A 48,186-nucleotide genomic window follows, 5' to 3' on the forward strand; every position below is an offset into this window, starting at 1 on the left:
TCACCACCGTACACTTTTGCAAGTGTAGTACAGATAGCAGCAGTTAGAGTTGTTTTACCGTGGTCAACGTGGCCGATAGTACCAACGTTTACGTGCGGTTTCGTACGTTCAAATTTTGCTTTAGACACGATCGTGTTCCTTCCTAGTTATGATTCGTCTTGAGTCACATATAGCTCAAGACGCGCCAGAAATTGCTATTTTATGCGCCAACTCTCATCAGCGCAATAGATTCGTTATTAAACAAATAACAGTTAACCACGTTCTGCAATGATTGCTTCTGCAACATTTTTTGGCACATCAGCGTACTCTGCAAACTCCATGGAGTAAGAGGCGCGACCCTGAGTGGCAGATCGTAAGTCTGTTGCATAACCAAACATTTCCGATAGAGGGACTCTAGCATGGATAATCTTAAGGCCTGCATGGCCTTCATCCATACCTTCAATCATGCCGCGACGACGGTTTAAGTCACCCACAACATCACCCATCCAATCTTCTGGAGTAGTTACTTCAACTTTCATCATTGGTTCAAGAAGAACAGGCTGCGCTTCTAAAGCACCTTTCTTGAACGCCATCGAACCAGCAATCTTAAACGCCATCTCGCTTGAGTCGACATCATGATATGAACCATCGAATAATGTCGCTTTCACATCCAGAATCGGATAACCAGCTAACACACCGTTGTTCATTTGCTCTTCGATACCTTTCGCAACCGAGCTGATGTATTCCTTAGGAATCACACCACCAACGATTTCGTCGACAAAGACAAAGCCTTCACCGAGTTCCGCAGGTTCAATCTTAAGCCAAACGTGACCATATTGACCACGACCACCAGATTGACGAACGAACTTGCCTTCTACTTCCGCTTTTCCACGGATAGTTTCGCGGTAAGCCACTTGTGGTTTACCAACGTTACAGTCCACACTGAACTCACGCTTCATGCGATCAACAATGATGTCTAGGTGAAGCTCACCCATACCAGAGATCAACGTTTGACCTGTTTCCTTATCGGTTTCGACACGGAAAGATGGGTCTTCTGCCGCCAGTTTACCTAGCGCAATACCCATTTTTTCTTGGTCAGCTTTAGAGCGAGGCTCTACCGCAATTTGAATCACTGGCTCAGGGAATTCCATGCGCTCAAGAACCACTTTGTGGTCTGGGTTACACAGCGTATCGCCTGTCGTGACATCTTTTAAGCCGATCGCAGCCGCAATATCGCCAGCACGAACTTCTTTAATCTCTTCACGTTTGTTGGCATGCATCTGTACGATACGACCAAAACGTTCTTTTTTCTGTTTCACTGAGTTGTAAACGGCATCGCCAGAGTTCACCACACCAGAGTAAACACGCATGAAAGTCAATGTCCCAACAAATGGGTCAGTGGCAATCTTAAATGCAAGTGCCGAGAAAGGTTCGTTGTCGTCAGCGTGACGTTCTACTTCGTTCTCGTTTTCATCCACGCCTTTAATGGCTGGTACATCTACCGGTGAAGGCAAATATTCAACAACCGCATCCAATACCGCTTGTACGCCTTTATTTTTAAAGGCACTACCACAAGTGGCCAATACGATTTCATTGTTAATGGTACGAGTCCGTAGCGCTTGTTTGATTTCCGCTTCTGTCAGCTCGCCGTCTTCAAGATACTTTTCCATTAACTCTTCACTAGCTTCCGCTGCCGCTTCTACTAGGTTGTTGTGCCATTCTTCGGCCAACTCAAGCATATCTTCTGGAATGTCTTCGTAAGTAAACGTCATGCCTTGATCGGCTTCATTCCAGTTGATGGCTTTCATCTTGATAAGGTCGATGACACCTTTGAACTCTTCTTCCGCACCAATATTTAATTGAATAGGAACCGGAGTCGCACCAAGACGATGTTTAATTTGGTTTACAACGCGTAAAAAGTCTGCGCCAGCACGGTCCATTTTATTAACGAACACCATGCGAGGAACACCGTATTTGTCAGCTTGACGCCATACAGTTTCAGACTGGGGTTCAACACCAGATGAGCCACAGAATACAACCACTGCACCATCAAGCACACGAAGTGAACGCTCTACTTCAATTGTAAAGTCAACGTGTCCTGGGGTATCAATGATGTTTACGCGATGATCTTGGAACTGTGCTTCCATACCACGCCAGAAGGTTGTCGTAGCAGCAGAAGTGATAGTGATACCACGTTCTTGCTCCTGCTCCATCCAGTCCATGGTTGCAGCACCATCGTGAACTTCGCCGATTTTGTGAGAAAGGCCAGTGTAGAACAGAATACGCTCAGTAGTGGTTGTTTTACCTGCATCTACGTGAGCACAGATACCGATGTTGCGGTAGCGCTCAATAGGAGTTTTCCGAGCCACGATTGTATCCTCTTACTAAGGTAATCCTTAGAGTATGAAAATGTGCTGCGAGAGAACCTCGCAGCACAGAAGGTATTACCAGCGGTAATGAGCGAATGCTTTGTTCGCTTCTGCCATACGGTGAACGTCTTCACGTTTCTTAACAGCAGTACCTTTATTTTCTGACGCGTCTAGCATTTCAGCAGCTAGGCGAGCAGCCATAGATTTTTCACCACGCTTACGCGCAGCATCAACTACCCAACGCATAGCAAGTGCGTTACGGCGAACCGGACGTACTTCTACTGGCACTTGGTAAGTTGAACCACCCACGCGGCGAGATTTAACTTCGACCGCTGGACGTACGTTTTCAAGAGCTTCTTCAAATACAGCTAAGTGACCTTTGCCAGATTTCTCAGCCATAGTGTCTAGTGCAGTGTAAACAATTTTCTCTGCAGTAGATTTTTTACCGTCAACCATAAGAATGTTAACGAATTTTGCCAGCAGTTCAGACTTGAACTTTGGATCTGGAAGGATCTTACGCTGACCAATAACGCGACGACGTGGCATGGATATTCTCCGTTGTCTTTTTCAGGTTATCCAAAACTTTTCAGTTTCTTCAAAAATTAAATAATTTAGTGTTTGGCCTTACTTAACGGAAATCCATTAAGATTTAGGACGTTTCACACCGTATTTAGAACGAGCTTGTTTACGGTCGTTTACGCCTGCACAGTCAAGTGCACCACGGATTGTGTGGTAACGCACACCTGGAAGGTCTTTTACACGACCGCCACGGATAAGAACAACTGAGTGCTCTTGAAGGTTGTGACCTTCACCGCCGATGTACGAAGTCACTTCGAAGCCGTTCGTTAGACGAACACGACATACTTTACGAAGTGCTGAGTTAGGTTTTTTAGGTGTAGTAGTGTAAACACGTGTACATACACCACGTTTTTGTGGGCACGCTTCTAGTGCTGGCACGTTGCTTTTAACAACTTGCTTTACACGAGGATTGCGGACCAACTGGTTAATAGTTGCCATTAACTAGCTCCTGAATTTACTTAAAGTAAGCTTTGTGAAAAATCTAGTCCCTAGTGCACTTAGTACAAATAGGGACGCAAAATTCTATGCAGCAGTGAGAGGTGTGTCAAGAAATATACAGATCTTTTTTAACCACCATAAGTAAAGGGTGGGTAATAGAGGGGTAATAGTGATAAGAAAATCTACCAAGTGATTGATTTTTCATGATTAGTAGTAAGTTCAACCAAACCAGAGAAATCCACTTTGGTAATTTGTACTGAGCAGAGATCCTGCACCCCACGCGCGCAGAGATCCTCAAGTAAGACATAAACCCTGTTCAGATCGTTGAGTAGTAAAAAAGAGCCCGCACTAGGGTTACTCATATAAACCGCTTCTTCAACCAAGATAATACTATCCTCAGCCAAACAATAACGCTGCGCTAAGGCCAGTTTTGCCGTGTCTTTTACAATATGCAGCATAGGTACACCTTAGAAAGTTAGTACTTGATCGCACTCGTGAAGTAACTGAGCGATTTGCTGAGGCGATTTTTTTTCAACATCAATTACCCATTGAGCCGATGCTAACCCCAACTCTTCAACGCTTTGCTCACACAGATAAAGGTGTTCAATATCGTATAACTCAAGCAGTTTAAACGCACTGATGTAATCACGGCTAAGCAGTTGTTGCGGTGATTGGTTGGCGACGATTTGCGTCACGCCAAGCCCAACAAAAAAGAGCGAGATCGCATCACAATAGGCAGAGGCTGCCAGTACAGCATCCAGCCCTTCTCTTCCAGCCGAACTAGAATGAGGCGAAGAATGAAAAACAAAACCGATTTTTTTCAAAACTGTACCACTCGATCTTGAGTTAATAACGCTTCAGCTAAGCTTCCTAACCCAGTTTGTGCAAAACCTTGTGCCAAATTATGCGCAGTGAGCTGGTGTTGCTGAGCTTCATTTTCACTGATAATGCCACGACGTAACGCTGCAGCAACACAGGTTTCTAAGCGTACATGGTGTTCAGTAGACAGCTTCTGCCATGCTTTCACAAGATCAAACTCATCGTTCGCAGGCGCGGTGATCGCAGAGCCATTGAAAACACCATCTTGATAAAAAAATACTTGCTTGAGTGAATGCCCTTTTTCTAGCAATGCACAGGCAAACAGATAAGCACTACGCGCTGCCTGTGTGCCATACACTGAGCCATTGACCAATAATGTGTAACTCAATACTGGCTCCACTAACATTCATCTCCGGTCTTGCGTTGGCGAATGTAGAGATAGACAGTATGTTTAGAGATATTGAGCCGATCAGCTACGCGGTTAATCGCATCTTTGATGTCAAAAATGCCTTTGTCGTACAACTCCATCACAATCTGACGATTCTTGGTATTGTTAGACACTGATTTATCGGCGTTGATCTCTTCAATTGTACGCTCTACCGTCTGATCCACCAGCTCTTCAACATCACTGGCAAAGTTAACCGATGAGGCGGCTTCCTGAGCTTCCTGAGTCGGCATGAATGATTGCAGAACTTGTGAGAACGGAGCATCTAAATTGACGTTGATACAAAGTAAGCCAATGACTCGGTTATCACCATTACGAATCGCGACCGTAATCGATTTCATCAACACACCACCCTTGGCGCGAGAGAAATACGATCGTGAGAAGTTACGCTCCGATCCTTCAATATCTTTCAACATACGCAGTGCAAGATCGGTGATCGGGGAACCCACTTGACGTCCCGTGTTTTCACCATTGGCAATTTTAATCGCCGAGGTATTGAGATCTTCCAATGAGTGCAGAACGATCTCACAAAAAGGACCAATCAGGCTGGCGATACCGTCAACCACAGCTTCATAAGATCGAAGAATGATTTTATCGTGATCACTAAATGGCATCACGTGCACGGATTCCATTTCAAGCAACATATCCGCGTTTAGAGTTTCTGTCGTTGTCACTGTTATCTAGCCTTAGAGCGAAAAATCAACAAATTGACGTAAGTTTATCAGAAAATTTTAATCGAAAACTCTGTTAAGTCACTAACAAGTGATTTAGAACAACTAATTAGTGAGTCGTTAGAGACAGAAAAGGCCTGATTCATCAGGCCTTTGAGCTGGTTACAACGGTTCAACAATGGCTGATATTATTTAGCCGCATCGCTACCGTTATCAATTTTTAGTAACTCCACTTCAAACACAAGTGTTGAGTTTGCTGGAATAGTCGGCGTATCTTGCTCGCCGTAAGCCAGTTGCGGCGGGATAACAAACTTGTATTTTGCTCCCACTTGCATCAGTTGCACACCTTCTGTCCAACCAGGAATAACCCGATTGAGTGGGAATGTCGCTGGCTCACCACGATCATACGAGCTATCAAATTGAGTACCGTCAGCCAGTGTCCCTTTGTAATGAACTTGAACAGTATCGGTCTCTTTTGGTGACTCACCTTTTGCTGGCGTCAGTACTTGGTACAGTAAACCAGATTCAGTTTTCTTTACGCCATCTTGTTTTTCAAATTCAGCGCGGAATTCGTCACCAGCTTTTTCAGCAGCAGCCGCTTTTTCAGCGGCTTTCGCTTGCATGGTTTCAGAAACGCGTTTATCTAGAGCTTCTAGCGCTGCGCGTGTCTCTTCTTCACTCAACTCAGTATTGCCCGCGAAGACATGTTCAATCCCTTTTAGAACCAGATCTTTATTCAGATTGATACCAATTTCGGCTGGTTTTTCAATGCTGGTGCTGAGGTAATTTGCAAAAGAGACGCCAATCGCGTAAGCCGCTTTGTCATCTTCTGTTTTAAAGTGAACCGTTTTTCCCGCTTCCGTTTGTACTTGTTCTGCTGCAGGTGCTGCTTCAGTTTTCGGGGCTTCATCTTTCTGGCAGCCAACTGCAAGCATGACGGTTGCCGCAAGCAGTGACACTTTAAACAATGATTTCATTTATTTCTCCAATTTGTAGGCAAACCTTTTGTTATTACGCACAAATTTCAGTGAAAAACTGGTGCGCTAAACAGAGTTGTACCAATATAGCGATATGTTGATAGATTGTCTTTACACTCAAAGCGGATAATTAGACTTGATGCGAATAATTTCTCATTCAATCCTAGGTTGCATTGTCATCTTGATGTTAAATGGCTGTTTTTTCTCTAACAGCGATGTACAACGTTGGGATATAGAACCAAACGGTTCGACCAGTTTCGGTTTAAGCCGCGATGGTCGTTTTGCGCTACTCTATTCCAAACAAAGACAACTCGTTCTATGGGATCTTGAACAAAACAAAACCTTAGCCGAATTGGGACCTCAAGACCCACAAGCCAATACCGTTTCTCATATTCGACTCTCCGATAATGGCCGTTTTGCCGTGACCGCTAGCCAAATTAACTTTGCCGTATGGGACTTAGGTTGGACACAAGCTCAAGGTTTGTGGTCCATCTCCGATGGGCTGATCCGAGACATTGACATTGCCAATAACGGAAAACAAGTTCTACTCGGTTTATCCAATGGTAAAGCGATTTACGTCGATTTAGTCACTGGACGTCGACTAGAGTTCCTTGCTCATCGAGAAAAAGTGAATTCTGTCGCCCTATCGCCCAATGGCCGCTTTGCTCTGACGGGAGGTAATGATTATTTTGCCTACCTTTGGGATACGCAAAGTGGGCAAATTTTACGATCGTTTGAACATGAGCAGCGGGTGAATCGAGTAGCGCTGCAGCGAGAGGGAAAATTAGCCTTTACCTCCGATGGTGGTAATCAATCCATTATTTGGGATCTCTCCTCGGGTAAGGAACAGGCGAAATTGCGCAGTTTTTCACGACAATTGATTTTCTCTACGGCGCGTTTTTCCGATGATGGCAGGTTGCTTGTGACAGGGAATCCTTCAAGCCAAGTCGCGGTTTGGGATACTCAAAGTGGTAAAAAACAGCAAGGATTCGAAGTAGAACCGCTAAAAGATGCTCGCCCACCCACTGCGGTGGTGTATGATGCGGCCTTTGATCATCAGCAACGAATTATTACCGGAAGCTCTGCAGGTATTGCTCAAGCTTGGAAACTCGACGATTAGTTATGAACGATAAGTATATTCAGCAATTAGAACAGCGTGTTAGTGACTTGGAATGCCAACTTGCTTTCCAAGAACAAACCATTGATGAACTCAATCAAGCATTATCAACACAGCAGCTCATGCTAACGAAAATGCAAGACCAAATGAAATATGTGGCTGGTAAAGTCAAAAATATGGATGCCTCACATTTAGCGGATCCATCAGAAGAGACTCCACCACCTCACTATTGATAGTGATGATACTGATAGTGATAAACTGATCATAATAAATCGGTTACCGCGCTATTGTGCATCACTATCGTGCGAAGTAGTAAGCAATGATGCCCCCAGCAACGACGAGACAACCACCGATGCGGCGCAGTTGATGATCGGGCTGCTGGCTGAGCTCTGCCACCATCTTTCTCCAGCCATTAGGGGCGATTAACGGTCCAATACCTTCTGCAATTAACACCAGCCCCACAGCAAGCCAGATTGAATTCGACATAGTGCCTTCTCTCTTAAAGCCAATAAACGACAAAGGCTCCCTGAAGGAGCCTTTGAATAAACAACGATCAATTATTTCGTTGTCAAACCTTTGGTGTTATTCATGTACTTGAAGAAATCACTCTTAGGATCAAGCACCAAGATATCACTCTTCTCGCTAAATGATTTCTCATAGGCTTTCAGCGAACGTAAGAACCCGTAAAACTCAGGATCTTTACTGTACACATCTGAGTAAATCTTCGCTGCTTTAGCATCAGCATCACCGCGAGTTACGCGAGCCGTTTTATCCGCTTCCGCTAAGATAGTCGCCACTTCAAGTTCAGCTTGAGCACGAATGACTTCGGCTTTTTCACGACCTTGAGAACGGTGTTTACGAGCTACTGACTCACGTTCAGCACGCATACGACGATAGATAGACTCACTGATCTCATCTGGGAGGTTGATTTTCTTAATACGGAAATCAACCACTCTGACGCCTAAATCTTTCAGTGCACCTTTACGCGTATCTTCCAACACATTTTCCATCACTTGGTCACGCTGACCATCGATTTCCAATGCTTGTTTCGCAGCCTCAGTCGTGACGACTTCATCATCAGCACTTTCCGGCAAGACATCTTTATTACGTGGGCCTGAAACAATTTGTTTGATTTCACGAGAACCGATTTCAGAACGAAGAATGTCTGTCACTTTACGCTCTAACAGTGCTTGTGCCGTCAATGCATTGCCACCACCCGTTGCCAAGTAGTATTGACCAAAGTCTTCAATGCGCCATTTGACATAGGTATCGATGATCACATCTTTTTTCTCTGAAGTCACGAAACGGTCAGAGCGGCCATCCATTGTTTGGATGCGCGCATCTAACGTTCTTACTCGATCAAACAGTGGCATTTTAAAATGCAAACCCGGTTCGTAGATTCGAGCAATTTCATTGTTATCTTTCAGAATACGACCGAAACGGACAACAATACCGCGCTCACCTTCAGGAATCACAAACAGCGACATCAACATCAATACCAGTGCAATCACTAATACTGGGATCATTAACTTACGCATTACTAGTATCTCCCTTGACGTGTATTGCTAGAGCGAGACGGTGTATTACCTGTATCACTGCTGGTTGGTGAATCAAGCTCTATCTGATCATAGGTTGATGATGATTTATCTTGACGTTTGGTGTCATTCTTACTGTCTTGGCCTGTAATTCGATCCAACGGTAGATAAAGCATATTGCCACTGGATTCTGAATCAATTAGCACTTTAGATGTGTTTGAATACACCTCTTCCATAGTATCTAGGTAGAGACGATTACGTGTCACATCTGGCGCGGCTTGATACTCAGGGAGCAGTTTTTCAAACTGTGCCACTTGACCCAATGCTTCGTTAATCGTGCGTTCTGTATAACCTTGCGCTTCTTTCTTCAAACGTTCTGCTCTGCCTGTTGCTTTAGGCAGAATTTCGTTCTTATACGCTTCAGATTCACGAATGAAACGCTCTTCATCTTCTCGCGCCGCAATCGCATCATCGAACGCATCTTTCACTTGCTCTGGCGGACGAGCCGACTGGAAGTTGACATCGACAATCATTAAGCCCATATCATAGCTATCAATGATTTGATTCAAGGTCGTTTGGGTACTTTGACGAATTTGCTGACGGCCACTGGTTAAGATACTGTCCATCAAAGAATCACCAACCACGGCACGTAATGCTGAATCAGTTGCTTGGCGTAAGCTATCGTCAGCATTAGTCACACGATACAAGTACTTGTATGGATCAGACACGCGATATTGTACATCCATGCCAACAGTGACCACGTTTTCATCTTTGGTTAGCATCAAACCCGATGCACGTAGTGAGCGAATCGCTTGTACGTTAACGGCCGTCACTTCATCAACAAAGCGAGGACGCCAGTTCAAACCTGGATCAACGATGCGATCATACTTACCTAAACGCAGCACGACGCCACGCTCAGCTTCACCAATCGTATAGAAACCAGAAAAGAACCACACCGCAACTGCGATTGCAGCAATGACTCCAAAGCCAATTGCGCTACCACCAGAGAATGAAGGGCCTTTACCGCCTTTCTTACCAAATCGTCCGCCCAGTTTCTGGCTCAGTTTATTGAAAACCTCATCCAAATCTGGCGGTCCTTGATCACGGCCACCTTTATTTTTGTCACCACGATTATTACCCCAAGGGTCATTATCGCGGCCATTGTTGCCGTTGTTATTACCGGGCTCATTCCACGCCATTAGAAAGCTCCATCATTTGATATGACGTTATACTGTAGCAGTCCTTTAAGTAACTATAAAGTCACGCAAAACTGCTTCTTCTCTTTTTTCTAGTCTAAACCAATCAACTTGCTGCATACGAATGTTAATCAACAAATTACCATCTGGATCATATTCTTCTTGTTGAATACATTTCATTTGTGAAAATGCACTACGAATGCGACCTTGGTGCAGTGGTGGAATACACAATTGATATTGAATGACTTGACTCGCTAATCGCTCTGTCAATGCTTCGAAAAGCAGATCAATACCTTGTCCATCCATGGCTGATAACCACACGGTTCTCGGTATTCCCTCATCATCTTTTTCGATGCGAGGTTGTTGGCCTTCTAGATTATCGATCTTGTTCATGACGACAAGCGTTGGCACCTCATGGGCGTCAATCTCTTCTAATACATCATGGACGGCTTTGATATTCTCACGAAAACGCTCATCACTGGCATCAACAACATGTAACAAAATGTCAGCTTCTTGAGTTTCTTGTAACGTGGCTTTAAATGCTGCAACTAAATCGTGCGGCAGATGACGAATAAATCCTACGGTGTCAGCGAGAACGGCAGTACCAACGTCCGCCAATTCGATTTTCCGCAAGGTAGGATCTAGGGTAGCAAACAGTTGATCGGCTGCATAAACCCCAGCTTCAGTAATGCGATTAAATAACGTTGATTTCCCCGCATTGGTATAACCCACTAGCGATATGGTGGGAATCTCAGCTCGATTTCGAGCTCGGCGTCCTTGTTCTCGCTGCTTAGCGACTTTCTCTAAGCGGCGTAATATCGCTTTAATACGTTCACGCAATAAACGTCTGTCGGTTTCTAGCTGCGTTTCACCAGGTCCACGTAAGCCTATACCGCCTTTTTGTCGCTCAAGGTGCGTCCAACCACGAATTAATCGCGTAGAGATGTGGCGTAATTGTGCCAGCTCTACTTGCAACTTCCCTTCATGGGTTCGTGCTCGTTGGGCAAAAATATCGAGGATGAGGCCAGTACGGTCAATCACTCGACATTGGCATAGTTGTTCAAGATTACGTTCTTGGGCAGGAGAAAGGGCGTGGTTGAAGATCACCACATCCGCTTCAACAAGTTGAACCGCATGCGCTATCTCTTGGGCTTTGCCCTCACCGACATAATATTTAGGGTGTGGAGTTTGACGGCTGCCAGTAATAATTTGCAGTGTCGACACTCCAGCAGAAGAAACCAGCATTTCACACTCGCTGAGATCATCCCACTCACCCTTTTGCGTGAAGTTGATATGAACAAGTACCGCTCGCTCACCGGCTTCGTAACGGTCAAACAAGCAACCAACTCCTTTGTAAGTAAATAATACTAATCAGAGAATCACTCTTCTGATTTGTCTGATGGACGATCAGACCCAGTGCGTGGCTCAGCAGTGTGGTGGCTCACTGCACGTGCAGGAACAACCGTTGAAATCGCATGCTTATACACCATTTGATTGACTGTGTTTTTCAGTAAGATCACAAATTGATCAAAGGATTCAATCTGACCTTGAAGCTTAATTCCGTTCACAAGGTAGATGGATACTGGAATGCGCTCACGACGTAGTGCATTTAAGAATGGGTCTTGTAGAGATTGCCCCTTAGCCATTTTATTTTCCTTATTTGTATTTTGTTGTAGTTATTTAGCTAGTGGTGCACTGCATTATTGGTGCGGCCTTTGCATCTGAGCTAAATGAATAAAAACCCCGTTGCTACTTGTTATGACGGCGATAATGCCAAATATCAAGTAACGGATCCTTTACAGGGTACATCACGCAAAAGCGATCACATTATACACAGCTAACTCCATCAGATGCTATGGCATTTGAGAGAGTTTCTACTGCATGATCAATGTTTTCGCTATCTAACCAAGTTAAATCATCCCAGCTGCGTAACCAGGTGATCTGACGCTTGGCCAATTGACGGGTTGCACAGATTCCACGATATACCGCTTCCTCTAACGTACAATTCCCATCCAAATAGTCCCACATCTGTCGATAACCAACACAGCGAATCGATGGCAAATCCGGATGAAGATCGTTTCGAGCATAAAGTGCTTTCATTTCTTCTTCAAATCCAGCTTCGATCATCTTTTCAAACCTGAGTTCGATTCGACGGTGGAGCTCAGCCCTTTCCTTGGGAGCTATAGCAAACTGTTTAACTCGAAATGGCAGGCTTTCACCTTTCGTTTGAGTTAACTCTGTAAGAGTTTTACCTGAAATTCGGTAAACTTCCAATGCTCGTGACAATCTTTGTGGATCATTGGGATGAATTCTTGCCGCCGAAACCGGATCAATCGTTTGTAATTGATCGTGTAACTGACCCCAACCATGCTCCAAAGCCTCTTGCTCAATTTGTTGCCGTATCTCAGGGTTAGCCGCAGGAAGTGGCGAAAGCCCTTCAAGTAGAGCCTTGTAATACAACATAGTTCCCCCAACGAGCAGAGGAATTTTACCTTGCGCGGTAATATCATGCATTGCAAGTAATGCATCGCGACGAAAATCCGCCGCCGAATAGGCTTCACTTGGATCCAAAATATCGATCAGACGATGAGGTGCGAGTGCCAGTTCATGTGCATTAGGTTTGGCGGTGCCAATATCCATGCCTTTGTAGATCAGCGCCGAGTCGACACTGATGATTTCCACTGGGTATTTTTGGCGTAGACGAATCGCCAAATCTGTTTTACCTGATGCGGTCGGGCCCATTAAAAACAGAGCCAATGGTTGTGTTTGATTCATCATTCTTTTAATTCGTTATGCCAACAAGGCCGCTATGGTGGTAGAAAAATCAACGGGGCGGACAAAACTCGCATCATGAAGAGGAAGTTGCCCTTGCCAAAGCTGTTCAAGTTCCGAAATCATTTGGATGGCTTCAGACAAAGTGTAGTCACTTTTTACCACAGTGATGTGTTCAGCCAGCCAATCGGCAACAAGATCCACCGTAATAGGTTCATCATCAGCCGTAAAATTAGCGGACACGTAAGATAGCAGATCTGGGATTAAGTTTTGCAGGTTTTGTTGCCTCAACGGTTGAGGTACGCCCATCACCATGATGCTTGAACCATGACGTTCTTTAAGCTCAATCCCTAGCGTATTCAACATCGGCTGGCAATGCGCTAACGCTTGATGTTCTTGTGCTGAGAGCTTGATGGAGAGCGGCACGAGTAAAGGTTGGCTTTTCAAGCCGCCTTGTTCGGTATGCAATTGGCCGCGAGTTTTCAGCCATGCTCCTTTGATAAGAGAAAGCAATACGACGCCCTGTTTGGACCCCATTAACAGGTACTGCCCTTTGATTACTGCAATAGCTTTACCCAACTGTTCGAGCTGCAGCATTTCACCTTGATCTTGATGTGCGATAGGAGAAAGTTCGACTGCTGAAGCTGGCGGTTGAGTTGCCATCAGCTCTTGATAGAGCTTCACTTCCCCGCTCGAAGGTGAGCCCGTTGGCTGGCGCTCAGCTTTCGCCCGAGAAGAAGATGGAGAGCCGTTTTGCTGCCAATGGCTACGCTTTGGCGTTTCAGCTATGCCGTGCGCGGTTGTGCTTTCTCGCTCTGCTTTTCGTGGATAAGCGGGAGTGTTGTCGACAGCTTGCCACACTTGCTCTGGAACGGTGTTATGCCCCTCAGTTTCTTGGCACACACTACCAATTGCAGTGTCATTCTCAATGCGATCCACAGTCGCCGCATCGGGCTGATGAAAAGCCGATGGTTTGAGCTGCGGCTTTTCAATGTGTTTGCTTTCAGCCAGTGCACTACTGAGTGCTTGATAGATAAAATCATGCACTAATCGCGCTTGATGGAAACGCACCTCATGTTTCGCGGGATGGACATTCACATCCACTTGATGGGGATCGAGCTCAATGAAGAGTACATAAGTGGCGAACTGATCGCCTCTCAGGCTGGTTTCATAACTTTGCCGGATAGCATGATTAATCAGCTTGTCACGCATCATCCGCCCATTAACGTAACAGTATTGCAAATCACTCTGCTGGCGCGCGCCTTCTGGAGTCGTTATCCAACCATGCAAGCGAAGCCCTTGATGTTCCAACTCAATGTTCAGCATATGGCGAACAAAAGCGTTGCCACACACAGCCGCGATTCTTTTTTCCTCTTGAGCGGCCGTTTTAGCCGCTCGATATTGACGTACCATCTTGCCGTTATGGCGCACATTGATGGTGACATCAAACCGACTCAAAGCAATACGTTTTAGTAGCTCATCAATGTGAGTAAATTCTGTTTTCTCTGTGCGTAAAAATTTGCGCCGAGCGGGCGTATTAAAGAACAGATCGAGAACTTCAACAGACGTTCCAATCGGGTGTGCGGTTGGCTGCAAATTAACCGCCATATCTCGACCTTCACTGTATGCTGCCCAAGCTTGTTCTTGCGTGGCTGGACGGGACGTCAATGTAAGCCGAGAGACTGAGCTAATACTCGCGAGCGCTTCTCCACGAAAACCTAAGCTGACGATCGCCTCTAAATCATCCAAGGTGTGAATTTTAGAAGTTGCATGGCGGCTTAAAGCGAGCGCCAATTCCTCTTTTACTATCCCTTGTCCGTTATCGCGCACACGAATAAGCTTCGTACCTCCCTTTTCGATATCGATATCGATACGAGAGGCGCCCGAATCCAAGCTATTCTCCACCAGCTCTTTAACGACAGAAGCCGGTCTTTCAACCACTTCACCTGCGGCAATTTGGTTAGCAAGACGTGCGGGTAGAATCTTAATCGTCATCATGATTACTACTTATTGGGAATGATCAACACTTGCCCTATGGCGAGCTGATCAGACCGAAGTTGGTTTACTTGGCGAATACTATTCAGACTCACTTGATATTGGCTGGCAATTTTGCTCAAAAACTCACCTTTTTCAACTTTATGCTTACGCAGCGGCTTATCCTTCAAACTCACCGTTATCTTCAGTTTCTGCCCCAACGTTAAGGTGTCTGAACGCAAGTTATTCTCGCGTTTAATCGCATCCACACTCACTTTATACGTGCTCGCTATCTTGCCCAAATACTCGCCAGATTTCACCACATGCGTAACAATTTCCGTTTCTACTGGGTTGCTGACCACAGGAACGCGAATCGGAGCTGACGTGGCCGGAATCGTTAAGATTTGACCAATCGACAAATTGGCATTTTTTAGTTTGTTGGTTGCGATTAATGCTTGAGTCGAGGTGCCATATTTATTAGCGATAACCGAGAGTGATTCACCACGCTGCACTTTGTGCTTTTGCGTCTTACCGCGATTAGCAAACAGAGTGCCCTCGGGTGGGTTTTCTTCAAAATACTTGACGATGGCGGTTGCCAATGCGCGAGCCAATTTATCTTGATGCGAGCGCTGAAATAGCAATTGTTCCTCGGTAGGGTTAGAAATAAAACCCGTTTCAACCAACACCGAAGGAATATCGGGCGACTTAAGTACCGCCAAACTTGCGTTGACTGGCTCTGCTTTATGTAAATGGGCTACTTTTCCCATTTCGCCTAGCAGATGAGTTGCCACCTTGTAACCCTCTTTTTGTGAGTGACTAAATTGCAAGTCCAGCAAGGTTTGGCTAACGTTTCGATCGCTATTGTTTTTTGCCAGCACTTCACCTGCCCCACCTAACAGTTCTGATTGCTGTTCGTGGTTCTCAACCCAGCGAGCAATTTCCGTATTCGCACGCTTGGTATTTAACACAAACACCGAGCCCCCCCTGGGTTGCGGGGTATGAAACGCATCGGCGTGAATGGAGACGAGTAGGTGTGACTTATTACGACGCGCAATTTCAGAACGTTTATTGAGATTGACAAAGTAATCGCCACTGCGTGTCATGACCGCCTTCATTCCCGGTACGGCGTTAATTTGATCTGCGATCTTCTTGGAGATACTTAAGGTGGCATTTTTTTCATATTTTTTGGTCGGGCCAATCGAGCCGGGATCTTCTCCACCATGACCAGCATCAATAGCCACCACGATATCCTCGGTTCCTAATAACTGCGAAGCGTCGCGGCTTACTTTAGTTTGGCTGGCCGGTTTTACTGTCGCCTTGTCGCTATCCAAATTGTGGGGTAAATCAACCACCAATCGATGCCCATACTGACCACCCGGCGTTGGCGCAAGTTTAAATGGCTGAGGGTTCACTTTGCGCTGTAACTCAAACACCAAGCGATACGTCCCTTTCTCCGGAGGCGAGCTATTACGAATTTGCTTGAGAACAGGACTATCCGCGACTTTAAGCGGCAATTTTGTATTAAGCGTGGTGTTTTTCAAATCCACCACCAAACGCTCGGGGCTGCTTAAAGTGAAATAGCTATAATCCGCTTCAGTTTTGAGATCGATAACCACTCGAGTTTCATCTGGAGAAGGCCAAACGCGCACGCCTTCTAATGTATTCGCGTGCGTCGTTGAAGTAAATAAAGCACAGCCCCAAACCGCAAGCGATAGAGTTATCGTTCGTAACAAATGGATGATGTTCAACATAACTCCAACTGACTCAGCAATGAGGATCCATAGGGGCTGTTTGCACTCAGAAAAGCTTGCCTTTGTTCGCCATCGTAGCGTAGCTCAACATCAATATCTGCGGTTGGAAGTAGACCGCTGCCTTTTTCTGGCCACTCAACAAGGCAGATCGCATCCGGTGTGAAATAGTCACGAATACCCATAAATTCCAACTCTTCCGGATCGGCCAAGCGATAAAGATCAAAATGGTATACTTGCCAATCGGCTAGTTGATAAGGCTCAACTAAGGTATAAGTCGGGCTCTTGACGTTGCCAACATGGCCTAATGCGCGGATGAAGCCACGGCTGAAGGTTGTTTTTCCAGCACCGAGATCACCATGCAAATAAAGCGTGGTTTGCGCAGAGCATCGCTTAGCCAAAGCTGCGCCTAATTTTACCGTTTGCTGTTCGTCTTTTAAGGTAAAGATCTTAGTACTCATGAATTACCGCTCTCAAGTGTCGAAAATTGACTATATAAAAATCAAAAGAACTCGAATAGTAAACTGGGTTGGAATTGAGAGACAAGCTCTCTTCTGTAAGTAAAAGGAAAAAACTCGCTTTTTATGTCAGTTTAATCCACATCACAGACGATCATTTCCTAGATCCTCAATAAAGGATCCGTTAAGATCCTCGCCCCTTTTTGCAACGAGCTCATCGATAATGGACTACCAAGTACTGGCAGACAAAATTAAAATCTGGGCACGTGAACTTGGCTTCGAAAAGGTCGGGATCTGCGATATCGATCTCAGTGAGCACGAAGAGCCTTTGCAGAAATGGTTGGATGCTGGATTTCACGGTGAAATGGACTGGATGGCGCGCCATGGCATGATGCGAGCTAGGCCACATGAACTCCTTCCCGGCACCGTCCGTGTGATCAGCGCACGCATGAATTACTTACCCCCAGATGCTCGGTTTGCCAGTGATTTGAATAATCCCAATTACGCTTATATCAGCCGCTACGCTCTGGGGCGTGACTACCATAAACTGGTACGCAACCAGCTCAAAAAACTCGGTGAAAAGATTGAACAAGAAGTGGGGGCACTCGGTTATCGCCCTTTTGTGGACTCCGCCCCAATACTAGAGCGGCCTTTAGCACAAAAAGCTGGACTTGGTTGGACTGGCAAGCATTCGCTTATCCTTGATAAAGAGAGTGGTTCTTGGTTTTTTCTTGGTGAACTACTGATTGATTTGCCGCTGCCAATCGATACACCAAGCAGTAATCAATGTGGCAAATGCACTGCCTGCATCACCTCATGCCCTACACAAGCCATCGTGGAAGACGGTGTTGTTGATGCTCGCCGATGCATCTCTTACCTCACCATAGAATATGATGGCGTAATTGCTGAAGAGTTTCGCAAGGCAATGGGTAACCGCATTTACGGCTGTGATGATTGCCAGTTGGTCTGCCCTTGGAATCGCTTTTCCGACCTCACTCAACAAAGTGATTTTCATCGCCGTCAAGCACTGGATGAACCAGACTTAGTTGAACTGTTTGCTTGGGATGAGGCCACCTTCTTACGTTATATGGAAGGTTCGGCTATTCGCCGAATTGGCCACCAGCAATGGTTGCGTAATATTTCCATCGCTTTAGGAAACGCGCCATATTCACAACGCATTATCGCAGCGCTAAACACGAGGTTAGGCTTGTCTGATTTATTAGACGAACATATACATTGGGCGCTAGTAGAACAAAAACGAAAATCATCGGAGCCAGCGAGTGCATGCTCTAGCAATAAGAAGCAGCAGCGCTTAATTCGAATTGTCGAGAAAGGGTTACCGCGTGATGCGTAAAAAATGAGGTAATTGCATAACTAATGAGCACAGACTTTGATATGTATCTCAAAATACCAATTTGTGGACAAAATTTTAAACACGACACTGTTTTCTATAATTAAGAAAAGTTAGCCACATCAGCAATTAATGACAAGGATCAAAGATCTTGATATTAATGATCATACAGTTAGTTGACCTAATGGTGACAAAATAACAAAAATCAATTTAAAAACAATTAGTTACACAGAAAGACAGCAAGATTAGAGAACAGAGCCGCATTAAAAGATCTTTCACTGACGCTTACCAGCACTTCACTAAAAACACGTTATACACCAACTTATCCACAATTAATTTTTGTGGATAACTCTGTTAATGAATACGAATAAATAGCGACGAAAAGCCAGATTCTACAGAGGCTAACCTGTGTATTGAAATTCAGCACGTAAGTTATCAAGACGGCAATAAATCCGCTTAGAACTGCAGATTATTTTTATTTTAGGGAGTTATGCTTCACAGCATTAAAGAAGGAGCATAAACCAAATACTGGTTTGAGTTCAGAGAATACTCTGAAAGAAGCTGGAGCGACACATAAACGTTACCTCAACCTTGGTAAGGTTGCGCTCTACCAACTGAGCTAGTGTCGCAATGATTAATCGCATTCACGCTTAATCTGAATTTGGTTGCGGGGGCCGGATTTGAACCGACGACCTTCGGGTTATGAGCCCGACGAGCTACCAAGCTGCTCCACCCCGCGTCCGTATTGTGTCACCGTTAAGTACGATGAAAACTTACACTCTCTAACAAGAGAATTTGTAGCGACACACGAGGTTCATTTTCTTTAAACAAAGAGGCGTGACCTCAACCTTAACTAGGTTGTGCGGCGCTATTCTTTTCTTCGAAAAGAATCTGGAGCGACACACGAGGTTCACTTTCTTTAAATAAAAAGGCGTGACCTCAACCTTAGCTAGGTTGCGTGGCGCTATTCTTTTCTTCGAAAATAATTTGGAGCGACACACGAGGTTCGAACTCGTGACCTCAACCTTGGCAAGGTTGCGCTCTACCAACTGAGCTAGTGTCGCAATGATTAATCGTATTTACGCTTAATCTAAATTTGGTTGCGGGGGCTGGATTTGAACCAACGACCTTCGGGTTATGAGCCCGACGAGCTACCAAGCTGCTCCACCCCGCGTCCGTATTGTGTCACCGTTAAGTACGGTGAAAACTTACACTCTCTAACAAGAGAATTTGTAGCGACACACGAGGTTCACTTTCTTTAAACAAATAGGCGTGACCTCAACCTTAACTAGGTTGTGCGGCGCTATTCTTTTCTTCGAAAAGAATTTGGAGCGACACACGAGGTTCGAACTCGTGACCTCAACCTTGGCAAGGTTGCGCTCTACCAACTGAGCTAGTGTCGCAATGATTAATCGTATTCACGCTTAATCTAAATTTGGTTGCGGGGGCTGGATTTGAACCAACGACCTTCGGGTTATGAGCCCGACGAGCTACCAAGCTGCTCCACCCCGCGTCCGTATTACATCATTCAAAGCATGATGAGCGCTTTAAGCTTTCTAACAAAAGAAGCTGGAGCGACACACGAGGTTCGAACTCGTGACCTCAACCTTGGCAAGGTTGCGCTCTACCAACTGAGCTAGTGTCGCATGATTAAACGCTATTGCACTTAATCGAAATTGGTTGCGGGGGCTGGATTTGAACCAACGACCTTCGGGTTATGAGCCCGACGAGCTACCAAGCTGCTCCACCCCGCGTCCGTATTTCATCATTCAAAGCATGATGAGCGCTTTAAGCTTTCTAACAAAAGAAGCTGGAGCGACACACGAGGTTCGAACTCGTGACCTCAACCTTGGCAAGGTTGCGCTCTACCAACTGAGCTAGTGTCGCATTCACAACGTTTCCGTTGTTCAGGGCTGCGAATTATAAGAGCATTTTCTTATGATGCAAGCCCTTACTGACAAAAAATCTTTTTTTTTTTTTTTTGACGAAAAAGAACGCAAATATGGCGTATTAATCACAAAAACTGGTTAACACGCCATCAGCAAAAAATGCAGTTCTGAAAATTAAATACTGAATATGGTCTTACGGTAGTACTGAAGCTCAGCAATAGACTCACGAATATCATCTAAAGCCAGGTGACTACCTTGCTTAGAAAAGCCATCCAATACTTCTGGCTTCCAACGGCGAGTCAGCTCTTTTAGCGTACTGACATCCACATAACGGTAATGGAAGTAGGCTTCCAGCTCAGGCATATGTTTATAAAGGAAGCGGCGATCTTGCCCAATACTGTTGCCACAAATCGGAGATTTACCTTTAGGCACCCACTTTTCCAAAAACGTAATGGTCTGTTCAACCGCTTCTTGTTGTGTCACTGAGTCATGACGTACTCGCTCGACCAAACCGCTTTTGGTATGTGTGGTGGTGCACCATTCATCCATTTTAGCCAATTCAGCTTCTGATTGATGAACAGCCAACACTGGGCCTTCAGCCAAAATGTTCAACTCACTATCAGTTACAATGGTGGCAATCTCGATAATTTTGTGAGTTTCAGGGTCTAAGCCTGTCATCTCAAGATCAACCCAAATCAAGTTTTGATCGCTAAAAGACATAAATACGTTGCCTATATTGGTTTGCAGATAAAAAAGGTACTATACCCAAATTCAGATCCCCAAGATACCTTTGGACATTGGATCCAAACGGTATGATTTTGAGTAAAATCTCAACGTTGGATCAAAACGTATCATAATCATGAAGTAGATAATCGTGGCAAAGAAAAAGAAGCTGACGAAAGGTCAAGTACGACGCGTTCGTAATAATCAGAGTAAACGACTCAAAAAAGAGGACACAGTTTCGTGGGATGAAGCCATGCTCGGCACCGCAAAAACTGGGTTAGTGATTACTCGTTTTGGCCAACATGCCGATGTTGAAGATTTAGAGACTCACACCATCCACCGCTGTAATTTACGCCGAGGCATTGAAACGCTGGTCTCAGGAGATCGTGTTATTTGGCGACCTGGACTCGAATCGATGGCGGGTATCTCTGGCGTTGTCGAAGCGGTTGAACCGCGCAAATCGGTTCTGACTCGTCCAGATTATTACGACGGTTTGAAACCAGTAGCGGCAAACATTGATCAGATGGTCATTGTGTCATCCGTACTGCCGGAACTGTCACTCAATATCATCGACCGTTATTTGATCGCTTCAGAAACCGTGAATATTGCGCCGCTAGTGGTACTGAATAAGATTGATTTACTCAGCGATGAATTGCGTAACCAATATCAAGAGTCGTTACGTGTGTACGAACGCATTGGCTACAAAGTGCTTTTTGTCAGCAAAAAAAGCGGTGAAGGGATTGCTGAGTTAGAAGCGGAACTTGGCGGACGGATCAACATATTTGTTGGTCAATCTGGCGTTGGTAAATCCAGCCTAGTGAACGCATTAATGCCAAATTTGGAAGATGAAATTGAAGAAGGTGAAGTTTCTCAAGCATCTGGACTTGGTCAACATACCACCACTGCGGCTCGCTTGTATCATATCCCTACAGGCGGTGATTTGATCGACTCGCCGGGAGTGCGTGAATTTGGTTTATGGCATTTGGAAGCTGAAGCGATCACCGAAGCCTTTGTCGAATTTCGTCCCTTCTTAGGCGGCTGTAAGTTTAGAGACTGTAAACACGCTGACGATCCGGGTTGCTTACTACGTGAAGCCGTGGAAAAAGGTGATATTAGTAACACGCGCTTTGAGAACTACCACCGAATTTTAGAAAGCATGTCGGAAAACAAAGCTAACCGCCAATATTCGCGTAACAAAAAAGCGGATTTATAAATAGCATCGAGTTTTACCCCGGCAAATGTCCGCAGACTTGATCGATAAATTTTTTATCTGTCGCCATCGAATAATCCGTAAGCAATGGTGACTAACTGCTGACATGGTGAGAGTTTTTCAGTAACATCTCGCGCCCAAAGTGAAGAACATACAGTTAACATTGGAATCAGAGACAATGGATAAAATTAAAGTTGGACTGCAATACTGGATCCCACAACATGGCTTAACACGCCTGATGGGTAAACTCGCATCAGCGAAAGCTGGCGGTCTAACCACTGCAGTCATTCGTTGGTTTATTAAACAATATAATGTCAACATGGATGAAGCTCTGCATTCAGATCCTAGCCATTTCAAAACATTCAATGAATTCTTTGTTCGTGAATTGAAAGCCGATGCTCGGCCAATCAGTGACGGTGATAGCTTAATCACCCATCCGGCCGATGCTTGCGTTAGTCAATTCGGGCCGATTCAAGATGGCAAGCTGATCCAAGCGAAAGGCCACCATTTTACAGCGGTAGAATTGCTCGGTGGTGATGCAAAGCTGGCGCAAGAGTTTGAAGATGGCGAATTTGCCACGCTTTATTTATCACCTCGCGACTACCACCGCGTACACATGCCTTGCGATGGCGTGTTACGTCAAATGATTTATGTTCCGGGCGATCTTTTCTCGGTTAACCCACTAACAGCCGAAAATGTACCGAACCTGTTTGCTCGCAATGAGCGCGTGGTGTGTATTTTTGATACTGAGTTTGGCCCAATGGCACAAGTGCTTGTCGGAGCGACCATTGTTGGCAGTATTGAGCTAGTTTGGTCAGGGACTGTCACGCCTCCGCGCGGCAATACCGTTTATCGCTGGGATTATCCAGCCCAAGGCAATACCTCTGTTGTACTGAAAAAAGGACAAGAGATGGGTCGCTTTAAGCTAGGCTCAACGGTGATCAACCTGTTTGCAAAAGATAAAATTCGCTTTGATGAGTCTATGCAACACAATGCTACAACGGTTATGGGTACTCCATACGCACAGCAACGTTAATCGCCATCTCTTAATGTTCCCTGCCGAATGCGTTAGCTCTGCATGTTCAGAGCTAACGCCTCTAGATATTTCGCTTTTTTTCTTTATTGATAAAAAACAAAGCTGCTGCATATTCCTTAGCTAAAACTCAAAATTTCAAGCCGCGTCTAAGACCTTCATTCACATATCATTTACGCTAGTTACTTCAAGTTAACCTAATGAAGGTCATGTGATATGCCTACCATGAATACGGGAATGCTGATAAAGCTTGCGATCTGCTTTTTGCTGCCCATCGGTGTTTTACTGATGCCCATTGATGCAATACCGATTGATGACTTAACCTTAATTCAACATCGATTACTGGCTATTTTTTTATTGGCTGCTCTGCTTTGGGTATTGGAGCCAGTTCCTGTATTTGCCACCTCCATTTTGATCATTGCGCTCGAATTGGTGATGATTTCAGATAAAGGCTTGCATCTCTTTCGTTCGCCACCCGCTGGGCATGATATCGGCGAGTTAATGAAGTACACCGATATTTTCAGCGCTTTCTCTTCACCGATTATTATCTTGTTCATGGGCGGCTTTGCACTGGCGATTGCTGCTTCTAAATATGAACTGGACAACAACTTAGCCCGAGTTTTACTCAAACCTTTTGGTACTCAACCCCGCTTTATTATGCTGGGGCTAATGTTGATCACTGCGGTATTTTCTATGTTTATGTCCAATACCGCGACTACTGTGATGATGCTGGCGCTGCTCGGGCCGATCGTCGCTTCAGCTCCAAAAGGGGATTTAGGCATCAAAGCCTTAGTGCTCTGCATTCCGATTGCAGCGAACACCGGCGGTATTGCCACGCCTATCGGTACGCCACCCAATGCGATCGCGCTGCAATATCTCACCGGAAGCAATAGCATTGATTTCTTTTCTTGGATGATGATGGGCTTGCCGTTTGTGATTATTCAGCTCACGTTAGCTTGGTTTTTGCTACAAAAACTGTTCCCCTCTTCAGAAAAACAGATGGTGCTGAAACTCAACGGAACATTCCAAAAAAATTGGCGTGCAATCGTGGTCTACATTACTTTTGCCGCCACCATAGTGCTGTGGATGACCACCTCTCTACACGGCATGAACACCTATGTGGTATCTATTATTCCTTTGGCGGTTTTTACACTCACCGGCATTATGGGCAAAGAGGAACTGAAACAGATCAACTGGGACGTCTTGTGGCTAGTGGCTGGCGGGATAGCGATTGGAATTGGGCTAGATAAAACAGGGCTCGCTTCAGCATTAGCTCACGCGATTGATTACAGTTCTCTATCGCCTATCTCGGTCGTCATCACCCTGTCGCTCGTGTGTTGGATCATGGCAAACTTCATGTCCAATACCGCGACCGCTAACTTACTCATGCCGATCGCCGCCGCGATTGGCACATCCATGGAAAGCTTGGCCAGTATTGGTGGTATACAAAGTTTGTTAGTGGTTGTCGCCTTTTCTGCCTCACTGGGTATGATTTTACCTGTCTCAACACCGCCGAACTCACTGGCCTATTCTACCGGGCTTATTGAGAGTAAAGACATGGCCAAAACAGGTCTGATTATTGGCGTTGTTGGCTTGTGCATTGTCTATACTGCCGCGCTATTACTAACCTAACCTTTGGTGACTGCGACTTGCATTGAGCGTCAAGACTGAATGCAGGTCGCAAAGATGAATCATTCCAGCCTAAAACTAAGTAAAAGCAAATCAACGAGATGAACAATAATCGAGCACGATCATATTAATCAAAGCCACATTCTCGTAGGATTACTCTGATTTACTTATTCATTTATCTGAAGAAACATGAAACGGCTTCATCATTTCGCTGCAACTAAGCTTAGGAGCCGTTAATTCATCTTTTCCTGATCTGAGCTATCGACACGCGGTTGTCAAACCGTTCTAGGGACATAACCCATGAGACATACCATCAAATTTAAAATTCAAGTCGCTATCGCCATCATCATCGCAATCGTCAGTGGCGTCCAAGCTTGGATCTCCGTCAGTCAATTACAGCAAGAAACGACCTATGCCATTAATAGTGAAATGGAAAATACCAGTCTTGCTACTCGCCATTACATCAGTGATTGGCTTGGGATCCGCAGCAATATGATGTTGGCCAATGAACCTTTTATTGCCAATAATAACAATGCTGACCAAGCGTTGCTGGTGACTAAAAAGAGCGGTGATTTTCTTTCTGTTTATGCTGGTTTTAGTGATGGCAGCATTGCTTATGGTGATAAAACCGAAGATTGGCCAAGTGATTATGATCCAAGAACGCGCCCTTGGTATAAAGATGCAATGGCACAATCAGGGCTTATAATTACCGAACCCTACCAAGATTTTGATGGCAGCATCGTAGTTAGCTTCGCCAAAGCTTTTAAAGGTCAAAAACAAGGCGTACTCGCCGCCGATTTAACGGTAACCAATCTCATTAAAGAAGTGCTGAATGTTAAACTGAACAATCAAGGTTTTGCGTTTTTGGTTGATGGTAATAACAACATTGTTGCCTACCAAGATGAAGCTTTAAGCCAAAAACCTTTAACCAATTTAAACAACGAATTAGATTCTCAGCACATGGCCAGCTTAGCCCGAGAAAATCGCGTGGATACCATCGCTTGGCCAAAGCAAGGCAACAAATTAATTTACGTCTCACAAATACCAAATACCGATTGGTTACTGGGCATTGTGGTAGACAAAGAGATGGCCTACGCCTCGGTTTCTGAGCAAATAACCTTTACCGCAATTGCCTCTTTAGTGCTCTACATTATTATCGCCAGCATCAGCACTTGGGTTGTAACCCGCTTACTGCAACCACTGCAGGTATTGTCGAACGCTTTAGCGCAATTAGCGCAAGGAGAAGGCGACCTCACCCAACGCATCGACATTCGACGCATGGATGAAATCGGTGAATTGGCCGAGAAAGTGAATCTCTTTTTAAGTCAAATGCAGGAGATGCTGAAAGGGATCGTCAGCCGTAGCCAACAACTTTCCCAGCAAGCACAAGATGCCAATGACCTTTCTGCTCAAGCTTCCATGCGAGTTGAGCACCAACAAAATGATGTCAACCAAATAGCCACCGCGATTCACGAGATGTCGGCTACCGCCGCTGAGGTGGCTAGCCATGCCGAACTGACCGCTAGCGCGTCGCAAGCATCGGCCTCAGCTTGTGATGACGGGCAGGCGGTTATCAAAAAGAATCGAGATTCCATTACTCACTTAGCCAATCAGGTCGATAGTGCAGCCAAAGTGATCCGAGAGTTGGAGAGCAATGCTCAAAGTATCAACCAGATCCTATCCACCATTCAAAGTATTGCCGAACAAACCAATCTGTTAGCACTCAACGCAGCGATTGAAGCGGCCCGCGCAGGTGACCAAGGCCGTGGTTTTGCTGTGGTAGCCGACGAAGTTCGTGTGCTCAGCCAACGTACACATGGCTCAACGGAAGAGATCCGCACCATGATTGAAACCTTGCAGCGCAATACTCAACATGCGGTCGAGAATATGGAAGCCAGCACCAAACTAGCCGACCACAGTGTTAACTATGCCGAACAAGCTCACGACAGTTTAGTGCGGATCACGCAAGCCATTACCGAGATCAATGATATGGCCTTGCAAATTGCCAGTGCCGCTGAAGAGCAACGAGCCGTCAGCGAAGACATTAGCCGCAATACACAAGGTATCAAAGACGCTTCTGATGACCTTGCAAGCCAAACTCAGCAGAGCAGCCACAGCGCTCATGAAATGCATTTATCGGCAGAAGCCATGCGTAACGATATTCGCCGCTTCAAAGTGTAAATCCTCTTGGCTTGCCTCTTTTAATCACATTGAGGCAAGCCCATAAATTCCCTTTGTTTTCCCCTAGCGCTTAAGGCATATTGAGATCCTTCCCTCGTTCAAGGATGTTTACATGGGCTACGAATGGCTCGCGCTTGCTGCCGCGTTTCTTTGGGCAGTAGCCAGTTTACTGTCTGTTACTCCCGCTCGCCATTTAGGAACCTTTGCTTATAGCCGTTGGCGCATGGGCTGTACTTCTCTCATTTTAGTGAGCATGGCGTTGGCAACTGGCGGCTGGGCAACGGTAAACAGCGAGATGGTAACACCCATGATGTATTCGGGGTTGATTGGCATATTCATTGGCGATACGGCGCTGTTTGCGTGTTTAAATCGCATGGGGCCAAGACAAGCGGGTTTGCTCTTTTCCTGCCATGCCGTTTTTTCGGCCATTCTCGGCTATTTTTTATTCAGCGAAAGCATGAGCCATGCAGAGCTAGTGGGCGCGACTTTTGTCTTTTCAGGCGTTCTAACGGCCATCTTTTTTGGCCGCCGAGGGCAAAATCATAATGCATTGGAAACAATTAAAGGCCGAGTATGGGTTGGCATTACACTTGGCCTTATCGCGGCTCTATGCCAAGCATTGGGTGGGATCATCGCCAAACCCGTGATGCAAACGGGGATCGACCCCATCGCCGCTTCCGCAATTCGAATGCTCACCGCCTTCACCGCACACTGCTTACTGCTGGCTACTGGTGCAAAATTAGCACGCGCCACTCAAGCCATTACGCTGCCCATTTTGACCATTACTGCCATCAACGGTTTTCTTGCGATGGCGGTCGGAATGACATTAATTCTCTACGCACTGCGTGAAGGCAACGTGGGTATGGTGGCCCTGCTCTCCTCAACCACGCCCATCATGTTGTTGCCTATTTTATGGATGTATACCAAACAGCGGCCCAACCGCTTCGCTTGGTGCGGCGCACTGTTTGCCGTGCTTGGGACGGGAATTTTAGTTTATTAAATGGCGCTAAAAAGGCACCGATGTTGATCAATAGGCTACCTTTATAGGCATTGATAGGGAGAATCATTGATCTTAACCTACTGCAATCGCTTCAAAGTGTAGTAAAATTACGCTAATTTCTGTTTAAGTTACTTTGAATTTGACGAGGTCATAACTATGTCAGCTAAGAAGCCAATGGCTTTAGTAATTCTTGACGGTTGGGGTTACCGTGAAGATAACGCACACAACGCAATCAGCAATGCACATACTCCAGTCATGGATAGCTTAATTGCAAACAACCCAAACACTCTGATTTCTGCTTCTGGTATGGATGTAGGTTTACCGGATGGTCAAATGGGTAACTCAGAAGTCGGTCACACCAATATCGGTGCTGGTCGTATTGTTTACCAAGACCTGACACGCATTACTAAATCAATTCTTGATGGTGAATTCCAACAAAACGAAGTGTTAGTCAACGCGATGGATAAAGCCATCAAAGCGGGCAAAGCGGTTCACCTATTGGGACTAATGTCGCCAGGTGGTGTTCACTCGCATGAAGATCATATCTACGCTGCCGTTGAAATGGCTGCTGCCCGTGGCGCTGAGAAAATCTACCTCCACTGCTTCCTTGATGGCCGTGATACGCCACCACGCAGTGCCGAAGCCTCATTGCAACGCTTCCAAGACCTATTTTCTAAATTAGGTAAAGGTCGTATCGCCTCACTGATTGGTCGTTACTACGCCATGGATCGCGATAACAACTGGGAACGCGTACAAAAAGCTTACGACCTATTGGTTGAAGCCAAAGCAGAATTTACTTTTGATTCCGCCGTGGCAGGCCTTGAAGCCGCTTACGCACGTGAAGAAAATGATGAATTTGTTAAAGCGACAGAAATCAAAGCTGAAGGCCAAGACTCTGCTGCGATTGAAGATGGCGACGCCGTGATTTTCATGAACTACCGCGCCGACCGTGCACGTGAAATTACTCGTGCCTTCATACCAGATTTCAACGGGTTTGAACGTGCAAAGTTCCCAGCAATTGACTTTGTGATGCTAACCCAATACGCCGCCGACATTCCTCTGCTGTGCGCATTTCCACCAGCATCACTAGAAAACACCTACGGTGAGTGGCTATCAAAGGCGGGTAAAACTCAGTTACGCATCTCTGAAACAGAAAAATACGCGCACGTCACCTTCTTCTTTAACGGTGGTGTTGAGAACGAATTCCCAGGCGAAGAGCGCCAATTGGTTGCTTCACCTAAAGTGGCAACTTACGATCTGCAACCGGAAATGAGCGCACCTGAACTGACTGAAAAACTCGTTGCGGCAATCAAATCGGGTAAATACGATGCGATTATCTGTAACTACCCGAACGGCGATATGGTTGGTCATACTGGTATTTACGAAGCGGCCGTGAAAGCATGCGAAGCGCTTGATGAGTGTATCGGAAAAGTGGTTGAAGCGATTAAAGAAGTCGATGGCCAGCTACTGATCACAGCAGACCACGGCAATGCAGAAATGATGGTGAACCCAGAAACAGGGGGCATTCATACTGCTCATACCAATCTGCCAGTGCCGCTTATCTACGTCGGTAGCAAAGATCTTAAGCTAAAAGATGGTGGTAAGCTTTCTGACCTAGCACCAACGATGCTTGCTCTATCGAACATGGACATCCCGGCAGAAATGTCTGGTCAAGTGTTGTTTAAATAACTCACCAACCACGTGATGTTGAGCCTCGATAAATATCGAGGCTTTTTTTCGTCCAAGAACTCGATTTGATTGCAAGTTTTGACATAGGGCTTTCGCCTCGCGGATGGCTTTGAGTATACTGACTCACTAATTTGTCGATAGAGACTTGAAAACGGATGAGAAACAAGCCTTCACCACACCCACTTACTATAACGACTTGGTGGCATGCACTTAGCCTAGTGATGGTGTTAGGGCTAGCTTGCCTCTCCAGCTCACCGTTAATGGCTGCCACACAACAAGAGCTAAAAGGGGTGAAAGGCGAAATTTCTCGTCAGCAGCAAGCGTTAAATAATCGACAAAAAGAGCTCGATTCGTTGCAAAATGCGCTTAAAAAGCAAGAAGTGGGCATTTCAAGTCTAGAAAATCAGATCAAAAACACCAAATCAGAATTAGTAGTGGCCAACGCTAATATCGCTAAACTCAAGCAAAAGATCACAGCCTTAGAAACACAACAAACACAGCAAACCGCCAAATTAGCTCAACTGATCAAAACCTATTACGCCACTCAGCGAGCGACAGCCTCATCCAACATACTCAATAATGGCGTGGAAGAAGATCGCATCAGCCAGTATTACCAACACTTGGCGAAGGCACGCAGCCAAACCATCCAACAGCTTGAACTTACGCAAAAAGAACTCAATGAAAGTGAAAAACAGCTGCGACTTGAACGAGACCAAATCGCCTCTCTATTAGAACAGCAGACCCAAAAGCGCGCTACATTGGCAAAAACGCAGTCAGAACGACGCAGTACAGTAGGTAAAATTCAAAAAAGCATTTCCGGTGATAAAGTCTACTTAGCGGAATTGCAACGCAATGAAACGCGATTACAAGCGGAAATCGCCAAAGCAGCAAAACGTAACGCTGTACTAATGGATGGGTTAGCGCCGCAAAAAGGCAAGCTACCTTGGCCAGTCAAAGGCAAAATCCTGCATGCTTTTGGTACACGTCAAAGTGGACAAATTGACTGGAAAGGTCTAGTCATTGACGCCAATTATGGTCAAAACGTCAAAGCGGTTTATTCTGGCACGGTCGTGTTTGCTGAATATCTACGTGGTTATGGGCTGGTGGTTTTGCTCGATCATGGCAAAGGCGATATGACCTTATACGGCTTTAACCAAAGTTTGCTCAAAAAAGAGGGCGATAAAGTCACCGCCGGTGAAACCATTGCTTTAGCGGGAGACACTGGCGGTCAATCTCAGCCAGCGCTCTATTTCGAAATTCGTCGCAACAGTAAAGCCGAAGACCCAACACGCTGGCTCAGTCGCTAGCAAAACACATTCATCACCCAGTTAATCCGGGCGAGCGTTAGTGTGATGAATAGTACGCTTCTACTTGAGTAATGAATTGGGTCAATTGTCTTTTATCCAACGAATTAATACCCGCCGCTGCTTCTCGCCCGCCTCCGGTTGCAAAGGCGCTGCATAACCTATCCGCTCCCTGTTTATTGGCTAATGGAGCACGTAGCGAAACGGTATAACCACCCGATGAATTTACCGTTAAAACCATATGTGCCGCGGCGGGTGCTTGATTGGCTAGCCAATTACTAAACACACCACTCACTCGCTGTGATGATGCACAGTCTGGCAGCTCGTATACGCTCAAACAGGCACTTTTATAGATAGGCTCTAACGACTGAGCAAGCTGCATATCTTGCTCATAAGCGTGCTGCAAATGATAAAAAGGGGAGTTGTCATCCTTCATTAAATCAAACGGTGAAGGATAAACTAGCAAGGCTTGGTACAAATCAGCGGGGTGATAATGAAGCTGCTCTATCGTCTCTCCATAACCGTTATAGTTAATCAAGGTGCCTAAGTTTTTTAGTTGTTCAGCTTGAGTGGTAGTTAGCCCCGCGTTGCGCGCTAAAGTATCCGCTTTAGCAATCAAATTATCGCCATAAGCTGCCACAATCGCCCACTCATGGAACGGACCACCTAACCACTGATCAATAATTAATGCCGTACAAGTATTAGGGTCCAAATCAATATGGGCGTCAAGCAGCGGGGTCTCGGGAACTGAGCCTGCATAGTGATGATCGGCATAAAACACCGTCACCCCCGCCGCAAGAGCCTGCTGTAAAGGTTGCTGATTCTTCTCCATCGAAATATCTAACACGGTCAGACTATCTCGGGATTGAAGATTAAGATGCTGGAGCAATTTGATATCACGCTTAACCCCAGTAACTAAGGTCGTCGTGCGAGGGTAAGCAAGCCGCAGCTGAAGAAGAGAGATGATGCCATCAGCATCACCGTTAAAAACGTCATAGTGCATATCAACACCACCCTTAGAGATGTATAGCTAAGAAGCTAACAGCTTCAAAGGATTAAGAACAATACTCAAAGGTTATAACTAAGCACAGATTATGATGCGTGCATCGCCCGCACACCTTCCTCTAATAATAGAAGCTGTTCAAGACCTTGTTCCGTTGCTTTGGGTTTAACGACTGCGATCATCTGTAGCATGCCTTGATGAATCACTTGCTCGGTGATCTGCGTTTTGGAAAACATCGCTGACTGATAACTCAACCAACACGAGGCCGTCATATGGAGAGTGGTCACTAAAGATTGCATATCTTCTTTTCCGACAGACAGCAATTTCAGCTCAACAAAAGCGTGCATAATATTAATGAGATTAGTTTGCAGCTTTTCTTGTACTTGAATGTACTCACCATGTAGTACTTCATCACGCTGCAGGATTTCCGGTAAATTGGCATAGAAAAAACGGTATTTCCACATCAAAGTGAAGATCGAATCAAGATAATGCTTTAACAGAGTTAAGCTTTCGCGCTGTGCCGCAATCGGCTGAAAACGTTCGAGTAACTCTGCTGAATAGAGAGCAAAAATATCACGAACAATTTCTTGTTTATTACGAAAGTGATAATACAAATTACCTGGGCTGATTTCGATATGTGCTGCGATATGGTTAGTGGTCACCGTTCTTTCACCATGTTCATTAAACAGCGCTAATGCAGCATAAACGATCTTATCTTTGGTCTTCATCTTGTCTTATTACCTCTTTACCTCTGTGAACCTGCTCCTATCAAATAACAGGATGAGAGTGAGAAACGGTGCATTATCGGCGATAAGGCACCGCAAACCTATTATTGATGGTACGGTTTAGACAAGGCGTGCACCGCATCAACAAATATGCCCGCATTTTCCGGTGGCACATCTAAATGGATACCGTGTCCGAGGTTAAAGACATGGCCCGTTCCACCATGGCCGAACCCTTCAAGAATGGTCGCCACTTCTTGGCGAATACGATCATGCGGAGCATAAAGCATGGAAGGGTCCATATTGCCTTGCAGCGCCACCTTGTCACCGATACGCGCTTTGGCGTCGGCAATATTGATGGTCCAATCAAGCCCTACAGCATCACAACCCGTTGCTGCAATCTGCTCCAGCCACATGCCACCGTTTTTGGTAAACAGAGTGACGGGTACGCGGCGACCTTCATTTTCACGAATTAAACCATCCACAATTTTGTGCATATACTGTAGTGAAAAGAGGTTGTAGTCGCGCGGCGTCAGTACTCCGCCCCAAGTATCAAAAATCATAACAGACTGAGCACCCGCTTTGATTTGTGCGTTAAGGTATTCAATAACACTGTCTGCCAGTTTATCGAGCAAGGCGTGCAGCACGCTAGGATCGGCGTACATCATTTTTTTGATCTTAGTGAAGGCTTTTGAGCTGCCACCTTCCACCATATAAGTCGCGAGTGTCCATGGGCTGCCTGAAAAACCGATCAATGGAACTTCACCTTGTAGATCTTTGCGGATCTGGCGTACGGCATTCATCACATATTGCAGTTCGCCTTCCGGATCCGGTAAGCCAATTTTATCGACATCGGCTTTACAAGTGATCGGGCGTTCAAACTTTGGCCCTTCTCCCGCTTCAAAATACAAACCCAATCCCATGGCGTCAGGAATGGTTAAAATATCAGAAAATAAAATAGCGGCATCTAATGGAAAGCGACGTAATGGCTGTAATGTCACTTCAGAAGCTAGCTCAGCATTTTTACACAGCGCCATAAAATCGCCTGCTTCGGCACGCGTTGCGCGATACTCTGGCAGGTAACGTCCTGCTTGGCGCATCATCCATACAGGGGTGCAATCGACAGGTTGTTTTAACAGTGCACGCAAGTAGCGATCATTTTTTAATTCAGTCATTCCGTCTTCCAATTTAAAGCTTGTTATTTTTTGTGGCGTTATTCTAGCACTGAATAAGCGCCAAAAACGGTGTGCTTTGCAAGCGAGATCATGTTATTAACTTTTAAATCAATGGTTAATTTGCAAGCAACCTTTAACGGTGTTAAAAATTTGTTCGCTAGCGAAAACTATAATTATAAACTGAGTACTCTGTACTCGGCATCTCATAACGACATCTTACTTACCCCCTCCTTCACCGGAGGGTTTTTTTAGCAATGCGGCGGTGAATCTTTCTCGATTTCGCTTAACGTGTGCTCTATTAATGCTCTGGCTATCGTCCCTTCGGGCGCAACGGGAGGCAAAGCACTTGCTAAAAACCATTGTGCATCACTCAATTCACTATAGTCGGGTTTTATCGTGCCAGAGTCATATTCCGCCACAAAGCCCATCATCATACTCGATGGAAATGCCCAAGGCTGACTACCAAAATAGTGAATATTTTTCACATGAATCCCCGTTTCTTCAAGCACTTCACGTGCCACGCATTGCTCTAACGTCTCCCCGACCTCCAGAAAACCAGCAATGACGGTATACATGCCGTTACGATGCCTTGGGTGCTGGGCCAATAAAATTTTATCCTGATTTCGTACCGCGACAATAATGCAAGGAAAGATACGCGGATAATGTAACGTTCGACACTCAGAACATTGCATCGCCAATTGGTTATGGTTTAGGTAATTTCGCCCACCACATTGTGGACAAAAACGTAACGTTTGACTCATGTGACCATATTGAAGCGCTTTGCTGATCGCCAAAAACAGTTCTGGTTTGAGATGCAACAATTCGCGTAATGAAGTCATTTCTCGCTCGCCATCAAGATCGGCATCATTAACCCACATCACTGGGTAACCATCACAACTATCTACCACCACCGCTTTTTCTAAAGGCAGGGAATATTCACCCGCAGATCCTAGCGGTAACTCACCATTTATGGTCCAGATCTCACTTCCGGAAACTACACACCAATAAGCGATTTTTGTATCACTATTTTTCAACATGTTGCGACCTCTCTTCTTGCAGTTACCCCATTTTACTGGCAATCTAAATTCATACCAGAATTTGTAACGTTCCAAATTTAGTTCTATAAATTCTAGTAAGGACAATGAGTTGTATCTACGAAGTGCAACCCTACGCAAAGGAAACGGTCACCAGCTTTGTGACCCGATCATGAGGGCATGGTCATGCTAAAAAAACTAAAACGCACACAAGAGCAATGGGGCGGTTACAGTGACGTTATTGATCACTGGTTAAACACGCGACAAACCTTAATTGTAGAGTATTGCAAATTAGCCGCGCTGCAACCTTGCACCGCCAAAACGAATGTTAACGGGCTTCCCTCGCCAGAAGAGCTGCAACGTTTTTGCCAGCAACTGGTCGATTATATTTCCGAAGGTCACTTCAAAATCTACGATATGGTGATGGATAGGTGGCGTGCAACCGGCTTTGAAGCCACCGATGAAATTAATCAGACTTATGGAAAAATTATTGTTACTACGGAGCCGTTACTCAATTTTACAGATAAATACGCGGCAGTGAGTGATGAGGATGATCTCGAAAACTTTGACAACGACCTTTCGCTAATTGGTGAAATTATTGAGGTGCGTTTTGGAGTGGAAGATAGTTTGATTCAACTTATCGCGGACAGCTTGGCTATCCCTCCTGGTGCTTAATATTGAATATTTTGCTGTAATCATTCGCGTAGATTAATTAAGCGCAACAAAAAGGCACCCGAAGGTGCCTTTTTTAATCAGCGCTGAGATTACTCTTCAGAAGAGAAACCTGCGTTTAGCAGTGCCGCTAGGTTATCTGTCGCTTGTTCAGCAGACGGGCCTTTTAGCTGTGCCGCACGTTTAGCTTGACGCTCTTGGTGGTAAGCGAAACCTGTACCCGCTGGGATCAAACGACCAACGATTACGTTTTCTTTCAGACCGCGAAGATCATCACGTTTACCAGAAACAGCCGCTTCTGTTAGTACGCGAGTTGTCTCTTGGAACGATGCCGCAGAGATGAACGATTCAGTCGCTAGAGATGCTTTAGTAATACCTAGTAGCTCACGCTCGAAACGAGCAGGCTGTTTGCCTTCGGCTTCTAGGTTACGGTTTGCAACTTTCACTTGTGAGTATTCAACTTGCTCACCTGCTAGGAACTCAGAGTCGCCAGCATGAGTAATCGTACACTTACGTAGCATTTGACGAACGATAGTTTCAATGTGCTTATCGTTAATCTTAACGCCTTGCAGACGGTAAACTTCTTGAACTTCGTTAGCGATGTAAGACGTTACAGCATGGATACCACGTAAACGTAGGATATCGTGCGGAGTCTCAGGACCATCAGCAATAACGTCACCACGTTCGATCTTCTCACCTTCAAACACGTTAAGTTGACGATGCTTAGGAATCATTTCTTCATAAGTTTCGTCACCCTCACGAGTGATGATTAGACGACGTTTACCTTTGGTTTCTTTACCAAAGCTCACAGTACCTGTGTGCTCAGCAAGAATCGCAGGCTCTTTTGGTCGACGAGCTTCAAACAAGTCAGCTACGCGAGGTAGACCACCCGTGATGTCTCGGTTACCGCCAGATTTTTGTGGAATACGCGCTAATGTGTCACCAATACCAACTTCAGCACCATCTTCGATGTTAACGATCGCTTTACCCGGTAAGAAGTATTGAGCTGGCATATCAGTACCAGGGATCATGACATCTTTACCTTTCGCATCAACAAGTTTGATAGCTGGACGCATATCTTTACCTGCTGCTGGACGAGCGGCAGCTTCGGTTACTTCGCTTGAAGATAGACCCGTTAGGTCATCTGTTTGGCGAGAAACCGTTACACCATCAATCATATCAACGAATTGGATGCGACCAGCCACTTCAGTGATGATTGGCATGGTGTGCGCTTCCCAGTTAGCCACTGTTTGACCAGCTTCAACCGCGTCGTTATCACCTTTACTCAACACAGAGCCGTAAGGCAGTTTGTGTTTTTCTTTCGTGCGACCAAATTCGTCAATGATAGTCAGCTCTGATGCACGAGATGTGATAACCAGCTTCTTATCTTTGTTGATAACGAACTTAGCGTTGTGAAGTTTCACAGAACCTTTGTTCTTCGCTTGGATGCTGTTCTCTGCCGCAGCAGTAGAAGCCGCACCACCGATGTGGAACGTACGCATCGTTAACTGTGTACCCGGCTCACCGATAGATTGAGCAGCAATAACACCGACTGCCTCACCTTGGTTCACTAGGTGACCACGAGCAAGGTCACGACCGTAACATAGCGCACAACAGCCGAAGTCCGCATCACAGGTTACCACTGAACGTACTTTCATATTATCGACAGAGTTCTCATCGATAATCTGACACCACTTCTCATCAATCAGAGTATTACGTGGAATAAGTACTTCTTCAGTGCCTGGCTTCATCACATCCTCAGCCACAACACGACCAAGAGCCAGTTCAGTTAAAGAAACTTTAACATCACCACCCTCGATATGAGGCATCATGTCGACACCTTCTTGAGTGCCACAGTCATGCTCTGTCACCACAACGTCTTGTGCAACGTCTACTAAACGACGAGTCAGATAACCTGAGTTCGCTGTTTTAAGTGCTGTATCGGCTAGACCCTTACGTGCACCGTGGGTAGAGATAAAGTACTGTAGTACGTTCAGGCCTTCTTTAAAGTTTGCTGTGATAGGCGTTTCGATGATTGAACCATCTGGACGCGCCATCAGACCACGCATACCTGCAAGCTGACGAATCTGAGCAGCAGAACCACGAGCACCCGAGTCAGCCATCATATAGATGCTGTTAAACGATTCTTGTTGTTCTTCTACACCATCACGGTTGATCACGGTTTCAGAAGATAGGTTATCCATCATCGCTTTCGCAACACGGTCGTTGGTAGACGCCCAGATATCGATAACTTTGTTGTAACGCTCACCCGCCGTAACAAGACCTGATTGGAACTGTTCTTGGATTTCGCGTACTTCTTCTTCAGCTTCAGCAATTTCAGTGTATTTCGCTGCTGGTACAACCATGTCGTCGATACCAACTGACACGCCTGACAGTGCTGCATAAGCAAAACCGGTGTACATGATTTGGTCAGCAAATACGACCGTATCTTTCAAACCAAGCTTACGATACGCTTCGTTTAATAGATTTGAGATCTGTTTCTTACCAAGCTTCTGGTTCACGATGCTGTATGGCAAGCCTTTAGGCACGATTTGCCATAGCATGGCACGACCGACAGTCGTATCGACCATCTTAGTCTCAGTTGTGCTGTAACCATCTTCATCAACAACGGTTTCAGTGATACGTACTTTAACGCGTGCGTGTAGCGCCGCTGTCTTAGTACGGTATGCCTTCTCAGCCTCTTTAGGGCCAGCCAGGTACATACCTTCACCTTGTGCGTTGATTTTTTCGCGAGTCATGTAGTACAGACCCAAGACCACGTCCTGTGAAGGTACGATGATCGGATCACCGGATGCTGGCGACAGAATGTTGTTCGTCGACATCATCAGTGTACGAGCTTCAAGCTGTGCTTCTAAAGTTAGAGGCACGTGAACCGCCATTTGGTCACCATCGAAGTCCGCGTTATACGCCGCACACACAAGTGGGTGCAATTGAATCGCTTTACCTTCAATCAGTACAGGCTCGAACGCTTGAATACCAAGACGGTGCAGTGTTGGTGCACGGTTTAGTAGTACTGGGTGTTCACGAATCACTTCGTCTAGGATATCCCAAACAACCGCTTCTTCACGCTCAACCATTTTCTTAGCTGCTTTGATCGTCGTGGCCATGCCGCGAGTTTCTAACTTGCTGTAGATAAATGGTTTAAATAGCTCAAGTGCCATCTTCTTAGGAAGACCACACTGGTGCAGACGTAAATATGGACCCACTGTGATTACAGAACGGCCTGAGTAGTCTACACGTTTACCAAGTAGGTTCTGACGGAAACGACCTTGTTTACCCTTGATCATATCAGCAAGAGATTTCAGAGGACGCTTGTTAGAACCTGTGATCGCACGACCGCGACGACCGTTATCAAGTAGCGCATCAACAGACTCTTGCAGCATACGCTTTTCGTTGCGTACGATGATGTCCGGAGCTGCTAGCTCTAGAAGGCGCTTCAAACGGTTGTTACGGTTGATCACACGGCGGTACAAATCGTTCAGATCAGATGTCGCAAAACGACCGCCATCTAGTGGTACTAGAGGACGTAGATCTGGCGGAAGTACCGGAAGCACAGTCAGGATCATCCACTCAGGGTTATTACCTGAGCTGATAAACGCTTCAACAAGCTTCAGACGCTTAGTCAGTTTTTTGCGTTTAGTTTCAGAGTTAGTGGTTTGTAACTCCTCACGCATCATCTCTGTTTCAGCGACAAGATCCATTGAACCCAATAGGTCCTTGATCGCTTCTGCGCCCATCTTCGCCGTGAACTCATCGCCCCACTCTTCTAGACGGTCAAGATACTCTTCTTCAGTAAGCATCTGACTCTTTTCTAGATCCGTCATACCCGGCTCTGTTACTACATACATTTCGAAGTAAAGAACACGTTCGATATCACGTAGAGGGATATCCATTAGCAGACCGATACGAGACGGTAGCGATTTTAGGAACCAGATGTGAGCAACCGGTGATGCAAGCTCGATGTGGCCCATACGGTCACGACGAACTTTAGTTTGTGTAACTTCAACGCCACATTTTTCACAGATCACGCCACGGTGTTTCAGACGCTTATATTTACCACAAAGACATTCGTAGTCTTTGACTGGACCAAAAATACGCGCACAGAACAGACCATCACGTTCAGGCTTGAACGTACGATAGTTGATCGTTTCAGGTTTTTTAACTTCACCAAAAGACCATGAACGAATCATGTCAGGTGAAGATAGACCGATTTTGATTGCATCAAATTCTTCGGTCTTATGCTGTGCTTTTAGAAAGTTTAATAAGTCTTTCACAATCAGCTCCTGTAAGGAGTTAAAAGGCGCTCGGCGAGCGCCTTTCTACCAGGATAATCCAGAGGGTTTACCGCCAAGATTACTCTTCGTCTTCTAGCTCGATGTTGATACCTAGCGAGCGGATCTCTTTCAGCAATACGTTGAAAGACTCTGGCATGCCAGGTTCCATGCTATGGTTACCATCAACGATGTTCTTATACATCTTCGTACGACCGTTAACGTCATCTGACTTAACAGTAAGCATTTCTTGTAGTGTATATGCAGCACCGTATGCTTCTAGTGCCCACACTTCCATCTCACCGAAACGCTGACCACCGAACTGAGCTTTACCACCAAGTGGTTGCTGAGTTACTAGGCTGTACGAACCTGTTGAACGAGCGTGCATCTTGTCATCAACAAGGTGGTTCAGTTTGAGCATGTACATGTAACCGACAGTTACAGGACGCTCGAATGCATCACCAGTACGACCATCAAACAGTGTTAGCTGACCAGAAGTTGGTAGGTCGGCTAGGCTTAATAGTTCTTTGATTGATGCTTCTGACGCACCATCAAATACTGGAGTTGCAATCGGTAAACCACCACGAAGGTTGTTCACAAGAGTACGAACATCACCATCAGACAGAGCAGCAATATCTACTTTCTGACGCGTATCGCCAAGATCATAAACCTTCTGTAAGAACTCACGCTGCTTAGACAGCTCTTGTTGTTCTTTAACCATTTGGTTGATCTTGTCACCAATACCTTTTGCAGCCAGACCTAAGTGAACTTCAAGGATCTGACCGATGTTCATACGTGACGGTACACCTAGTGGGTTTAATACGATATCAACCGGCTGACCGTTTTCATCGTAAGGCATGTCTTCAACAGGGTTGATCTTAGAGATTACACCCTTGTTACCGTGACGACCTGCCATCTTATCACCAGGCTGGATACGACGTTTCACCGCTAGGTAAACTTTAACAATCTTCAGAACGCCAGGCGCTAGATCATCACCTTGAGTGATTTTGCGACGTTTCGCTTCGAACTTCTTATCGAAGTCAGCTTTTAGCTCATCCCACTGCTCAGCAAGCTGTTCAAGTTGAGATTGTAGCTCGTCGTTTTCTAGTGTTTGTTCTAGCCATTTCTTACGATCGATCGCATCAAGCTTCGCTTCAGAATAGCCACCATTGATCAGTACAGCTTTCACACGCGCTAGTAGACCACCTTCAAGAATTTGGAACTCTTCAGTAAGGTCTTTCTTCGCTTCTTTTAGCTGCATGTGTTCAATTTCAAGCGCACGCTTGTCTTTCTCTACGCCATCGCGAGTGAAAACTTGAACATCGATAATGGTACCTGAAACAGAGTTTGGTACACGCAATGACGTATCTTTAACATCAGAGGCTTTTTCACCGAAGATTGCACGTAGTAGCTTCTCTTCTGGAGTTAGCTGAGTTTCGCCTTTCGGCGTTACTTTACCAACTAGGATGTCACCACCCTTAACTTCAGCACCAATGTAAACGATACCTGACTCGTCTAGTTTAGACAGAGCCGATTCACCTACGTTTGGAATATCCGCTGTGATCTCTTCAGAGCCCAGCTTAGTATCACGAGCCACACAAGAAAGTTCTTGGATGTGGATAGTCGTGAAACGGTCTTCTTGAACGACGCGCTCAGATACTAAGATCGAGTCTTCGAAGTTATAACCATTCCAAGGCATGAATGCGATACGCATGTTTTGGCCAAGCGCTAGCTCACCAAGGTCTGTTGAAGGACCATCAGCAAGGACATCACCGCGAGCTACAGGTTCACCTGGCATCACAGTAGGACGTTGGTTAATACATGTGTTTTGGTTCGAACGTGTGTATTTAGTTAGGTTGTAGATGTCGATACCCGCTTCACCAGATACAAGTTCATCTTCATTAACTTTAACTACGATACGAGACGCATCAACTGACTGCACCATACCGCCACGTTTGGCAACGGCAGTTACACCAGAGTCAACCGCTACATTACGTTCGATACCAGTACCAACCAACGGCTTCTCAGCGCGTAACGTTGGAACCGCTTGACGTTGCATGTTCGCACCCATCAATGCACGGTTCGCATCATCGTGTTCTAGGAACGGGATAAGCGAAGCGGCGATTGATACGACCTGGTTGGTCGCAACGTCCATGTAGTCAACATGTTCACGAGGGTGAAGACCAGATTCACCTTTTTGACGAGCTGTGATCAGCTCATCTGCAAACGTACCTTCTTCAGTCAGAATGGCGTTTGCCTGCGCGATAACAAATTGACCTTCTTGGATAGCTGACAAGTAATCAACTTCATCAGTCACCACACCATCAACAACACGACGGTACGGAGTTTCTAGGAAACCGTATTCGTTACAACGTGCAAATGCTGATAATGAGTTAATCAGACCGATGTTCGGACCTTCTGGCGTTTCGATCGGACATAGACGACCGTAGTGAGTTACGTGTACGTCACGTACCTCAAAGCCAGCACGCTCACGAGTTAGACCGCCAGGACCCAATGCAGAAATACGACGTTTGTGCGTCACTTCTGAAAGTGGGTTGTTCTGGTCCATAAACTGAGAAAGCTGTGAAGAACCGAAGAATTCTTTAACGGCCGCAGAGATAGGCTTCGCATTGATCAAATCTTGAGGCATGATCGCATCAAGATCGCCAAGGCTTAAGCGCTCTTTCACTGCACGTTCAACACGCACAAGACCTACGCGGAATTGGTTTTCAGCCATTTCACCAACAGAGCGAATACGACGGTTGCCAAGGTGGTCGATATCGTCCACTTCGCCAATGCCGTTACGAATGGCGATCAACTTCTTCATCACTTCGATGATGTCAGTTTCGTCAAGCGTACCAAGCTCGCCGGCATCTTCACGCTCAATTGAGCTGTTGAACTTCATACGGCCTACTGTTGATAGGTCATAGCGTTCTTCTGAGAAGAATAGGCTTTCAAACAGCGATTCGGCTGCTTCTTTTGTTGGTGGCTCGCCAGGGCGCATCATGCGGTAGATTTCTACTAGCGCAGAAATACGATCAACCGTACTGTCGATGCGGAGCGTCTCAGACACAAATGGACCATGATCAAGATCGTTCGTAAATAGAACTTCAAGTTTCTTATAGCCCGCTTGTGAAAGATTCGCTAATGCTTCCAAGCTAATTTCTTGGTTTGCGCTAACGATGACTTCACCAGTTGCTTCATTGACATAATCTTTAGAAGCGACTTTACCTACGATGTACTCAACGGGTACTTCGATAAAATCAACGTTATCTTTTTCTAGTTGACGAATATGACGAGCCGTTACACGACGACCTTTTTCGACATAAACGGTACCATTTGCTTCAATATCAAATGACGCTGTTTCGCCACGCAGGCGCTCAGGTACCAACTCCATAAGAAGAGTTTGGTCTTTGACTTCAAACTTCACTTTTTCGAAGAACAGATCCAAGATCTCTTCTGTCGATTTACCAAGTGCACGAAGAATGATCGATGCAGGCAGTTTACGACGACGGTCAATACGCACGTATAGGTTATCTTTTGGATCAAACTCAAAATCTAACCATGAACCACGGTAAGGGATAATACGCGCGTTATAAAGAACTTTACCTGATGAGTGAGTTTTACCCTTATCGCTGTCGAAGAATACGCCTGGGCTTCGGTGCAGCTGGGATACGATAACCCTCTCAGTACCATTAATTACGAAGGTACCATTGTCTGTCATGAGTGGAATTTCACCCATGTAGACTTCTTGTTCTTTAATATCTTTTACAGTACCTGCTGGCGCGTCTTTATCAAAGATCACTAGGCGTAGTTTTACGCGTAGTGGCTTAGAATAAGTTACACCACGAATTTGACATTCTTTAACGTCAAAAACTGGCTCACCAAGACGATAGCTAACGTATTGCAGCTCAGAATTGCCGTTATAGCTCTGAATAGGAAATACAGAACGAAAAGCAGCCTCAAGACCGTATTGTCCTTCAGGATCCTGTTCGATAAACTTGTCGAACGAATCGAGCTGGATCGATAGCAGGTATGGAATGTCCAACACTTGTGGACGAGTACCAAAGTCCTTACGGATGCGCTTTTTCTCGGTATAAGAGTAAACCATGGGGTTCCTCAGCTCGCTGATAAGTGACCCAAACTGCCCACCAATTATTCAAAAATAAAGGGTCATAGGACAGTGACTAACAGCTGTTTACTGTAGTAACACAACATCACTCAAAAATGATAGTTTGTGTGCTTTTGCACGAGTATAAGCGTCTAAACAGCGGGAAAATTCACCCATACCCTACAGCGCAAAAAGGCCGGTGGTCAATAAACCACCAGCCATTAGCCTTGCGGCTAAGAAATTAAGTAATAATTACTTAACTTCAACAGTCGCACCAGCTTCTTCTAGCTCTTTCTTAAGTGCGTCAGCTTCTGCTTGAGAAACTGCTTCTTTAATTGCAGCTGGAGCGCCGTCAACTAGAGCTTTAGCTTCTTTAAGACCTAGGCCAGTTGCGCCACGTACTGCTTTGATTACAGATACTTTGTTTGCGCCAGCAGCAGTTAGGATTACGTCGAATTCAGTTTGCTCTTCAACAGCTGCTGCTGCTGGGCCACCTGCAACTACTGCAGCTGCAGCAGAAACACCGAACTTCTCTTCCATAGCAGAGATAAGTTCAACAACTTGCATTACAGACATTTCTGCAACTGCATCTAGGATTTGCTCGTTAGTAATAGACATAACAATTCTCTTTTAAGTCAACAATAAGTTTATTTAGCAAACAATAAAAAGCAATGCGAATTACGCAGCTTCTTTTTGATCGCGGACAGCAGCGATAGTACGTACCAGCTTGCCAGCAGAAGCTTCTTTCATGCACATCATTAGGCGTGCGATTGCTTCGTCGTAAGTTGGTAGTGTCGCTAGTAGTTCTGCGTCAGTTAATGCGCCTTCAAATGCAGCTGCTTTGATTTCAAAGTGCTTGTTCTCTCTAGCGAAGTCTTTAAAAAGACGCGCTGCAGCACCTGGATGCTCGTTAGAGAATGCGATCAAAGTAGGACCTACGAATACGTCTTGTAGACATTCGTAAGCTGTGCCTTCCACTGCGCGACGTGCTAGAGTATTACGAACAACTCTCATGTAAACACCCGCTTCACGAGCTTGTTTACGTAGAGAAGTCATCGCGCCTACTTGAACGCCACGAGAGTCAGCAACAACTGCAGAAAGTGCACCACTGGCCGCTTCGTTGACTTCAGCAACAATTGCTTGTTTGTCTTGAAGGTTTAAAGCCATCTTGGATTTACTCCTGGTTGTCGTTACACCACTCACTATTATCACAACAGTGAGAGTTATTTCGGTGCAGTCCCAGAAGAAAGTTTATCTATTCAAAAAATAAATTATGCTTTCTGTCAGTTCGGGCACCATCTACGTAGGTACGATTAAGTCATTTATCAAACAGACAAATAACGCCTACGGTCTTGGACGGAGACTGGGTCATAGTTCTAAGAACTAAAATCAGCCCCAACCACAAATATTAGGCGCAGAATTATACACAAATTCCACACCTAATCAAATGTATTATTACGCTTGAGCGTTTAGCGTGTTCTGATCAACAGCAACACCAGCACCCATCGTAGTAGAAATGCTTACTTTCTTCAGGTAAGTACCCTTAGCAGAAGAAGGTTTCGCTTTCTTAAGTGCAACTAGAAGAGCTTCTAAGTTCTCTTGAAGTTGGTTAGTTTCGAAAGAAACTTTACCGATAGTTGTGTGGATGATGCCGTTTTTGTCGTTACGGTAACGAACCTGACCTGCTTTAGCGTTCTTAACCGCTTCAGCAACGTTAGGAGTTACAGTACCAACTTTAGGGTTTGGCATTAGACCGCGAGGACCAAGAATGGTACCTAGTTGACCTACAACGCGCATTGCATCTGGAGAAGCAACAACAACGTCAAAGTTCATTTCGCCTTTCTTCACTAGCTCAGCTAGATCTTCCATACCCACTAAATCTGCACCAGCAGCTTTAGCCGCTTCAGCGTTTGCACCTTGAGTGAACACTGCAACACGTACTTCACGACCAGTACCGTGTGGCAGAACAGTTGCACCACGTACGTTTTGGTCAGATTTACGAGCATCAATGCCAAGGTTCACAGCAACGTCTACAGACTCAACGAATTTAGCCGTTGCAAGTTCTTTAAGAAGAGCTACAGCTTCGTTGATTTCGTATTCTTTAGTTGCGTCAACTTTCTCACGGATAGTGCGCATACGCTTAGTTAGTTTTGCCATGATATTAACCCTCTACCACTAAGCCCATTGAACGAGCAGTACCCGCAATAGAACGTTTCATCGCTTCAATGTCAGCACCAGTCATATCAGCCGCTTTCGCTTCTGCAATTTCTTGGATTTGAGCATCAGTAACCGTGCCCACTTTTTCAGTGTTTGGACGGCCTGAACCAGACTTGATGCCTGCAGCTTTCTTTAGAAGAACAGCCGCTGGAGCAGTCTTAGTTACGAACGTGAAAGAACGGTCGCTGTATACAGTGATAACAACTGGAGTAGGCAAGCCTTTCTCCATTGATTCTGTTCTTGCGTTGAACGCTTTACAGAATTCCATGATGTTAACGCCACGTTGACCTAGTGCAGGACCAACTGGTGGACTTGGGTTCGCCATACCAGATGCAACTTGCAACTTGATATAAGCTTCAACTTTCTTAGCCATGATATTTCCTAAATGTGGGTACAAACGCCAATCAGCTGATCAGCTCCCCGGTTACTTTGTCATAAAGACGTGTAAATAAGGCGCGAAATTATAATCACATTTCACGCCCTTAACAACCCTAAAAGGTGTTTTTTTAATCAAGCTTATCGACTTGGCCAAATTCAAGTTCAACAGGAGTTGCACGACCAAAGATAGATACTGACACTTTAATGCGGCTCTTCTCGTAATCCACTTCTTCAACGGTGCCGTTGAAATCAGCGAATGGACCTTCATTAACACGAACCACTTCACCTGCTTCAAACATCGTCTTAGGACGCGGAGCTTCGCTCGCTTTCTCTAGACGATTAAGAATCGCATCGGCTTCTTTGTCAGTGATAGGTGCAGGACGATCGGAGGTTCCACCAATGAAACCCATTACACGAGGAACACTACGAACTAAGTGCCAGGACTCATCATTCATGAGCATCTGTACCAATACATAGCCTGGGAAGAACTTGCGCTCACTTTTACGGCGTTGACCTGCACGCATTTCAACAACTTCTTCGGTTGGAACAAGAACTTCACCGAAGAATTCTTCCATTGCGTGCATCTTGATATGCTCACGCAGCGATTGCGCTACGCGGCCTTCAAATCCAGAGAAGGCTTGAACTACATACCAGCGTTTTTTAGGAGCTTCACTCATGTATTAAACCCTCTATACCCCAGTCACGAAAGCGACAAGACGAACCATAATGCCGTCGATGCCCCAAAGTGCTAGAGCCATTACGATACTTACAGCTAAAACGATTAATGTTGTTTGCATGGTTTCTTGACGTGTCGGCCATACCACTTTGCGAACTTCCATACGAGATTCACGCGCAAACGCAATCGCCGCTTTTCCTTTTGTGGTTGTCGCAGCAACACCGAGTGCTGCAATAATCAGCGCAACCACACCTGCAGCGCGAAGCACTACAGACATTTCACCATACAGGTAATTACCCACAACAGCGGCAGCTAACAGAGCAAAAGTGACAATCCACTTAAATGTGTCTGCTGCACTTGAGCTATCAGGAATTTCAGCATTGTTTGCTTTCATAAACCAACCTGTTACAAGTCTTAACATAGACGACAACAACCCCGCTGTTGCAGGGCAAATCCATAGCACAGGTAAAGCTACCTATACATACTCATCAAGATAGAAATGTCTCTATCTTAAATCCTTTGCACTGGCTTTATCGACCAACAAATCGACAACGGCCAAATTTAGTGCAGAAAAAGGGCATCAAATGATGCCCTTTTTGGTAGTCGTTAGTCAAATACTATTCGTATTTAAACGGCTAAATCAGCAATTAAGCGATAACTTTAGCAACAACACCAGCACCTACTGTACGACCACCTTCACGGATCGCGAAACGTAGACCTTCATCCATCGCGATTGGAGCGATTAGCTCTACAACCATTTGGATGTTGTCACCTGGCATTACCATCTCTACGCCTTCTGGTAGAGAGATATCGCCTGTTA

Annotated in this window: 42 protein-coding genes, 9 tRNA genes and 1 pseudogene; 11 read left to right on the forward strand and 41 right to left on the reverse strand. The window is 45.5% G+C overall.

The genetic code is table 11. The features are described from left to right. The 9 genes from AACV12_RS02065 to fkpA all read right to left on the reverse strand — a co-directional run. The coding region (locus AACV12_RS02065; RefSeq protein WP_235800309.1) for a GTP-binding protein at positions 1 to 128 on the reverse strand (128 nt) is incomplete at its 3' end. A 123-nt stretch (positions 129 to 251) separates the two neighbouring features. Next, complete coding sequence (gene fusA, locus AACV12_RS02070; RefSeq protein WP_010318928.1) at positions 252 to 2,348, reverse strand: elongation factor G; 2,097 nt, start codon at positions 2,346 to 2,348, stop codon at positions 252 to 254. 75 nt (positions 2,349 to 2,423) lie between these two features. Further along, positions 2,424 to 2,894, reverse strand: a complete 471-nt coding sequence (gene rpsG, locus AACV12_RS02075; protein WP_013857921.1) for a 30S ribosomal protein S7 — start codon at positions 2,892 to 2,894, stop codon at positions 2,424 to 2,426. A gap of 96 nt (positions 2,895 to 2,990) precedes the next feature. Then, positions 2,991 to 3,365 carry a 30S ribosomal protein S12 gene (rpsL, locus tag AACV12_RS02080; RefSeq protein WP_010318930.1) on the reverse strand — a complete coding sequence of 125 codons (375 nt, stop codon included), beginning with the start codon at positions 3,363 to 3,365 and terminating at the stop codon, positions 2,991 to 2,993. A 182-nt stretch (positions 3,366 to 3,547) separates the two neighbouring features. Beyond that, positions 3,548 to 3,823, reverse strand: a complete 276-nt coding sequence (gene tusB / locus AACV12_RS02085; protein WP_010318931.1) for a sulfurtransferase complex subunit TusB — start codon at positions 3,821 to 3,823, stop codon at positions 3,548 to 3,550. A 9-nt stretch (positions 3,824 to 3,832) separates the two neighbouring features. Further along, positions 3,833 to 4,189 carry a sulfurtransferase complex subunit TusC gene (tusC, locus tag AACV12_RS02090; protein WP_013857923.1) on the reverse strand — a complete coding sequence of 119 codons (357 nt, stop codon included), beginning with the start codon at positions 4,187 to 4,189 and terminating at the stop codon, positions 3,833 to 3,835. After that, positions 4,186 to 4,590 (reverse strand): sulfurtransferase complex subunit TusD, encoded by a 405-nt coding sequence (gene tusD / locus AACV12_RS02095; protein ID WP_010318933.1) that lies wholly within the window; start codon positions 4,588 to 4,590, stop codon positions 4,186 to 4,188. Before tusD ends, tusC begins: the two co-directional genes overlap by 4 nt. Continuing rightward, complete coding sequence (locus AACV12_RS02100; RefSeq protein ID WP_013857924.1) at positions 4,584 to 5,303, reverse strand: helix-turn-helix transcriptional regulator; 720 nt, start codon at positions 5,301 to 5,303, stop codon at positions 4,584 to 4,586. Before AACV12_RS02100 ends, tusD begins: the two co-directional genes overlap by 7 nt. Positions 5,304 to 5,488: 185 nt before the next feature. Beyond that, on the reverse strand, positions 5,489 to 6,277 hold the full coding sequence (gene fkpA, locus AACV12_RS02105) for an FKBP-type peptidyl-prolyl cis-trans isomerase (protein WP_170901389.1): 789 nt from the start codon (positions 6,275 to 6,277) through the stop codon (positions 5,489 to 5,491). 139 nt (positions 6,278 to 6,416) lie between these two features. Between fkpA and AACV12_RS02110 the strand changes: the two genes are divergently transcribed. Both AACV12_RS02110 and AACV12_RS02115 read left to right on the forward strand, forming a co-directional pair. Then, positions 6,417 to 7,397 carry a WD40 repeat domain-containing protein gene (locus tag AACV12_RS02110; protein WP_026027456.1) on the forward strand — a complete coding sequence of 327 codons (981 nt, stop codon included), beginning with the start codon at positions 6,417 to 6,419 and terminating at the stop codon, positions 7,395 to 7,397. Positions 7,398 to 7,399: 2 nt separating this feature from the next. Further along, entirely contained in the window at positions 7,400 to 7,627 is a 228-nt protein-coding gene (locus AACV12_RS02115; protein WP_010318937.1) for a SlyX family protein, read from the forward strand. A 64-nt stretch (positions 7,628 to 7,691) separates the two neighbouring features. On the opposite strand, the gene AACV12_RS02120 is transcribed toward AACV12_RS02115, so the two are convergent. The 9 genes from AACV12_RS02120 to tsaE form a co-directional block, all read right to left on the reverse strand. After that, positions 7,692 to 7,880: a DUF2065 domain-containing protein gene (locus AACV12_RS02120; protein WP_017043313.1), complete on the reverse strand. Its 189-nt coding sequence runs from the start codon at positions 7,878 to 7,880 to the stop codon at positions 7,692 to 7,694. A 71-nt stretch (positions 7,881 to 7,951) separates the two neighbouring features. Next, positions 7,952 to 8,932, reverse strand: coding sequence for a protease modulator HflC (hflC, locus tag AACV12_RS02125; protein ID WP_013857929.1), 981 nt, complete (start codon positions 8,930 to 8,932; stop codon positions 7,952 to 7,954). Between the two features lie 2 nt (positions 8,933 to 8,934). Beyond that, complete coding sequence (hflK, locus tag AACV12_RS02130; protein WP_013857930.1) at positions 8,935 to 10,128, reverse strand: FtsH protease activity modulator HflK; 1,194 nt, start codon at positions 10,126 to 10,128, stop codon at positions 8,935 to 8,937. A 45-nt stretch (positions 10,129 to 10,173) separates the two neighbouring features. After that, positions 10,174 to 11,463, reverse strand: coding sequence for a ribosome rescue GTPase HflX (hflX, locus tag AACV12_RS02135; RefSeq protein ID WP_010318941.1), 1,290 nt, complete (start codon positions 11,461 to 11,463; stop codon positions 10,174 to 10,176). 41 nt (positions 11,464 to 11,504) lie between these two features. Continuing rightward, entirely contained in the window at positions 11,505 to 11,771 is a 267-nt protein-coding gene (gene hfq, locus AACV12_RS02140; protein WP_013857931.1) for an RNA chaperone Hfq, read from the reverse strand. Positions 11,772 to 11,952: 181 nt separating this feature from the next. Next, complete coding sequence (gene miaA / locus AACV12_RS02145) at positions 11,953 to 12,900, reverse strand: tRNA (adenosine(37)-N6)-dimethylallyltransferase MiaA (RefSeq protein WP_026028407.1); 948 nt, start codon at positions 12,898 to 12,900, stop codon at positions 11,953 to 11,955. Positions 12,901 to 12,915: 15 nt separating this feature from the next. Next, positions 12,916 to 14,892 carry a DNA mismatch repair endonuclease MutL gene (gene mutL, locus AACV12_RS02150; protein WP_170901397.1) on the reverse strand — a complete coding sequence of 659 codons (1,977 nt, stop codon included), beginning with the start codon at positions 14,890 to 14,892 and terminating at the stop codon, positions 12,916 to 12,918. Between the two features lie 8 nt (positions 14,893 to 14,900). After that, complete coding sequence (locus AACV12_RS02155; protein ID WP_170895716.1) at positions 14,901 to 16,622, reverse strand: N-acetylmuramoyl-L-alanine amidase; 1,722 nt, start codon at positions 16,620 to 16,622, stop codon at positions 14,901 to 14,903. Continuing rightward, entirely contained in the window at positions 16,616 to 17,080 is a 465-nt protein-coding gene (gene tsaE, locus AACV12_RS02160) for a tRNA (adenosine(37)-N6)-threonylcarbamoyltransferase complex ATPase subunit type 1 TsaE (protein WP_010318946.1), read from the reverse strand. The genes AACV12_RS02155 and tsaE overlap by 7 nt, the downstream gene beginning before the upstream one ends. Positions 17,081 to 17,300: 220 nt before the next feature. Here tsaE and queG point away from each other — a divergent pair, with 220 nt between their 5' ends. Next, positions 17,301 to 18,431, forward strand: coding sequence for a tRNA epoxyqueuosine(34) reductase QueG (gene queG, locus AACV12_RS02165; RefSeq protein WP_170901391.1), 1,131 nt, complete (start codon positions 17,301 to 17,303; stop codon positions 18,429 to 18,431). Between the two features lie 559 nt (positions 18,432 to 18,990). On the opposite strand, the gene AACV12_RS02170 is transcribed toward queG, so the two are convergent. The 10 genes from AACV12_RS02170 to orn all read right to left on the reverse strand — a co-directional run bounded on the left by AACV12_RS02170 (position 18,991) and on the right by orn (position 21,037). Then, positions 18,991 to 19,057 (reverse strand) — tRNA-Gly (locus tag AACV12_RS02170). Between the two features lie 33 nt (positions 19,058 to 19,090). After that, a tRNA-Met gene (locus AACV12_RS02175) sits at positions 19,091 to 19,167 on the reverse strand. A gap of 249 nt (positions 19,168 to 19,416) precedes the next feature. Further along, a tRNA-Gly gene (locus tag AACV12_RS02180) sits at positions 19,417 to 19,492 on the reverse strand. A 33-nt stretch (positions 19,493 to 19,525) separates the two neighbouring features. After that, positions 19,526 to 19,602: transfer RNA gene (locus tag AACV12_RS02185), tRNA-Met, on the reverse strand. Between the two features lie 153 nt (positions 19,603 to 19,755). Further along, positions 19,756 to 19,831 (reverse strand) — tRNA-Gly (locus tag AACV12_RS02190). A gap of 33 nt (positions 19,832 to 19,864) precedes the next feature. Beyond that, positions 19,865 to 19,941, reverse strand: a tRNA-Met gene (locus AACV12_RS02195). Between the two features lie 57 nt (positions 19,942 to 19,998). Continuing rightward, positions 19,999 to 20,074 (reverse strand) — tRNA-Gly (locus AACV12_RS02200). A gap of 31 nt (positions 20,075 to 20,105) precedes the next feature. After that, positions 20,106 to 20,182 (reverse strand) — tRNA-Met (locus AACV12_RS02205). 57 nt (positions 20,183 to 20,239) lie between these two features. After that, positions 20,240 to 20,315: transfer RNA gene (locus AACV12_RS02210), tRNA-Gly, on the reverse strand. Between the two features lie 176 nt (positions 20,316 to 20,491). Beyond that, positions 20,492 to 21,037 (reverse strand): oligoribonuclease, encoded by a 546-nt coding sequence (gene orn / locus AACV12_RS02215; RefSeq protein ID WP_010318948.1) that lies wholly within the window; start codon positions 21,035 to 21,037, stop codon positions 20,492 to 20,494. 154 nt (positions 21,038 to 21,191) lie between these two features. Here orn and rsgA point away from each other — a divergent pair, with 154 nt between their 5' ends. The 7 genes from rsgA to AACV12_RS02250 all read left to right on the forward strand — a co-directional run bounded on the left by rsgA (position 21,192) and on the right by AACV12_RS02250 (position 31,089). Further along, the gene (gene rsgA, locus AACV12_RS02220) at positions 21,192 to 22,253 is read left to right on the forward strand and encodes a small ribosomal subunit biogenesis GTPase RsgA (protein ID WP_013857936.1); all 1,062 of its coding nucleotides are present in this window, start codon (positions 21,192 to 21,194) and stop codon (positions 22,251 to 22,253) included. Positions 22,254 to 22,428: 175 nt separating this feature from the next. Continuing rightward, positions 22,429 to 23,286 carry an archaetidylserine decarboxylase gene (gene asd / locus AACV12_RS02225; RefSeq protein ID WP_013857937.1) on the forward strand — a complete coding sequence of 286 codons (858 nt, stop codon included), beginning with the start codon at positions 22,429 to 22,431 and terminating at the stop codon, positions 23,284 to 23,286. A gap of 213 nt (positions 23,287 to 23,499) precedes the next feature. Beyond that, the gene (locus tag AACV12_RS02230; RefSeq protein ID WP_017048339.1) at positions 23,500 to 24,915 is read left to right on the forward strand and encodes an SLC13 family permease; all 1,416 of its coding nucleotides are present in this window, start codon (positions 23,500 to 23,502) and stop codon (positions 24,913 to 24,915) included. A gap of 297 nt (positions 24,916 to 25,212) precedes the next feature. Next, positions 25,213 to 27,093 carry a methyl-accepting chemotaxis protein gene (locus tag AACV12_RS02235; protein WP_088731515.1) on the forward strand — a complete coding sequence of 627 codons (1,881 nt, stop codon included), beginning with the start codon at positions 25,213 to 25,215 and terminating at the stop codon, positions 27,091 to 27,093. A gap of 112 nt (positions 27,094 to 27,205) precedes the next feature. Then, on the forward strand, positions 27,206 to 28,093 hold the full coding sequence (locus tag AACV12_RS02240) for a DMT family transporter (RefSeq protein WP_170901393.1): 888 nt from the start codon (positions 27,206 to 27,208) through the stop codon (positions 28,091 to 28,093). A 156-nt stretch (positions 28,094 to 28,249) separates the two neighbouring features. Beyond that, positions 28,250 to 29,782 carry a 2,3-bisphosphoglycerate-independent phosphoglycerate mutase gene (gpmM, locus tag AACV12_RS02245; protein WP_013857941.1) on the forward strand — a complete coding sequence of 511 codons (1,533 nt, stop codon included), beginning with the start codon at positions 28,250 to 28,252 and terminating at the stop codon, positions 29,780 to 29,782. Positions 29,783 to 30,003: 221 nt separating this feature from the next. After that, complete coding sequence (locus tag AACV12_RS02250; protein ID WP_231140426.1) at positions 30,004 to 31,089, forward strand: murein hydrolase activator EnvC family protein; 1,086 nt, start codon at positions 30,004 to 30,006, stop codon at positions 31,087 to 31,089. Between the two features lie 37 nt (positions 31,090 to 31,126). On the opposite strand, the gene AACV12_RS02255 is transcribed toward AACV12_RS02250, so the two are convergent. The 4 genes from AACV12_RS02255 to nudC all read right to left on the reverse strand — a co-directional run bounded on the left by AACV12_RS02255 (position 31,127) and on the right by nudC (position 35,020). After that, positions 31,127 to 32,089, reverse strand: a complete 963-nt coding sequence (locus AACV12_RS02255; protein WP_170901395.1) for a DHH family phosphoesterase — start codon at positions 32,087 to 32,089, stop codon at positions 31,127 to 31,129. An 89-nt stretch (positions 32,090 to 32,178) separates the two neighbouring features. Beyond that, positions 32,179 to 32,817, reverse strand: coding sequence for a TetR/AcrR family transcriptional regulator (locus tag AACV12_RS02260; RefSeq protein WP_013857945.1), 639 nt, complete (start codon positions 32,815 to 32,817; stop codon positions 32,179 to 32,181). 101 nt (positions 32,818 to 32,918) lie between these two features. After that, a complete protein-coding gene (hemE, locus tag AACV12_RS02265) occupies positions 32,919 to 33,986 on the reverse strand; it encodes a uroporphyrinogen decarboxylase (protein ID WP_010318957.1) in 1,068 nt (355 codons plus the stop codon). 248 nt (positions 33,987 to 34,234) lie between these two features. Then, on the reverse strand, positions 34,235 to 35,020 hold the full coding sequence (gene nudC / locus AACV12_RS02270) for an NAD(+) diphosphatase (protein ID WP_170901399.1): 786 nt from the start codon (positions 35,018 to 35,020) through the stop codon (positions 34,235 to 34,237). A gap of 180 nt (positions 35,021 to 35,200) precedes the next feature. On the opposite strand from nudC, the gene AACV12_RS02275 reads away from it, so the two are divergent. Next, positions 35,201 to 35,695, forward strand: coding sequence for an Rsd/AlgQ family anti-sigma factor (locus tag AACV12_RS02275; protein WP_013857948.1), 495 nt, complete (start codon positions 35,201 to 35,203; stop codon positions 35,693 to 35,695). An 89-nt stretch (positions 35,696 to 35,784) separates the two neighbouring features. On the opposite strand, the gene rpoC is transcribed toward AACV12_RS02275, so the two are convergent. The 9 genes and pseudogenes from rpoC to tuf form a co-directional block, all read right to left on the reverse strand. Then, entirely contained in the window at positions 35,785 to 39,987 is a 4,203-nt protein-coding gene (gene rpoC, locus AACV12_RS02280; protein ID WP_013857949.1) for a DNA-directed RNA polymerase subunit beta', read from the reverse strand. A 79-nt stretch (positions 39,988 to 40,066) separates the two neighbouring features. After that, positions 40,067 to 44,095, reverse strand: coding sequence for a DNA-directed RNA polymerase subunit beta (rpoB, locus tag AACV12_RS02285; protein ID WP_010318961.1), 4,029 nt, complete (start codon positions 44,093 to 44,095; stop codon positions 40,067 to 40,069). 252 nt (positions 44,096 to 44,347) lie between these two features. Continuing rightward, positions 44,348 to 44,713 (reverse strand): 50S ribosomal protein L7/L12, encoded by a 366-nt coding sequence (rplL, locus tag AACV12_RS02290; protein ID WP_010318962.1) that lies wholly within the window; start codon positions 44,711 to 44,713, stop codon positions 44,348 to 44,350. Between the two features lie 60 nt (positions 44,714 to 44,773). Further along, the gene (gene rplJ, locus AACV12_RS02295; protein WP_026027617.1) at positions 44,774 to 45,262 is read right to left on the reverse strand and encodes a 50S ribosomal protein L10; all 489 of its coding nucleotides are present in this window, start codon (positions 45,260 to 45,262) and stop codon (positions 44,774 to 44,776) included. Positions 45,263 to 45,550: 288 nt separating this feature from the next. Next, positions 45,551 to 46,252: a 50S ribosomal protein L1 gene (gene rplA / locus AACV12_RS02300; RefSeq protein ID WP_013857952.1), complete on the reverse strand. Its 702-nt coding sequence runs from the start codon at positions 46,250 to 46,252 to the stop codon at positions 45,551 to 45,553. A gap of 4 nt (positions 46,253 to 46,256) precedes the next feature. Further along, positions 46,257 to 46,685: a 50S ribosomal protein L11 gene (rplK, locus tag AACV12_RS02305; protein WP_010318965.1), complete on the reverse strand. Its 429-nt coding sequence runs from the start codon at positions 46,683 to 46,685 to the stop codon at positions 46,257 to 46,259. 133 nt (positions 46,686 to 46,818) lie between these two features. Beyond that, complete coding sequence (nusG, locus tag AACV12_RS02310; protein WP_013857954.1) at positions 46,819 to 47,367, reverse strand: transcription termination/antitermination protein NusG; 549 nt, start codon at positions 47,365 to 47,367, stop codon at positions 46,819 to 46,821. A gap of 12 nt (positions 47,368 to 47,379) precedes the next feature. Beyond that, positions 47,380 to 47,760 carry a preprotein translocase subunit SecE gene (gene secE, locus AACV12_RS02315; protein ID WP_026027616.1) on the reverse strand — a complete coding sequence of 127 codons (381 nt, stop codon included), beginning with the start codon at positions 47,758 to 47,760 and terminating at the stop codon, positions 47,380 to 47,382. Positions 47,761 to 48,013: 253 nt separating this feature from the next. Then, positions 48,014 to 48,186: pseudogene (gene tuf / locus AACV12_RS02320) on the reverse strand (elongation factor Tu); the annotation flags it as partial.

Origin of the sequence: Vibrio sp. 2-2(8) (genome assembly GCF_963888495.1) — a bacterium.
Lineage (GTDB): Bacteria > Pseudomonadota > Gammaproteobacteria > Enterobacterales > Vibrionaceae > Vibrio > Vibrio anguillarum.

Coding starts and splice junctions, on each gene's coding strand:
- AACV12_RS02250 (WP_231140426.1), top strand. CDS start 30,004: ATGGTGTTAGGGCTAGCTTGCCTCTCCAGCTCACCGTTAATGGCTGCC.
- AACV12_RS02120 (WP_017043313.1), bottom strand. CDS start 7,880: ATGTCGAATTCAATCTGGCTTGCTGTGGGGCTGGTGTTAATTGCAGAA.
- rplL (WP_010318962.1), bottom strand. CDS start 44,713: ATGTCTATTACTAACGAGCAAATCCTAGATGCAGTTGCAGAAATGTCT.
- rplJ (WP_026027617.1), bottom strand. CDS start 45,262: ATGGCTTTAAACCTTCAAGACAAACAAGCAATTGTTGCTGAAGTCAAC.
- miaA (WP_026028407.1), bottom strand. CDS start 12,900: ATGAATCAAACACAACCATTGGCTCTGTTTTTAATGGGCCCGACCGCA.
- AACV12_RS02240 (WP_170901393.1), top strand. CDS start 27,206: ATGGGCTACGAATGGCTCGCGCTTGCTGCCGCGTTTCTTTGGGCAGTA.
- AACV12_RS02255 (WP_170901395.1), bottom strand. CDS start 32,089: ATGCACTATGACGTTTTTAACGGTGATGCTGATGGCATCATCTCTCTT.
- secE (WP_026027616.1), bottom strand. CDS start 47,760: ATGAAAGCAAACAATGCTGAAATTCCTGATAGCTCAAGTGCAGCAGAC.
- asd (WP_013857937.1), top strand. CDS start 22,429: ATGGATAAAATTAAAGTTGGACTGCAATACTGGATCCCACAACATGGC.
- tsaE (WP_010318946.1), bottom strand. CDS start 17,080: ATGAGTACTAAGATCTTTACCTTAAAAGACGAACAGCAAACGGTAAAA.
- fkpA (WP_170901389.1), bottom strand. CDS start 6,277: ATGAAATCATTGTTTAAAGTGTCACTGCTTGCGGCAACCGTCATGCTT.
- AACV12_RS02275 (WP_013857948.1), top strand. CDS start 35,201: ATGGTCATGCTAAAAAAACTAAAACGCACACAAGAGCAATGGGGCGGT.
- AACV12_RS02235 (WP_088731515.1), top strand. CDS start 25,213: ATGAGACATACCATCAAATTTAAAATTCAAGTCGCTATCGCCATCATC.
- mutL (WP_170901397.1), bottom strand. CDS start 14,892: ATGACGATTAAGATTCTACCCGCACGTCTTGCTAACCAAATTGCCGCA.
- nusG (WP_013857954.1), bottom strand. CDS start 47,367: ATGAGTGAAGCTCCTAAAAAACGCTGGTATGTAGTTCAAGCCTTCTCT.
- hflC (WP_013857929.1), bottom strand. CDS start 8,932: ATGCGTAAGTTAATGATCCCAGTATTAGTGATTGCACTGGTATTGATG.
- orn (WP_010318948.1), bottom strand. CDS start 21,037: ATGTCTTTTAGCGATCAAAACTTGATTTGGGTTGATCTTGAGATGACA.
- tusD (WP_010318933.1), bottom strand. CDS start 4,590: ATGTTAGTGGAGCCAGTATTGAGTTACACATTATTGGTCAATGGCTCA.
- AACV12_RS02110 (WP_026027456.1), top strand. CDS start 6,417: ATGCGAATAATTTCTCATTCAATCCTAGGTTGCATTGTCATCTTGATG.
- rplA (WP_013857952.1), bottom strand. CDS start 46,252: ATGGCAAAACTAACTAAGCGTATGCGCACTATCCGTGAGAAAGTTGAC.
- rpsG (WP_013857921.1), bottom strand. CDS start 2,894: ATGCCACGTCGTCGCGTTATTGGTCAGCGTAAGATCCTTCCAGATCCA.
- tusB (WP_010318931.1), bottom strand. CDS start 3,823: ATGCTGCATATTGTAAAAGACACGGCAAAACTGGCCTTAGCGCAGCGT.
- rpsL (WP_010318930.1), bottom strand. CDS start 3,365: ATGGCAACTATTAACCAGTTGGTCCGCAATCCTCGTGTAAAGCAAGTT.
- AACV12_RS02155 (WP_170895716.1), bottom strand. CDS start 16,622: ATGTTGAACATCATCCATTTGTTACGAACGATAACTCTATCGCTTGCG.
- AACV12_RS02260 (WP_013857945.1), bottom strand. CDS start 32,817: ATGAAGACCAAAGATAAGATCGTTTATGCTGCATTAGCGCTGTTTAAT.
- rplK (WP_010318965.1), bottom strand. CDS start 46,685: ATGGCTAAGAAAGTTGAAGCTTATATCAAGTTGCAAGTTGCATCTGGT.
- AACV12_RS02115 (WP_010318937.1), top strand. CDS start 7,400: ATGAACGATAAGTATATTCAGCAATTAGAACAGCGTGTTAGTGACTTG.
- hflK (WP_013857930.1), bottom strand. CDS start 10,128: ATGGCGTGGAATGAGCCCGGTAATAACAACGGCAACAATGGCCGCGAT.
- AACV12_RS02230 (WP_017048339.1), top strand. CDS start 23,500: ATGCCTACCATGAATACGGGAATGCTGATAAAGCTTGCGATCTGCTTT.
- hemE (WP_010318957.1), bottom strand. CDS start 33,986: ATGACTGAATTAAAAAATGATCGCTACTTGCGTGCACTGTTAAAACAA.
- gpmM (WP_013857941.1), top strand. CDS start 28,250: ATGTCAGCTAAGAAGCCAATGGCTTTAGTAATTCTTGACGGTTGGGGT.
- hfq (WP_013857931.1), bottom strand. CDS start 11,771: ATGGCTAAGGGGCAATCTCTACAAGACCCATTCTTAAATGCACTACGT.
- rpoB (WP_010318961.1), bottom strand. CDS start 44,095: ATGGTTTACTCTTATACCGAGAAAAAGCGCATCCGTAAGGACTTTGGT.
- queG (WP_170901391.1), top strand. CDS start 17,301: ATGGACTACCAAGTACTGGCAGACAAAATTAAAATCTGGGCACGTGAA.